At 62.4% G+C, this 57671-nt stretch carries 49 protein-coding genes and 3 pseudogenes (2 of these 52 running past the window's edge); 24 read left to right on the top strand and 28 right to left on the bottom strand.

Annotated elements, in window-relative coordinates; genetic code table 11:
- From aroB to J4E63_RS22340, 7 genes are all read right to left on the bottom strand, one after another.
- Positions 1-28, bottom strand: partial view of a 3-dehydroquinate synthase gene (aroB, locus tag J4E63_RS22370; protein ID WP_046065075.1) — the 5' end (the start) only. It extends 1073 nt beyond the left edge of the window; the window shows 28 of its 1101 coding nt (coding positions 1-28); the start codon lies at positions 26-28; its stop codon lies off the left edge, out of view.
- Positions 29-176: 148 nt separating this feature from the next.
- Complete coding sequence (gene aroK / locus J4E63_RS22365) at positions 177-695, bottom strand: shikimate kinase AroK (RefSeq protein ID WP_060739556.1); 519 nt, start codon at positions 693-695, stop codon at positions 177-179.
- Between the two features lie 4 nt (positions 696-699).
- Entirely contained in the window at positions 700-2787 is a 2088-nt protein-coding gene (gene pilQ, locus J4E63_RS22360) for a type IV pilus secretin PilQ (protein ID WP_207283386.1), read from the bottom strand.
- The gene (locus tag J4E63_RS22355) at positions 2784-3332 is read right to left on the bottom strand and encodes a pilus assembly protein PilP (protein WP_060739558.1); all 549 of its coding nucleotides are present in this window, start codon (positions 3330-3332) and stop codon (positions 2784-2786) included. The genes pilQ and J4E63_RS22355 overlap by 4 nt, the downstream gene beginning before the upstream one ends.
- Positions 3329-3952 (bottom strand): type 4a pilus biogenesis protein PilO, encoded by a 624-nt coding sequence (gene pilO / locus J4E63_RS22350; RefSeq protein WP_207283385.1) that lies wholly within the window; start codon positions 3950-3952, stop codon positions 3329-3331. Before pilO ends, J4E63_RS22355 begins: the two co-directional genes overlap by 4 nt.
- The gene (locus J4E63_RS22345; RefSeq protein WP_106272877.1) at positions 3949-4515 is read right to left on the bottom strand and encodes a PilN domain-containing protein; all 567 of its coding nucleotides are present in this window, start codon (positions 4513-4515) and stop codon (positions 3949-3951) included. The genes pilO and J4E63_RS22345 overlap by 4 nt, the downstream gene beginning before the upstream one ends.
- Positions 4515-5579, bottom strand: coding sequence for a pilus assembly protein PilM (locus J4E63_RS22340; protein ID WP_207283384.1), 1065 nt, complete (start codon positions 5577-5579; stop codon positions 4515-4517). Before J4E63_RS22340 ends, J4E63_RS22345 begins: the two co-directional genes overlap by 1 nt.
- 207 nt (positions 5580-5786) lie before the next feature.
- Here J4E63_RS22340 and J4E63_RS22335 point away from each other — a divergent pair, with 207 nt between their 5' ends.
- The gene (locus J4E63_RS22335) at positions 5787-8231 is read left to right on the top strand and encodes a penicillin-binding protein 1A (protein ID WP_404943346.1); all 2445 of its coding nucleotides are present in this window, start codon (positions 5787-5789) and stop codon (positions 8229-8231) included.
- 247 nt (positions 8232-8478) lie between these two features.
- Here J4E63_RS22335 and J4E63_RS22330 read toward each other — a convergent pair whose 3' ends face one another.
- The 3 genes from J4E63_RS22330 to rpmE form a co-directional block, all read right to left on the bottom strand.
- Complete coding sequence (locus tag J4E63_RS22330; RefSeq protein ID WP_053117649.1) at positions 8479-9747, bottom strand: malic enzyme-like NAD(P)-binding protein; 1269 nt, start codon at positions 9745-9747, stop codon at positions 8479-8481.
- 185 nt (positions 9748-9932) lie between these two features.
- Complete coding sequence (locus J4E63_RS22325; RefSeq protein ID WP_207283382.1) at positions 9933-10715, bottom strand: thermonuclease family protein; 783 nt, start codon at positions 10713-10715, stop codon at positions 9933-9935.
- Positions 10716-10756: 41 nt separating this feature from the next.
- Positions 10757-10981: a 50S ribosomal protein L31 gene (rpmE, locus tag J4E63_RS22320; RefSeq protein ID WP_014336159.1), complete on the bottom strand. Its 225-nt coding sequence runs from the start codon at positions 10979-10981 to the stop codon at positions 10757-10759.
- A gap of 289 nt (positions 10982-11270) precedes the next feature.
- Between rpmE and J4E63_RS22315 the strand changes: the two genes are divergently transcribed.
- From J4E63_RS22315 to J4E63_RS22270, 10 genes are all read left to right on the top strand, one after another.
- Positions 11271-13490, top strand: coding sequence for a primosomal protein N' (locus J4E63_RS22315; protein ID WP_207283381.1), 2220 nt, complete (start codon positions 11271-11273; stop codon positions 13488-13490).
- 263 nt (positions 13491-13753) lie between these two features.
- A complete protein-coding gene (gene argS, locus J4E63_RS22310) occupies positions 13754-15490 on the top strand; it encodes an arginine--tRNA ligase (RefSeq protein WP_207283380.1) in 1737 nt (578 codons plus the stop codon).
- Between the two features lies 1 nt (position 15491).
- On the top strand, positions 15492-16187 hold the full coding sequence (locus J4E63_RS22305; RefSeq protein ID WP_003196959.1) for an SPOR domain-containing protein: 696 nt from the start codon (positions 15492-15494) through the stop codon (positions 16185-16187).
- Between the two features lie 256 nt (positions 16188-16443).
- Positions 16444-16974: an ATP-dependent protease subunit HslV gene (gene hslV, locus J4E63_RS22300; protein WP_003196958.1), complete on the top strand. Its 531-nt coding sequence runs from the start codon at positions 16444-16446 to the stop codon at positions 16972-16974.
- A 50-nt stretch (positions 16975-17024) separates the two neighbouring features.
- Positions 17025-18362: an ATP-dependent protease ATPase subunit HslU gene (hslU, locus tag J4E63_RS22295; protein WP_060739566.1), complete on the top strand. Its 1338-nt coding sequence runs from the start codon at positions 17025-17027 to the stop codon at positions 18360-18362.
- Between the two features lie 165 nt (positions 18363-18527).
- On the top strand, positions 18528-18905 hold the full coding sequence (locus tag J4E63_RS22290; RefSeq protein ID WP_060739567.1) for a gamma-butyrobetaine hydroxylase-like domain-containing protein: 378 nt from the start codon (positions 18528-18530) through the stop codon (positions 18903-18905).
- Between the two features lie 278 nt (positions 18906-19183).
- Positions 19184-20863 (top strand): class II poly(R)-hydroxyalkanoic acid synthase, encoded by a 1680-nt coding sequence (phaC, locus tag J4E63_RS22285; RefSeq protein WP_207283379.1) that lies wholly within the window; start codon positions 19184-19186, stop codon positions 20861-20863.
- 260 nt (positions 20864-21123) lie between these two features.
- On the top strand, positions 21124-21981 hold the full coding sequence (gene phaZ, locus J4E63_RS22280; RefSeq protein WP_003186648.1) for a poly(3-hydroxyalkanoate) depolymerase: 858 nt from the start codon (positions 21124-21126) through the stop codon (positions 21979-21981).
- Positions 21982-22093: 112 nt separating this feature from the next.
- Entirely contained in the window at positions 22094-23776 is a 1683-nt protein-coding gene (phaC, locus tag J4E63_RS22275; RefSeq protein ID WP_207283378.1) for a class II poly(R)-hydroxyalkanoic acid synthase, read from the top strand.
- A 60-nt stretch (positions 23777-23836) separates the two neighbouring features.
- Positions 23837-24457, top strand: a complete 621-nt coding sequence (locus J4E63_RS22270) for a TetR/AcrR family transcriptional regulator (protein WP_060739570.1) — start codon at positions 23837-23839, stop codon at positions 24455-24457.
- A gap of 207 nt (positions 24458-24664) precedes the next feature.
- Here the strand turns inward: J4E63_RS22270 and J4E63_RS22265 are convergent, their stop codons facing one another.
- From J4E63_RS22265 to J4E63_RS22255, 3 genes are all read right to left on the bottom strand, one after another.
- Positions 24665-25564 (bottom strand): phasin family protein, encoded by a 900-nt coding sequence (locus J4E63_RS22265; protein ID WP_207283377.1) that lies wholly within the window; start codon positions 25562-25564, stop codon positions 24665-24667.
- Positions 25565-25574: 10 nt separating this feature from the next.
- On the bottom strand, positions 25575-25997 hold the full coding sequence (locus J4E63_RS22260) for a phasin family protein (RefSeq protein WP_060739572.1): 423 nt from the start codon (positions 25995-25997) through the stop codon (positions 25575-25577).
- 266 nt (positions 25998-26263) lie between these two features.
- Positions 26264-26539, bottom strand: a complete 276-nt coding sequence (locus J4E63_RS22255) for a polyhydroxyalkanoic acid system family protein (RefSeq protein ID WP_060739573.1) — start codon at positions 26537-26539, stop codon at positions 26264-26266.
- A gap of 155 nt (positions 26540-26694) precedes the next feature.
- On the opposite strand from J4E63_RS22255, the gene ubiE reads away from it, so the two are divergent.
- From ubiE to J4E63_RS31360, 13 genes and pseudogenes are all read left to right on the top strand, one after another.
- Positions 26695-27465 carry a bifunctional demethylmenaquinone methyltransferase/2-methoxy-6-polyprenyl-1,4-benzoquinol methylase UbiE gene (gene ubiE / locus J4E63_RS22250; RefSeq protein WP_003196937.1) on the top strand — a complete coding sequence of 257 codons (771 nt, stop codon included), beginning with the start codon at positions 26695-26697 and terminating at the stop codon, positions 27463-27465.
- Positions 27465-28089: pseudogene (locus J4E63_RS22245) on the top strand (SCP2 domain-containing protein). Before ubiE ends, J4E63_RS22245 begins: the two are co-directional and overlap by 1 nt.
- Positions 28086-29690, top strand: a complete 1605-nt coding sequence (gene ubiB / locus J4E63_RS22240) for a ubiquinone biosynthesis regulatory protein kinase UbiB (RefSeq protein WP_060739574.1) — start codon at positions 28086-28088, stop codon at positions 29688-29690. The pseudogene J4E63_RS22245 and the gene ubiB overlap by 4 nt, the downstream one beginning before the upstream one ends.
- Positions 29691-29771: 81 nt before the next feature.
- Positions 29772-30170, top strand: a complete 399-nt coding sequence (gene hisI / locus J4E63_RS22235; protein ID WP_003196931.1) for a phosphoribosyl-AMP cyclohydrolase — start codon at positions 29772-29774, stop codon at positions 30168-30170.
- A complete protein-coding gene (locus tag J4E63_RS22230; RefSeq protein WP_003186671.1) occupies positions 30163-30495 on the top strand; it encodes a phosphoribosyl-ATP diphosphatase in 333 nt (110 codons plus the stop codon). The genes hisI and J4E63_RS22230 overlap by 8 nt, the downstream gene beginning before the upstream one ends.
- A 24-nt stretch (positions 30496-30519) precedes the next feature.
- Positions 30520-30807, top strand: coding sequence for a twin-arginine translocase TatA/TatE family subunit (locus tag J4E63_RS22225; RefSeq protein ID WP_192261871.1), 288 nt, complete (start codon positions 30520-30522; stop codon positions 30805-30807).
- A 10-nt stretch (positions 30808-30817) separates the two neighbouring features.
- Complete coding sequence (gene tatB / locus J4E63_RS22220; protein WP_207283375.1) at positions 30818-31237, top strand: Sec-independent protein translocase protein TatB; 420 nt, start codon at positions 30818-30820, stop codon at positions 31235-31237.
- Positions 31234-32031 (top strand): twin-arginine translocase subunit TatC, encoded by a 798-nt coding sequence (tatC, locus tag J4E63_RS22215; protein ID WP_060739577.1) that lies wholly within the window; start codon positions 31234-31236, stop codon positions 32029-32031. Before tatB ends, tatC begins: the two co-directional genes overlap by 4 nt.
- Entirely contained in the window at positions 32028-32735 is a 708-nt protein-coding gene (locus tag J4E63_RS22210) for a 16S rRNA (uracil(1498)-N(3))-methyltransferase (RefSeq protein WP_207283374.1), read from the top strand. The genes tatC and J4E63_RS22210 overlap by 4 nt, the downstream gene beginning before the upstream one ends.
- Positions 32736-32934: 199 nt before the next feature.
- Positions 32935-33948: pseudogene (locus J4E63_RS31375) on the top strand (methyl-accepting chemotaxis protein); the annotation flags it as partial.
- A gap of 9 nt (positions 33949-33957) precedes the next feature.
- Positions 33958-34851, top strand: coding sequence for a methyl-accepting chemotaxis protein (locus tag J4E63_RS31370; RefSeq protein ID WP_404943345.1), 894 nt, complete (start codon positions 33958-33960; stop codon positions 34849-34851).
- A gap of 206 nt (positions 34852-35057) precedes the next feature.
- A pseudogene (locus tag J4E63_RS31365) lies at positions 35058-36116 on the top strand (methyl-accepting chemotaxis protein); the annotation flags it as partial.
- On the top strand, positions 36102-36974 hold the full coding sequence (locus tag J4E63_RS31360) for a methyl-accepting chemotaxis protein (RefSeq protein ID WP_404942620.1): 873 nt from the start codon (positions 36102-36104) through the stop codon (positions 36972-36974). The pseudogene J4E63_RS31365 and the gene J4E63_RS31360, both read left to right, overlap by 15 nt.
- A gap of 1004 nt (positions 36975-37978) precedes the next feature.
- Here the strand turns inward: J4E63_RS31360 and mdoH are convergent.
- The 15 genes from mdoH to hutU form a co-directional block, all read right to left on the bottom strand.
- Entirely contained in the window at positions 37979-40549 is a 2571-nt protein-coding gene (gene mdoH, locus J4E63_RS22195) for a glucans biosynthesis glucosyltransferase MdoH (RefSeq protein ID WP_060739581.1), read from the bottom strand.
- Positions 40542-42314 carry a glucan biosynthesis protein G gene (locus tag J4E63_RS22190; protein WP_092173466.1) on the bottom strand — a complete coding sequence of 591 codons (1773 nt, stop codon included), beginning with the start codon at positions 42312-42314 and terminating at the stop codon, positions 40542-40544. Before J4E63_RS22190 ends, mdoH begins: the two co-directional genes overlap by 8 nt.
- A 320-nt stretch (positions 42315-42634) precedes the next feature.
- The gene (dtd, locus tag J4E63_RS22185; RefSeq protein WP_060739582.1) at positions 42635-43072 is read right to left on the bottom strand and encodes a D-aminoacyl-tRNA deacylase; all 438 of its coding nucleotides are present in this window, start codon (positions 43070-43072) and stop codon (positions 42635-42637) included.
- Positions 43069-44040, bottom strand: a complete 972-nt coding sequence (gene pip / locus J4E63_RS22180; RefSeq protein ID WP_003196909.1) for a prolyl aminopeptidase — start codon at positions 44038-44040, stop codon at positions 43069-43071. The genes dtd and pip overlap by 4 nt, the downstream gene beginning before the upstream one ends.
- Before the next feature lie 105 nt (positions 44041-44145).
- On the bottom strand, positions 44146-45057 hold the full coding sequence (locus J4E63_RS22175; protein ID WP_259334106.1) for an alpha/beta hydrolase: 912 nt from the start codon (positions 45055-45057) through the stop codon (positions 44146-44148).
- A 153-nt stretch (positions 45058-45210) separates the two neighbouring features.
- Positions 45211-46158 carry a choline ABC transporter substrate-binding protein gene (locus tag J4E63_RS22170; protein ID WP_060739583.1) on the bottom strand — a complete coding sequence of 316 codons (948 nt, stop codon included), beginning with the start codon at positions 46156-46158 and terminating at the stop codon, positions 45211-45213.
- Between the two features lie 262 nt (positions 46159-46420).
- Entirely contained in the window at positions 46421-47224 is an 804-nt protein-coding gene (gene hutG / locus J4E63_RS22165) for an N-formylglutamate deformylase (RefSeq protein WP_207283371.1), read from the bottom strand.
- A gap of 11 nt (positions 47225-47235) precedes the next feature.
- Complete coding sequence (gene hutI / locus J4E63_RS22160) at positions 47236-48438, bottom strand: imidazolonepropionase (protein WP_207283370.1); 1203 nt, start codon at positions 48436-48438, stop codon at positions 47236-47238.
- A 108-nt stretch (positions 48439-48546) separates the two neighbouring features.
- The gene (gene hutH / locus J4E63_RS22155) at positions 48547-50079 is read right to left on the bottom strand and encodes a histidine ammonia-lyase (protein ID WP_207283369.1); all 1533 of its coding nucleotides are present in this window, start codon (positions 50077-50079) and stop codon (positions 48547-48549) included.
- Between the two features lie 129 nt (positions 50080-50208).
- Entirely contained in the window at positions 50209-51732 is a 1524-nt protein-coding gene (hutH, locus tag J4E63_RS22150; RefSeq protein WP_207283368.1) for a histidine ammonia-lyase, read from the bottom strand.
- A gap of 171 nt (positions 51733-51903) precedes the next feature.
- Positions 51904-52734 carry a glycine betaine/L-proline ABC transporter ATP-binding protein gene (locus J4E63_RS22145; protein WP_050586211.1) on the bottom strand — a complete coding sequence of 277 codons (831 nt, stop codon included), beginning with the start codon at positions 52732-52734 and terminating at the stop codon, positions 51904-51906.
- Positions 52731-53582, bottom strand: a complete 852-nt coding sequence (locus J4E63_RS22140; protein WP_003196893.1) for a proline/glycine betaine ABC transporter permease — start codon at positions 53580-53582, stop codon at positions 52731-52733. Before J4E63_RS22140 ends, J4E63_RS22145 begins: the two co-directional genes overlap by 4 nt.
- Positions 53583-53653: 71 nt before the next feature.
- Positions 53654-54622, bottom strand: a complete 969-nt coding sequence (locus J4E63_RS22135) for an ABC transporter substrate-binding protein (RefSeq protein ID WP_014336129.1) — start codon at positions 54620-54622, stop codon at positions 53654-53656.
- A gap of 69 nt (positions 54623-54691) precedes the next feature.
- Positions 54692-56158, bottom strand: a complete 1467-nt coding sequence (locus tag J4E63_RS22130; RefSeq protein WP_207283367.1) for a cytosine permease — start codon at positions 56156-56158, stop codon at positions 54692-54694.
- Positions 56159-56306: 148 nt separating this feature from the next.
- Positions 56307-57671, bottom strand: partial view of a urocanate hydratase gene (gene hutU / locus J4E63_RS22125; RefSeq protein ID WP_039592729.1) — the 3' portion only. The gene runs 324 nt beyond the window's last position; only the last 1365 of its 1689 coding nucleotides appear in the window; the start codon falls outside the window, past its right edge; it ends in the stop codon at positions 56307-56309.

Genomic DNA, 57671 nt, shown 5'->3' with positions numbered 1-57671 from the left:
CGCCCAGGTCGACCTTAAGTGTCTGCATGTGTCCCCACAGTGAAGATGGAATCAGGCGTCCTGCCTGCAATTAACGAAAGTCCACGGTGCTTGTTTCGACGCCAGTTAATGGCCATCCGCCACGCCCCAGGCGGGCCATGACGGGACGTCGAGGATAGCGCATTTCGCCAGGCGCATTAACGGGGCGGCAGTTGCTGCAGACGGTCGAGAATGTCCAGCACCACCATCCGCGGCGGCCGCTCGTCGGTTTCCACCACTAGGTCGGCGATCTCCCGATACAGCGGATCACGCAGTTCCAGCAGGTCCCGCAGGGTCTTGGCGGGGTCGGCGGTGCGCAACAGCGGTCGGTTGCGATCCCGAGCGGTGCGGCCGACCTGCTGCTCGACAGAGGCGTGCAGATAGACCACTCGTCCGCCGGCATGCAGCGCCCGACGATTGGCTTCGCGCATCACCGCGCCGCCGCCGGTGGCCAACACCACGCCCTCGAACGCGCACAACTCGGCGATCATCGCCTGCTCACGGTCACGAAAGCCCGGCTCGCCTTCCTTATCGAAGATCCATGGGATATTGGCACCCGTGCGCAATTCAATTTCCTTGTCGGAATCTTTGAACGGCAGGCGCAGCTCTTTGGCCAGCAAACGGCCGATGGTGCTTTTTCCAGCGCCCATCGGCCCAACAAGAATCAAATTTCGCACAGAATCAACGACTCACAGCAATCGCCTGGTTATTCATGATACGCGGAGTGAGGAACACCAGCAGCTCGGATTTTTTCTCCGAAACCACATCACGCCGGAAAAGGCGGCCAAGATACGGCACATCGCCAAGAAATGGCACCTTATCTACGACCTTGCTCTGAGTATTTGAGAAAACTCCGCCAATCACAATGGTCTCGCCATCATTGACCAGGACCTTGGCGTTGACTTCGTTTTTCTTGATCGGCGGCACGTCCTGCACCTTGTTCAGGTAGTCCGGCTCATCCTTGGTGACCTTGACCTCCATGATGATGCGATTGTCCGGGGTGATCTGCGGGGTCACCTCCAGCGACAGCGAGGCCTCCTTGAACGACACCGAGGTGGCGCCGCTGGAGCTGGCTTCCTGGTAAGGGATTTCCGTGCCCTTGAGGATCTTTGCCGTCTCCTTGTCGGACGTCACCACCTTGGGCTGGGAGACGATTTCGCCGTTGCCGGTTTTTTCCATGGCCGTCAGCTCAAGGTCCAGCAAGACGTTGTCGGTGATGAACGCAATGCCGATCCCCGACGTATTGCCCGAGGCCCCCAGGTCGACGAACGGCTGGTTGGTGCCGGTACTGCCCGGCGTGCCGATGGTCGTGGAGGTGCCGCTGGTCACCCCCGAGGAGTTCCAGTTGCCCTTGTTCTGGATCGACCCTCCCCAGCGCACGCCCAGGCTTTTGTCGTAGTCGACGTTGGCCTCGACAATCCGCGCCTCGATCATCACCTGGCGCACCGGAATATCCAGCTGCGCCACGATCCGGCGCAGTTCATCGAGACGGTCCTGGGTCTGGTAGGCAATGATGTTGTTGGTTCGCTCATCCACCGTGATCGTGCCGCGCTCGTCGGCTTTGGCCTCGGCACTGGTCACCGACTGGAACAGCTTGGCGATGTCCGCCGCCTTCGCATAGTTGACCTGCAGCAGCTCACGCCGCAGCGGCGCCAGGTCGGCGATCTGCTTCTGCGACTCCAGTTCCTGGCGTTCACGCGCGGCGATTTCATCGGCCGGGGCCACCAGCAGCACGTTACCGACCTTGCGCTTGTCCAGGCCCTTGGTCTTGAGCACCAGGTCCAGCGCCTGGTCCCAAGGCACATTCTGCAACCGCAGGGTGATGCCGCCCTGCACCGTGTCGCTGGCCACCAGGTTCAGGTTGGTGAAATCGGCAATCAGTTGCAGGACCGAACGTACTTCGATGTCCTGGAAGTTGAGCGAGAGCTTCTCGCCGCTGTAGGCCGCGCGGTCGGCATTGCGTTTTTGCAGGTCGTCGACGGTCATGGGCCGGACGCTGACGGTGAGTTTGTTGTCAGTCTGGTAGGTCGAGTAGTCGAAGGTGCCACTGGGCTCGATGCTGATGGTCGCCCGGTCGCTGCCGGCGCTGGCATTGACGAATTGCACCGGGGTGGCGAAGTCCTTGACGTCCAGGCGCACCCGCAATGGTTCGGGCAATTGGGCCCTGGCGAAATTGAGGATGATCTTGCCTTCGCGTTCCTGGATGTCCGGGGCTATGGAAGGATCGGACAAATCGATCACCACGTTGCCTTCGCCCTGGGTCCCCCGCTGGAAATCCACCCCACGAATCGCCTTGCCCACCGGCGCACCGGCCCTCACGGGCGCAGCGCTGGCCAGCGCCGGGCGCGGGGCCTGGGCGGCGCTCTTCCCTGCAGTGTTCTTCGCTGCGGCGCCCTTGCCAACCACCACGAACAGGCTATTGCCTTCGACCCGGGTGTCGTACGGCGCCAGCTGGGTCAGGCCGATGATCAACCGGGTGCGATCGCCTGCCTCGACCACGGTGGCGCTGCGCGCATTGCCCCCGCCCAGGTCGCGGCGCTTGCTGGCCAGTTGATTGGTCACGCCTGGCAGGTCCAGGGCAATCCGGGCCGGTTGCTCGGTGGTGTAGCCCCGGGGGGTCGGCGGCGGCCCGTCGAAGGTGAGCTTCAACTCGACGCGGTCGCCCGGCAACGCCGCGACATCCAGCGTCTTCAGACTGGCCGCGTGAACCATCGGCGACAACAGCGCTATCCATAGCGAAATACCGAAGGCTGACAAAAACCTGTTCATTGTTGGGGTTCCACTATTGAGTGCTCTTTCAAAGGAATGGTCCGAGGTCGTTCCAGCCAGGCACCCTCGCCATCGGGAACGATTTCGATCACATCGACCTGGGTGGCACCGATGGCGAAGATTCGCCCGTCGTTGCGCCCCAGATAGTCACCGACCTTGAGCCGATGCACCCCGCCCGCGCCCCGCAGGAGTGCGAAGGAGCCGCTGGCGTTGGAGATCGTACCGACCATTTCAAACTGCTCGATGTTGAAGCCTTCCAGGTATTGCTTGACCCGGTTGGGGTCGGGCCGGACGTTGTGCGAGCCGCGCTGCCGGTCGGCCTGGTCCACGCGGACCTGCCGGGAAAACGGGCTGCGCAGGTTCGCGGCGCTGTAGGTAAAGGTCTCGTAGGGCCTGAACGTCGGCGTCGGCTCGATCTTGCCGGGCGGACGCAGGCGCACTTCGTTCATGTAAGCGTCCAGGTCGCTGAAACCGTTGTCGTCGTTGCAACCCGCCAGCGCGACCAGGCCCGCCAGCAGGCAGAGACGACACACCAGCGGCCTCATGGCTGCGCCTCCTGCTCGTTGTAGCGGTAGGTCTTGGCCTGGATGCTCATGCGCAGCTTCGTGCCGGCCTCGGGCTCCATCGGGGCGATTTCGAAATCGTGCAGCGTGACGATCCGGGGCAGTCCGGCCACTCCACTGACGAATGTCGCCAGGTCGTGATAGCCGCCGGTCACGGTGATCTGGATCGGCAGCTCGATGTAGAACGGTTGGGTGACTTCCGGCAGCAGCTTGATTTCCTCGAACTCCAGGCCACTGCCCAGGCCGGTGCGGGTAATGTCTTCCAGCAGGCCCGGCACCTCGGTGTCACTGGGCAATTGCCGCAACAGTACACCGAAAGACGTTTCCATCTGCCTCATCTGCTCGGTGTAGCGTTCCAGGTTCGCGGCCATGTGGGCCTTGCCCGCGAATTGTGCCTTGAGGGTATTTTCTTCCTCGCGCACCTGCTGCAACTGGTTTTCCAAGTCGCTCAAGGCAAAGTTATAGCCCAGCCCCAGTACCATGGCCACCAGCAGGATGCCCGCCAGCCATTTGATGGGCGCTGGCCAGGAACCGATGTTGTTGGTGTCCAGGTCACTGACATCGATCTTGCGCAACGCGTCGAGCCATTCCCCCGGCCTCATTGGGCGTCCCCCTCATCGGCAGGCCGGGTCTGGCGAACCGTCAGCTGGAAAACGTTGGCCTGGTCGAGCTGACCGGCGGTGGTGGCCTTGACCTCCGTCAGACTGGGCGCATCGAACAGGTCCGACGAGTCCAGGTTGCGCATCAGGTCCGAGACCCGGTTGTTCGATTCCGCGGCCCCTTTGATGAAGAGCGTCCGGTCCTCCATCTTCACTTCGGTGAAATACACTCCGTCCGGCAAAGTCCTCACCAACTGGTCGAAGATGCGCCCGCTGACCGGTCGATTCCCTTGCAAGTCCTGGATGATGCGCATGCGTTCCAGCAATTGCTGGCGACGGGCTTTCAATTCGCTGATCTGCTTGATGCGCTCGTCCAGCACGGCGATCTGCTCGGAGAGGTGGCTATTGCGGGCGACCTGGTGGTCGATGGCACTGTCGATGTAGCGGACGGCGACCAGGACCACGCCGACCGCCCCGACCAGCGCCGCCACCAAGGCCAGCAGAAAGCGCTTGCGCCGCTCTTCGCGCAGCTCTTCGCGCCAGGGAAGCAGGTTGATCCGCGCCATCAGTCGAAACTCCTGAGGGCCAGCCCACAGGCAATCATCAGTGCCGGTGCATCACTGGCCAGGGCACCGGCATTGACCTTGCTGCTCAGGGCCATGTTGGTAAACGGGTTGGCCACCTGGGTCGGCGTGCCCAGGCGCTGCTCGATCAGCCGATCCAGGCCAGAGACCGAAGCCGTGCCCCCGGCCAGCAGAATGTGGTCCACCGCGCTGTACTGGCCCGAGGCGAAGAAGAATTGCAGGGACCGCGAGACCTGCTGCACCAGGGCCTCGCGAAAAGGTTGCAGCACTTCGCTGAGATAATCGTCCGGCAACCCACCCTGCTTCTTTGCCAGGCCGGCCTGCTCGGGTGTCAGGCCGTAGCGGCGCTGGATCTCCTCGGTCAACTGGCGGCCACCGAACAACTGTTCGCGGGTATAGATGATGCGCCCGTTGTGCAACACGCTGAGGGTGGTCATGGTGGCGCCGATGTCGATGACCGCCACCGTCAGCCGCTCCTGGGACGCGGCCAATTGCGTGGCGAGCAGGCCAAACGCTCGCTCCAGCGCATAAGCCTCCACATCGACCACCCGGGCCGTCAGCCCGGCGAGCGCCAACGCGGCCTCGCGAACCTCGACGTTTTCCTTGCGACAGGCCGCCAGCAGCACTTCGACGCGCTCGGCGCTGCGCGGCGAAACGCCCACCACCTCGAAATCAATGGCCACCTCATCCAGCGGATAGGGAATGTATTGATCGGCTTCGATCTTGAGCTGGTTCTCCATGTCGTCGTCGGACAGGCCCGCGTCCATCTCGATGATCTTGGTGATCACCGCCGAACCCGCCACGGCCACCGCCACGCTGCGCAAGGGCGTCCTGGCCTTGGCCAACAGCCGCGACAACGCCTGGCCCACCCCTTCGAGCTCGGCGATGTTCTTCTCGATCACGGCGTTGGCCGGCAACGGTTCGACCGCGTAGGACTCGACGCGGTATCGCTCGCCCTGGCGACTCAACTCGAGCAGCTTCACCGACGTCGAACTGATGTCGATCCCCAGAAGCGCATGGGCTTTTTTATTGAAGAGTCGTAGCACTACCAATTCCCTATGACTATCCGTGAGTTACGGACTCTCTAATATGCATTGCGTTCAATCACGGCCGTCCGACGGACGTCCGGATGGCATTCCCGACGAAAAAAAATGCTTATAATGCCCAGCGTTTTTTTCGCTTTGTTGCAAGCACGGGTCCTTCCCTGCACCTGGCGCCTTTTTCATTCTTTGCCTGGATATCCAAAAGCCTTGATTCGTCTGCTGAAATTTTTCGGATGGTCCATCGTCGCCGTTTTCTGCGGACTGCTCTTGGGCCTGAGCGGTGCCTTTCTTTACCTTAGTCCGGGATTGCCGTCCGTGGAGGCACTGAGAAGTATTCAGTTGCAGATTCCTTTGCGGGTGTACAGCAGCGACAACAAGCTGATCGCCGAATTTGGCGAAATGCGCCGCACACCGATCCGTTTCGCCGACATTCCCCCCAATTTCATCAATGCGTTACTAAGTGCTGAAGACGATAACTTCGCCAACCACTATGGCGTCGATCCCGGCAGCCTGATGCGCGCCGCCAGCCAGTTGGTCAAGAGCGGGCACATCCAGTCCGGCGGCAGCACCATCACCATGCAGGTGGCCAAGAACTTCTTCCTGACCAGCGAGCGCAGCTTCTCGCGCAAGACCACCGAGATCCTCCTGGCCCTGCAGATCGAGCGGCAGCTGACCAAGGATGAAATCCTCGAGCTGTACGTGAACAAGATTTACCTGGGCAACCGCGCCTACGGCATCGAGGCGGCGGCACAGGTGTATTACGGCAAGTCGATTCGCGACGTGAGCCTGGCGCAGATGGCAATGATCGCCGGCCTGCCCAAGGCGCCGTCGCGCTTCAACCCGCTGGCCAACCCGGCGCGCAGCAAGGAGCGTCGCGACTGGATCCTGGGGCGCATGTACAAGCTCGGCAAGATCAGCGAGGCCGACTACACCGCCGCGATCAATGAGCCGCTGAACGCCAGCTATCACGTGCCGACCCCGGAAGTGAACGCCCCGTACATCGCCGAGATGGCCCGTGCCGAGATGGTCGGGCGCTATGGCAGCGACGCCTACACCGAAGGTTTCCGCGTGACCACCACGGTGCCGAGCAACCTGCAGGAAATGGCCAACACCGCGCTGCACGAGGGCCTGATGACCTACGACCAGCGCCACGGCTACCGTGGCCCTGAATCGCGCCTGCCGGGCAAGACCAAGGAAGCCTGGGCCCTGGAGCTGACCAAGCAGCGCACCATCAGCAGCCTGGAGCCGGCGATCGTCACCTCGGTGGACAAGGACGGCATCAAGGTGTTGACCCGCAACGGCGAGCAGGAAGAACACGTGGCCTGGGACACCATGAAATGGGCCCGTCCGTTCCTCAATACCAACAGCATGGGCGCCGCCCCACGGCAGCCGTCGGAGGTTGCCCAGGTCGGTGACCTGATCCGCGTCCAGCGCCAGGCGGACAACACGCTCAAGTTCAGCCAGATCCCGGCGGCCCAGGGCGCCCTGGTGTCCCTCGACCCACAGGACGGCGCCATTCGTTCGTTGGTGGGTGGCTTCGCCTTCGAGCAAAGCAATTACAACCGTGCACTGCAGGCCAAGCGCCAGCCGGGCTCGAGCTTCAAGCCGTTCGTCTACAGCGCCGCCCTGGATAACGGCTACACCGCCGCCAGCCTGGTGAACGATGCGCCGATCGTGTTCGTCGATGAGTACCTGGACAAGGTCTGGCGGCCGAAGAACGACACCAATACGTTCCTCGGCCCGATTCGCCTGCGCGAGGCGCTGTACAAATCCCGCAACCTGGTATCGATCCGCCTGTTGCAGGCGCTGGGCGTGGATCGCACCATCGACTACATCAGCAAGTTCGGCTTCAACAAGCAGGACCTGCCGCGCAACCTGTCCCTGGCCCTGGGCACCGCGACCCTGACACCGATGGAAATCGCCACGGGCTGGAGCACGTTCGCCAACGGCGGCTACAAGATCACCCCGTTTATCATCGACAAGATCGAAAGCCGCAATGGCGAGACATTGTTCGTGGCCAACCCGCCACGGGTCCCCACGGGCGAGCAGGCCAGCGATGGCGTCGCCGCACCGTCCACCGACACGTTCACGGTCAATGCGACGCCAGGCGAAGCCACCACGGCCCCAGGCCTGCCGCAAGCACCCGCCGTCGCGGAGCGCATTGTCGATGGCCGCACCACCTTCATTCTCAATAGCATGCTGCAGGACGTGATCAAGCTCGGCACCGGGCGTCGCGCCCTGGCCCTGGGCCGCACCGACCTGGCGGGCAAGACCGGTACCACCAACGAATCCAAGGACGCCTGGTTCTCCGGCTACAACGCCGATTACGTGACCACGGTCTGGACCGGTTTCGACCAGCCCGAAAGCCTGGGTCGCCGTGAGTTCGGCGGCACCGTGGCACTGCCGATCTGGATGACCTACATGGGCGCCGCCCTCAAGGACAAGCCGCCGCACACCCAGCCGGAACCGGAAGGCATCCTCAGCCTGCGGGTCGACCCGGTCAGCGGCCGCGCGGCCACGCCGGGCACTCCGGGTGCGTACTTCGAGCTGTTCAAGAGCGAAGACACGCCACCGTCGGTCAACGAGCTGGGCAATGGTGTCGCACCGGGCAGCCCGCTGCCAGCGGACGAAGCGGCGCCGATCGATCTGTTCTGACCGGTCTCATCCAAAAGCCCCGCCTTCGAAAGAAGTGCGGGGCTTTTGTTCTCAATGACACCACTACCTGTGGGAGCGAGCTTGCTCGCGATAGCGTCGGATCAGCTTGCATCGATGTTGAATGCCAGGCCGTCATCGCGAGCAAGCTCGCTCCCACAGGGGTCTGTGACGGTCATACAAAAGCAGCGACCAACAAAAAGCCCCGACTCTCAGGAGCCGGGGCTTTTTGTTGAAGCGCTACAACGGCTTAGCCGTTGAACACATCATCCACGCTCTTGAGCGGGTAGTTCTTCGGGTACGGCAGGGTGGCCACGCCCGTCTCGATGGCGGCCTTGGCCACGGCGTCGGAGATCAGGGTGATCAGGCGGGCGTCCATTGGTTTCGGGATGATGTACTCACGGCCGAATTCCAGCTTGATGCCGCCGTAGGCGTCGCACACTTCCTGAGGCACCGGCAGCTTGGCCAGTTCGCGCAGGGCGTTGGCGGCCGCGACTTTCATCTCTTCGTTGATGCGCTTGGCGCGAACGTCCAGGGCACCACGGAAGATGAACGGGAAGCCCAGTACGTTGTTGACCTGGTTCGGGTAGTCCGAACGGCCGGTGGCCATGATCACGTCGTTGCGAGTCGCGTGAGCCAGTTCCGGGGAGATTTCCGGGTCCGGGTTCGAGCAGGCGAACACGATCGGGTTCGGCGCCATGCGCAGCAGGTTTTCCGGGCTCAGCAGGTTCGGACCCGACAGGCCGACGAACACGTCGGCACCGTCCAGGGCGTCCGCCAGGGAGCGCTTGTCGGTCGCGTGGGCGAAGACGGCCTTGTACTGGTTCAGGTCGTCACGGCCGGAGTGGATCACGCCGGTACGGTCGACCATGAAGATGTTTTCGATCTTGGCGCCCATGCTCACCAGCAACTTCATGCAGGAGATGGCCGCAGCGCCAGCACCCAGGCAGACGATCTTGGCTTCCGGCAGGGTCTTGCCGGCGATTTCCAGGGCGTTGATCATGCCAGCCGCGGTGACGATGGCGGTGCCGTGCTGGTCATCGTGGAACACCGGGATGTCGCACTGTTCGATCAGGGCGCGCTCGATCTCGAAGCACTCAGGTGCCTTGATGTCTTCCAGGTTGATGCCACCGAAGGTGATGGAGATGCGCTTGACGGTGTCGATGAAGGCTTGCGGGCTCTCGGAATCGACTTCGATATCGAATACGTCGATACCGGCGAAGCGCTTGAACAGTACGCCCTTGCCTTCCATGACTGGCTTGGAAGCCAATGGGCCGAGGTTACCCAGGCCGAGAATCGCGGTGCCATCGGAAATGACTGCAACCAGGTTGCCTTTACCGGTGTATTTGTAGGCCAGTTCAGGGTCGCGAGCGATTTCGCGGACTGGTTCGGCTACGCCGGGGCTGTAGGCCAGCGACAAGTCGCGAGCAGTAGCGGTGGCCTTGGTGAGCTCGACACTCAGCTTTCCTGGACGAGGATGCGCGTGATATTCGAGAGCGGCAGTTTTCAGATCAGACATGTGGGCATTCCGCTTTTTACTGTGTTGGACAGACGGACCGCCGAGGATACGCGCCTCGCAAAGTCCCTACAAGACTGACCAGTCACTGCTGTCAAGCGCCCTACTCTACGACTTTGGACCAAGAGCCGCGAAACACAAGGGCTACATGCATACAATCCGACTTAATAATGTCTACAATTATTTTCTTAAAGGACCGCTTCCAACATGGCGGGATCGGTCAGCGGCAGCATCCAACGCGCCTGGCCAGCCTTGTTCCCGCCACGCCGGGCGCGGTCGACGACCCAGCCCCGGGCCTCGATTTTCCGCCCCTTGAGCCGCTCCAGGGCCGAGGCGTCGAAGCGCCTCTGCAAACCCGGCGCAATGTGCAGGACAACCGGCCCCTGCAATTCAATCCAGACACCACCGCGATTGCGCTGCACGCTTTCTACCCGCCCGCTCGTCAGCACGAAACCTGGGGCATCGATCTGTTCCGCCCGGACGATAGGGGATTTCTTCCAGAGGCCTGCCCCGGCTTGCCGCGCATGACGTTCAGCCACTTGCTGGCAACTGACCAGGTCGACGTTCGGCGCAACCGCCACCAGAAACCCCAGCCCCTCGGCAATCAACCGTTCCTCGAGGTTCTCGCCCCGGGCGTTGTAGACGTGGGCCAGGGTACGACCGTAATCATCACGGTCGTCCTTGCCAGGCAACACGCCCACCCGGCCATCGTTGGCGGCCACCAGGGCTTCGAGTCGCTGGCGCGCCGCTACGGCGAAGGGTTCGTCGGCGCGGCCGCGCTTGCCCAGCTCAGGGCTGTTGAGACCGATCATCCGAATGCGGCGCCCATCCTCCAGGTACAAGGTGTCGCCGTCCACCACGCGCTGCACCACCACCTGGGGCAGGCTGCCCGGCGAAGGACAGGCCCCCTGGGCACCACAGAACCAAATCGCAGACACAAAAAAGGCGCCCGCAAGGGACGCCTTCTTCATCAATCTGGAGCAGTCGAGACGACCATCCAAAATGATCAGCCTCAGGCTTTTGGAGTAACTTTGCCGAAAGCACCGAAACGATCGGCGAACTTCTGAACGCGGCCGCCGGTATCCAGAGTCTTTTGCTTACCGGTGTAGAACGGGTGGCACTCGTTGCAAACGTCGATCGCCAGGGCTTTGCCGTAGGTCGAACGCGTTTCGAACTTGTTGCCGCAGCTGCAGGTTACGGCAATTGCTGGGTATTCCGGATGGATATCGGTTTTCATGCTGTTTTCCTCAGGCTAGCGTGCCGCCACCCAACACTATTGTTGAATACCGCACGTAATTAGGCCGCGGATTCTACCAGACATCGTCATTCGCGCAAGCTGTCGCTTATACCAACCGTCTGCTAGGCTCGCGCCCTCAAGCACAATCCCTGTGGGAGCGAGCTTGCTCGCGATAGCGATGGGTCAGTTGCGGTGATGTTGGCTGTGCCGCCGCTTTCGCAAGCAAGCTCGCTCCCACATTGAATCGCGCTCAGCCTTGCGAACTTGTCCGCTTACCGAGATTCCCCGCGTGCCCAACGCCATCCTGCGCCTCGCCCTGCCTTCACCTCTGCGCCGCCTGTTCGACTACCGTGCCCCCGCCGGGGTCCTGCGCGCCCAGTTGCAGCCGGGCATGCGCCTGCAGGTGCCGTTCGGCCGGCGGGAAATGATCGGCATCCTGGTGGAGGTCACCGATCACAGCGAGGTCCCGGTCGACAAGCTCAAACCAGCCCTGGCCCTGCTCGATGCCACGCCGCCGCTGCCCGCCGCGCTGTTCAAGTTGTGCCTGTGGACGTCCCAGTATTACCAGCACAGCCTCGGCGACACCCTGAGCTGGGCGCTGCCGGTGCTGCTGCGCCAGGGCGAGCTGGCCGAGGCGCGCCAGGAGCGGTTCTGGTCGGTGGCCCCAGGAGCCTCACTGGACGATCCGCGCATCGCCCGCGCGCCGCGCCAGCGCGAGGCCTTGGCGACCCTCGCCCAACACCCCCATGGCGTGGCCCACCAACTGCTGAGCAAACTGATGCTCAGCAAGGACAGCCTCGACCTGTTGCTGGCCAAGGACCTGGTCCAGGTGGAGATCCGCCGGCACGCCCCCGGCGCCCGCCACGAACATTGGCTGGCCCAGCCGGAACTGCCGCTCAACGCCGAACAGCGCGCCGCTTGCGAAGCGATTCGCGCAGGTTTCGACAGTTATCACGCCTTTCTGCTGGCGGGCGTCACCGGCAGCGGCAAGACCGAGGTCTACCTGCAACTGATCCGCCAGACCCTGGAGGCCGGCAAGCAGGCCCTGGTGCTGATTCCGGAAATCAACCTCGGCCCCCAGACCCTGGCGCGTTTCGAGCAACGCTTCAATGCGCGGATCGCCCTGGTGCACTCGGCAGTCAACGACCGCGAACGCCTGGAAGCCTGGCTCGCCGCCCGCGACGGCGAGGCCGATATCATCATCGGCACCCGCTCGGCCCTGTTCACGCCGATGAAAAACCCCGGTCTGATCATCATCGACGAAGAACACGACGGCTCTTATAAACAGCAGGAAGGCCTGCGCTATCACGCCCGCGACCTGGCGCTGGTGCGCGCCCGCCAGGAAAACATCCCGATCGTCCTCGGCTCGGCCACGCCTTCGCTGGAAAGCCTGCACAACGCCTACACCGGCCGCTACGGCCTGCTGCGCCTCAACGAACGGGCCGGCGGCGCCAAGCAACCGCGGTTCCTGCGCCTGGACGTGAAAAGTCGTCCACTGGACAGCGGTATTTCCGGGCCGATGCAGCAAGCCATCGGCCAGACCCTCGCCGCCGGGCAACAGGTCCTGGTGTTCCTCAATCGCCGCGGTTTTGCCCCGACCCTGCTGTGCCACGACTGCGGCTGGATGTCTGGCTGCGAACGCTGCGACGCGCGGATGACCGTGCATCAACGCCATGGCGAGCTGCGTTGCCATCATTGCGGCCACGTCGAACGCGTGCCAAGGCATTGCCCGCAGTGCGGCAAAGTGGACTTGCGCCCGGTCGGCGCCGGCACCGAGCGCGCCGAGGAACGGCTGGGCATCCTGTTTCCGGACTACCCGGTCTTGCGGGTGGATCGCGACAGCACCTCGCGCAAGGACGCGATGAACCAGCTGTTCGCAACGATCCAGAAGGGCCAGCCGTGCATATTGGTGGGCACGCAGATGCTCGCCAAGGGGCATCACTTCCCGCGGGTCACGCTGGTGTCGATCCTCGATGCCGATGGTGGGCTGTTCTCCGGCGACTTCCGCGCCAGCGAGCGCATGGCGCAGCTGATCGTCCAGGTCGCCGGCCGGGCCGGGCGGGCCGAGGAGCCGGGCAAAGTGATTATCCAGACGCACCTGGCCGATCACCCGCTGTTGATCCAACTGACCGAGCAGGGTTATTTCGCCTTCGCCGAACAGGCCTTGAGCGAACGCCGCAGCGCCGGCCTGCCACCCTTTTCCCACCTGGCGCTGCTACGGGCCGAAGCCCACAAGCCGGGGCAGGCCGAAGGTTTCCTCGATGAGGCCTGCAGCGAGGCGGAGCGTTTGCTGGCAGAGCAGAGCCTCACCGGCATCGAACTCCTGGGCCCGGTGCCAGCGCCGATGGAGCGCCGGGCCGGGCGCTATCGCGCGCAGCTTTTATTGCAGGCCAACGCCCGGGCCCCGCTGCATCGGCTATTGAGTGCCTGGTTGCTGGCGCTGGAGCAGATGCCCAGCGGACGGGCGGTGCGTTGGTCGCTGGATGTGGATCCGGTGGATTTGTATTGAATGGACCACAAACCTGCCCCTGTGGGAGCGAGCTTGCTCGCGATTGCGACGGTACAGTCGACACTACCGTCACTGACCCACCGCTATCGCGAGCAAGCTCGCTCCCACAGGTGGATCGAATTCATCCAGGCCAGCAAGAATAGTCACCACACATCCCCAACCGACCCGCTACAGTTGGCAAGCTCGTCCGGGCCACGGATAATGCCCAGTTTTTCCACCAGCGCATCGAAGCGCCGCCGCGCCTGCGGTTGAAAGAGAAGACCATGAAAGACACCATTCGCCAGCTCATCCAGCAAGCCATCGCCCAACTCGTCGCTGAAGGTGTGCTGCCAGAAGGCCTGTCGCCGGCGATTCAGGTCGAGAACACCCGCGACAAGACCCACGGCGACTTCGCCAGCAACATCGCGATGATGCTCGCCAAGCCGGCCGGCATGAAACCTCGCGACCTGGCGGAAAAAATCATCGCTGCGCTGCCGGCCGACGAAAACGTCAGCAAGGCTGACATTGCCGGCCCCGGGTTCATCAATTTCTTCCAGAACACCCAGGCCCTGGCTTCGCGCCTGGATGCGGCCCTGGCCGACGAACGCATTGGCGTGCGCAAGGCCGGCCCCTTGCAGCGCACCGTGGTCGACCTCTCGGCCCCCAACCTCGCCAAGGAAATGCACGTCGGCCACCTGCGCTCGACCATCATCGGCGACGGCGTGGCCCGGGTCCTGGAGTTTCTCGGCGACACCGTGATCCGCCAGAACCACGTTGGCGACTGGGGCACCCAGTTCGGCATGCTGATGGCCTACCTGCAGGAAAACCCGATCACCAGCGACGAGCTGTCGGACCTGGAGAACTTCTACCGCGCCGCCAAGCAACGCTTCGACGAGTCGCCCGAGTTCGCCGACCGTGCCCGTGGCCTGGTGGTCAAGCTGCAGGCCGGCGATGCCGAGTGCCTGGCGCTGTGGAGCAAGTTCAAGGACATCTCCCTGTCCCACTGCCAGAAAATCTACGAGCTGCTGAACGTCAAGTTGACCATGGCCGACGTGATGGGTGAAAGCGCCTACAACGACGACCTGGTCAACGTGGTCAACGACCTCAGGGCCAAGGGCCTGCTGGTGGAAAGCAACGGCGCCCAGTGCGTGTTCCTCGACCAGTTCAAGACCGCCGACGGCGAGCCACTGCCGGTGATCATCGTCAAGGCCGACGGCGGCTACCTCTACGCCACCACCGACCTGGCGGCCGTGCGCTACCGCAACAGCGTGCTCAAGGCCGATCGAGTGCTGTACTTCGTCGACCAGCGCCAGGCCCTGCACTTCCAGCAAGTGTTCGAAGTGGCGCGCCTGGCCGGCTTCGTGACCCGCCCGATGGAAATGGAACACATGGGTTTCGGCACCATGAACGGCGCCGACGGCCGCCCGTTCAAGACCCGCGATGGCGGCACGGTGAAGCTGATCGACCTGCTGACCGAAGCCCAGGACCGCGCCTACACCCTGGTCAAGGGCAAGAACCCGGACCTGGCCGAGGACGAACTGCGCAAGATCGCCAAGGTGGTGGGCATCGACGCGGTGAAATACGCCGACCTGTCCAAGCACCGCACCAGCGACTACAGCTTCAACTTCGACCTGATGCTCAACTTCGAAGGCAACACCGCGCCGTACCTGCTGTACGCCTACACCCGCGTGGCGGGGGTGTTCCGCAAGCTCGGCAAGGGTTTTAACGAAGTGGACGGCCAGATCGTGCTCGAGGCCCCTCAGGAACAGGAGCTGGCGGCGAAGCTGGCGCAGTTCGGCGAGGTCCTGAACAACGTCGCCGACAAGGGCACGCCGCACACCCTGTGCGCCTACCTGTACGATGTGGCCGGCCTGTTCTCCAGTTTCTACGAGAACTGCCCGATCCTCAATGCGCAAACCCCGGAGCAAATGCAGAGCCGCCTGCGCCTCGCCGCGCTGACCGGGCGCACGCTCAAGCAAGGCCTGGAACTGCTGGGCCTGGAAACCCTGGAGCGCATGTAAGTTGGCCGCCAAGAAAAAACCTGCACCCAAGCGCGGCGCCAGTCGTTACCAGCCTCCAGCCAAAAAACCGATTCCAGGTTGGTTGTGGATGGCCATCGGCCTGACCGTCGGCGCGTTCATTGTGTTCTTGATGAAGCTGGAGCCGGGCCAGGGCGATGACGTCAAGCGCGTCCGGCAAGAGCAGCAGAAAGCCACCCGCATCGCCGAGGCCAACAAGACCCCGCCGAGCCCGACACAACCGGTGAAGCCGAAGTACGACTTCTACACGTTGCTGCCGGAATCGGAAGTCATCGTGCCGCCCGATGCCGTGCCGGAGAAAACCCTGCCGACGCCGCAAGTGCCCACCACGCCGGTGACCCCGGCCGAAGCGGCGAAGATCGACACCGCTCGCGCCCAGGCGGCCCTGGCCGGCATCACGCCGCCACCGGCCCCACCGGTGCAGAAAGCCGCGCCGGTGACGAAGTTCTTCCTGCAGGCCGGCTCGTTCCGCAAGGAAGCCGACGCCGACAAGGTCCGCGCGCAGATTATTCTGCTGGGCCAATCCGTGTCCGTGGAATCCGGGACGGTGAAGGACGAAACCTGGTACCGGGTACTGGTCGGCCCGTTCAGCAACCGCGAGGAACTGACCAAGGCCCAGAAACAATTGGCGGGCAGTGGTTTCAGCAACCTGTTGTTACAACAACGCCAGAGCCGCTGATTCCCACCGAGAACGCCTGTGGCTATGGCTTTTGTGGCGAGGGAGCTTGCTCCCGCTGGGCTGCGCAGCAGCCCCCAAAAGCCTGGGACCGCTACGCGGTCCAGCGGGAGCAAGCTCCCTCGCCACAGAGCATTTCTTTGACACAAACGGCCAGATGCCGCTCGTCCCCTCCCCCACCCCGCAGTTGAAAAACCCCACGCCACCCCCATATGAGTTCCATCCGGGCATTTTCGCCCCGCTGCGTGGAGACTCTCCCTTGACCACCATCGTTTCAGTCCGCCGTCATGGCAAAGTCGTCATGGGCGGCGACGGCCAGGTTTCACTGGGCAACACCGTGATGAAAGGCAACGCGAAAAAAGTCCGTCGCCTGTATCACGGCGAGGTCATCGCCGGGTTCGCCGGCGCCACCGCCGACGCTTTCACCCTGTTCGAACGATTCGAAGGCCAGCTTGAAAAACACCAGGGCCATCTGGTCCGCGCCGCCGTGGAGCTGGCCAAGGAATGGCGGACCGACCGCTCCCTGAGCCGCCTCGAAGCCATGCTCGCGGTCGCCAACAAGGACGCCTCGCTGATCATCACCGGCAACGGCGACGTCGTTGAGCCCGAGGATGGCTTGATCGCCATGGGTTCCGGCGGTGCCTACGCCCAGGCCGCGGCCAGCGCCCTGCTGAAAAAAACCGACCTGTCGGCCCGTGAGATCGTCGAGACTGCCTTGGGCATCGCCGGCGACATCTGTGTCTTCACCAACCACACCCAGACCATTGAGGAGCAGGACCTCGCCGAATAAGCCTGCCACCCGTGCACCGGCTCATTCTTGCTTGAGGACCGCCAATTATTATGTCCATGACTCCCCGCGAAATCGTCCACGAACTCAACCGCCATATCATCGGCCAGGACGATGCCAAGCGCGCCGTCGCCATCGCCCTGCGTAACCGCTGGCGCCGGATGCAGCTGCCCGAAGAGCTGCGCGTCGAAGTGACCCCCAAGAACATCCTGATGATCGGCCCGACCGGTGTCGGCAAGACCGAAATCGCCCGGCGCCTGGCCAAGCTCGCCAATGCACCGTTCATCAAGGTCGAAGCCACCAAGTTCACCGAAGTCGGCTATGTCGGCCGCGACGTCGAGTCGATCATCCGTGACCTGGCCGATGCCGCGATCAAGCTGCTGCGCGAACAGGAAATCACCAAGGTCCGCCACCGCGCCGAAGACGCCGCCGAAGAGCGCATCCTTGACGCCCTGCTGCCACCGGCGCGCATGGGCTTCAACGCCGACGCCGCCGCGACCCAGGATTCCAACACCCGCCAGCTGTTCCGCAAGCGCCTGCGCGAAGGCCAGCTGGACGACAAGGAAATCGAGATCGAAGTGGCCGAGATGGCCGGCGTCGACATTTCCGCGCCGCCGGGCATGGAAGAAATGACCAACCAGTTGCAGAGCCTGTTCGCCAACATGGGCAAGGGCAAGAAGAAAAGCCGCAAGCTCAAGGTCAAGGACGCGCTGAAGCTGGTGCGCGACGAAGAAGCCGGTCGCCTGGTCAACGAAGAAGAATTGAAGGCCAAGGCCCTGGAAGCGGTCGAACAGCATGGCATCGTGTTCATCGACGAAATCGACAAGGTCGCCAAGCGCGGCAATGTCGGCGGCGCCGATGTGTCCCGCGAAGGTGTACAACGCGACCTGCTGCCGCTGATCGAAGGTTGCACGGTCAACACCAAGCTGGGCATGGTCAAGACCGACCACATCCTGTTCATCGCCTCCGGTGCGTTCCACCTGAGCAAGCCGAGCGACCTGGTGCCGGAGCTGCAAGGCCGCCTGCCGATCCGCGTCGAACTCAAGGCGCTGACGCCGGAAGACTTCGAACGCATCCTGAGCGAGCCCCATGCGTCCCTGACCGAACAGTACTGCGCGCTGCTCAAGACCGAAGGCCTGAGCATCGAGTTCACGCCAGAAGGCATCAAGCGCCTGGCCCAGATCGCCTGGCAGGTCAACGAGAAGACCGAGAACATCGGTGCCCGTCGCCTGCACACGCTGCTCGAACGCTTGCTCGAGGAAGTGTCGTTCAGCGCCGGCGACCTGGCCAGCGCCCACAACGAAGCGCCGATCCTCATCGACGCCGAGTACGTCAACAGCCACTTGGGTGAATTGGCGCAGAACGAAGACCTGTCGCGGTATATCCTGTAACCCACCGACAGATTTCCCGGGACCTGTGGGAGCGAGCTTGCTCGCGATGGCGGCATCACATTCAACCCATGAGTTGACTGTCAAACCGCTATCGCGAGCAAGCTCGCTCCCACATGGACCGTGTCGCTTTTGCAGAAGGCATCCTTCCGAGACGGATCACAGGCCATGACCAAACTCCCCACCGCCATCAACCTGCACAAAGCCTCCAAGACCCTGACGCTCAAATACGCGCCGGACGAGGAGTACCACCTGCCGGCCGAATTCCTGCGGGTGCACTCGCCTTCCGCCGAGGTCCAGGGCCATGGCAAACCCATCCTGCAATACGGCAAGCTCAACGTTGCCCTGACCAAGGTCGAACCGGCCGGCCAGTACGCACTGAAACTGACCTTCGACGACGGCCACGACAGCGGATTGTTCACCTGGGACTATCTCTACCAGTTGGCGGTGCGCCAGCAGGACCTGTGGAACGATTATCTTGGCGAACTCAAGGCCGCCGGAAAAACCCGCGATCCGAACGCGTCCGTCGTCAAGCTGATGCTCTAGCTCAAGGGCTGGCGCTTTAGGGCGATTTTTCTAGACTCATCTGCTTGAATGCCCGCGCAGCAACGTCAATGACTGGCCTGCTTGCGAAAAAAATTAAACTCGGGTAACCAATGGAGCTGGCAAGTTCCCTGCAAAGGAACCGGCGAGTTCCTGGCATACGTTTCCTCATTGGCCCTCGATGCGGAATTAATGGTCACCCGAGCAGCGTACCTGGTATCGGATGTGTGGCTTCATGGCACCAACCGGGTACTCGTCTGAAGGACAATGGAGCGTCGTAGATGAGCAACAAGAACAACGATGACCTGAAGTACCAGGCCTCGGAAAACACCCTGGGGTTGAATCCCGTCGTCGGCTTGCGCAGGAAAGACCTGCTGGCCTCTGCCCGCATGGTGCTGAAGCAGGCCATCAGGCAACCGCTGCACAGCGTCAAGCATGTCGCCCATTTCAGCGTCGAACTCAAGAATGTCCTGTTCGGCAAATCCGAACTGCAACCGGCCGGCGACGACCGTCGCTTCGCCGACCCGGCGTGGAGCCAGAACCCGCTCTACAAACGCTACCTGCAAACCTACCTGGCGTGGCGCAAGGAGCTGCACGCCTGGATCGACGACAGCAGCCTCTCGCCCGCGGACATCAGCCGCGGGCATTTCGTGATCAACCTGATGACCGAAGCCATGGCCCCGACCAATTCGGCGGCCAACCCGGCGGCGGTCAAGCGCTTCTTCGAAACCGGCGGCAAGAGCCTGCTGGACGGCCTGTCCCACCTGGCCAAGGACCTGGTGCACAACGGCGGGATGCCGAGCCAGGTGAACATGGGCGCGTTCGAGGTCGGCAAGAGCCTGGGCGTGACCGAAGGCGCCGTGGTGTTTCGCAACGACGTGCTGGAGCTGATCCAGTACCGGCCCATCACCGAGCAGGTCCACGAGCGCCCCCTGCTGGTTGTACCGCCACAGATCAACAAGTTCTACGTGTTCGACCTGAGCCCGGACAAGAGCCTGGCGCGCTTCTGCCTGCGCAGCAACGTGCAGACCTTCATCGTCAGCTGGCGCAACCCCACCAAGGAGCAGCGCGAGTGGGGCCTGTCGACCTACATCGAGGCGCTCAAGGAAGCGGTGGACGTGGTCACGGCCATCACCGGCAGCAAGGACGTGAACATGCTCGGCGCCTGCTCGGGCGGCATCACCTGCACCGCGCTGCTGGGCCACTACGCCGCCCTCGGCGAGAAAAAGGTCAATGCCCTGACCTTGCTGGTGAGCGTGCTCGACACCACCCTGGACACCGACGTGGCGCTGTTCGTCGACGAACAGACCCTCGAAGCGGCCAAGCGCCACTCCTACCAGGCCGGCGTACTCGAAGGCCGCGACATGGCCAAGGTCTTCGCCTGGATGCGCCCCAACGACCTGATCTGGAACTATTGGGTCAACAATTACCTGTTGGGCAACGAACCGCCCGTGTTCGACATCCTGTTCTGGAACAACGACACCACGCGGCTGCCGGCGGCGTTCCACGGCGACCTCATCGAAATGTTCAAGAACAATCCACTGATCCGCCCCAACGCACTGGAAGTGTGCGGCACCCCCATCGATCTCAAGCAGGTCACCGCCGACATCTTCTCCCTGGCCGGCACCAACGACCACATCACGCCGTGGAAGTCCTGCTACAAGTCGGCGCAGTTGTTTGGCGGCAAGGTGGAGTTCGTGCTGTCGAGCAGCGGGCATATCCAGAGCATCCTCAACCCGCCAGGCAACCCCAAGTCGCGCTACATGACCAGTGATGACATGCCGGCCAAGGCCGAAGACTGGCAGGAGAATTCAACCAAGCACACCGACTCCTGGTGGCTGCATTGGCAGGCCTGGCAGGCCGAGCGCTCGGGCAAACTGAAAAAAGCCCCGACCGCGCTGGGCAACAAGGCCTATCCGGCCGGTGAAGCGGCGCCCGGCACCTATGTGCATGAGCGGTAAGGGATGCAACTCGTCTGCTGCGGGGTGGGCTTGCTCACGAATACATTCCGCCAGCCGACACTGAATGCAAGGCCCACAGCGCTGGCGAACATAAAATCCATGTTCACAGCAGATCCCCCTGTGGGAGCGAGCTTGCTCGCGATGACGGCGGTACATCCAACATCAATGTAGGCTGACACACCGTTATCGCGAGCAAGCTCGCTCCCACAGGGGATCGGGGAAAAATGAAAGACAGCGACCCAACCCACAGGGCTTGAAGCATGCCGCAACCGTACATCTTCCGTACCGTCGATCTGGATGGCCAGACCTTGCGCACCGCGGTACGTCCCGGCAAGCCTCACTTGACGCCCTTGCTGATTTTCAACGGCATCGGCGCCAACCTCGAGCTGGTGTTCCCGTTCATCCAGGCCCTGGACCCGGACCTGGAAGTCATCGCCTTTGACGTGCCCGGCGTCGGCGGTTCATCGACGCCCAACCGGCCGTATCGCTTTCCGGGCCTGGCCAAGCTCACCGCGCGAATGCTCGATTACCTCGACTACGGGCAGGTCAACGTGATCGGCGTGTCCTGGGGGGGCGCCCTGGCCCAGCAGTTTGCCTATGACTACCCGGAGCGCTGCAAGAAGCTGGTGCTGGCGGCCACGGCTGCCGGGGCGGTGATGGTGCCGGGCAAACCGAAGGTGCTGTGGATGATGGCCAGCCCCCGGCGCTACGTTCAGCCTTCCCATGTGATGCGTATCGCACCGCTGATCTATGGCGGTTCGTTCCGTCGTGACCCGAGCCTGGCGGCCAGCCACGCGGCCAAGGTTCGTTCGGCGGGCAAGCTCGGTTATTACTGGCAACTGTTCGCCGGCCTCGGCTGGACCAGCATCCATTGGCTGCACAAGATCCACCAGCCCACACTGGTGCTGGCCGGCGATGACGACCCGCTGATTCCTTTGATCAACATGCGCATGCTGGCTTGGCGCATTCCCAACGCCCAATTGCACATCATTGATGATGGCCATCTGTTCCTGATCACCCGGGCCGAGGCGGTGGCGCCGATCATCATGAAGTTCCTGGAGGAAGAACGTCAGCGTGCCGTGATGCATCCGCATCCCTCGCCGCTGGGGGGCGGCTGAAACCGCCCATTTGCGCCTGGCAGGACGCCGGATCGCGCAGCGACCCGAAACAGCGACTATGTTGTCTGGTTCGGTGTGTTTGTTTTTAGCCTGATGACGAAGGAGTTGACTCATGCGCGACAGACCGGCGAAGGGTTCCATGCCCGCCCCTGCCAGTTTCATCAACGCACAAAGTGCGGTCACCGGCCTGCGTGGCAGGGACCTGCTGTCCACTTTGCGCAGCGTGGCCGCACACGGCTTGCGCAACCCGGTGCACAGTGCCCGGCATGCGTTGAAACTGGGTAGTCAATTGGGCCGTGTGTTGCTGGGCGAAACCCTGCACCCCACCAACCCCAACGACCCGCGTTTCGCCGACCCCACCTGGCAGCTCAATCCATTCTACCGCCGCAGCCTGCAGGCCTACCTGAGCTGGCAAAAACAGGTCAAGAGCTGGATTGACGAAAGCGACATGAGCCAGGATGACCGCGCCCGCGCCCACTTCGCCTTCGCCCTGCTCAACGACGCCGTATCGCCGTCCAATACCTTGCTCAACCCGCTGGCGGTCAAGGAACTGTTCAACTCCGGCGGCGCCAGCCTGGTTCGAGGCATCAGCCATCTGGTGGACGACCTGCTGCACAACGACGGCTTGCCGCGGCAAACCACGCCCCATGCCTTTGAAGTCGGCAAGACCCTGGCGACCACACCCGGCTCGGTGGTGTTTCGCAACGAATTGCTCGAACTGATCCAGTACCGGCCCATGAGCGAAAAGCAGTACGCCAAGCCATTGCTGATCGTGCCGCCACAGATCAACAAGTTCTACATTTTCGACCTCAGCCCCTCCAACAGCTTCGTCCAGTACGCCCTGAAAAACGGTTTGCAGGTGTTCATCATCAGTTGGCGCAACCCTGACGTACGCCACCGCGAATGGGGCTTGTCCAGCTATGTCGAGGCCACGGAAGAGGCCATGAACGTCTGCCGGGCGATCACCGGCGCCCGTGAGGTCAACCTGATGGGCGCCTGCGCCGGTGGCATGACCATCGCCGCCCTGCAAGGCCACCTGCAAGCCAAGCGCCAGCTGCGTCGGGTCGCCAGCGCCACGTACCTGGTGAGCCTGCTGGACAGTCAGATCGACAGCCAGGCCACGCTGTTCATCGACGAGCAGACCCTCGAGGCCGCCAAGCGCCGCTCCTACCAGAAGGGCATTCTCGATGGTCGCGACATGGCCCGGGTGTTCGCCTGGATGCGCCCCAACGACCTGATCTGGACCTACTTCATCAACAACTACCTGCTGGGCAAAGAGCCGCCGGCTTTCGACATTCTCTACTGGAACAACGACTGCACCCGGCTGCCGGCGGCTTACCACGGCGATCTGTTGGACTTCTTCAAGCACAACCCACTGACCCACCCCGGCGGCCTGGAAGTGTGCGGCACGCCCATCGACCTGCAGAAAGTGACGGTGGACAGCTTCAGCGTGGCCGGCATCAACGACCACATCACGCCCTGGGACGCCGTCTATCGCTCGACGCTGTTGCTCGGTGGCGACAAACGCTTCGTGCTTTCCAACAGTGGCCATGTCCAGAGCATTCTCAACCCGCCGGGCAACCCCAAGGCCAACTACATCGAAAGCGCAAAAATGAGCAGCGACCCACGGGCCTGGTACTACGACGCCGCCCACGTCGAAGGGAGCTGGTGGACACAATGGCTGGGCTGGATCCAGGAGCGCTCCGGCGCCCAGCACGAAACCCAGATGACCTTGGGCAACGCGAACTACCCGCCTCTGGACGCCGCCCCCGGCACCTATGTTCGCGTGCGCTGAAGCCCCTACCCCACGGCCAGACCATTGGCCGTGGCACGACTCGATCATTAAGAAGACCGGATGAAAACCCGCGACCGCATCCTTGAATGTGCCCTGCAATTATTCAACGAAAAGGGCGAACCGAACGTATCCACGATGGAAGTTGCCAACGAAATGGGCATCAGCCCAGGCAACCTCTACTACCACTTCCATGGCAAGGAACCGCTGATCCTCGGGTTGTTCGAGCGCTTCCAGAGCGAACTGGCACCGCTGCTGGACCCACCGGCGGATGCGCAGTTGGCGCCGGAAGACTACTGGCTGTTCCTGCACTTGATCGTCGAGCGCCTGGCCCAGTACCGGTTTCTGTTCCAGGACCTGTCGAACCTGGCCGGGCGCCTGCCGAAGCTGGCCAAGGGCATCCGTCAATTGCTCAACGCCCTGAAGCGAACCCTCGCCTCACTCCTGGCGCAGCTCAAGGCCCAGGATCTGCTGGTCAGCGATACCCAGGCCCTGGGGCAACTGGTGGAGCAGATCACCATGACGTTGCTGTTCTCCCTGGACTACCAGCGGATCCTGGACCGCGAGGGCGAGGTTCGACTGGTGGTCTACCAGATCATGATGCTGGTGGCACCGCACCTGCCGCCCGCGACCAAGGTGGCGACGGAGCGCCTGGCGTTGCGGTACCTGGAAGAGCATGACTGACGACCAGCAGTGGAAGATCCATTGTGGGAGCGAGCTTGCTCGCGATAGCGGTGTATCAGTCAAGATCAATACTGCTGACCCACCGCTATCGCGAGCAAGCTCGCTCCCACATTGTTTTCCGGGTGATTTCAAGGTTTGAGATTGACCCGCGTACAAACAAAAACGCCCGACCTTCACAGGCCGGGCGTTTTTGCATGTCCCGCAGAATCAGGACTGGGTGGAAGGCGTCGTTGGAGCCGCCGTTGGTGCTGGAGTGGCGACCGGGGTCGGCGCCGCGGCGGAGTTCGCCGTGCTCGCCGGGGTTGCCGGTTTGGCGGCCGCGGTTGGCGCCTTGGGTGCGGCAGCTTTTGGCGCGGCCGGTTTTTTCACGGCAGGCTTTTTCGCCGCAGCGGGTTTGGCCGCCGCTTTTACCGCTGGCTTGGCTGCAGGCTTAGCCGCTGCGGGTTTAGCTGCAGCCGTCTTGGTCGCTGGCTTGGCAGCCGGTTTGGCGGCGGGCTTGGCTGCCGCTTTCGCCGCTACCGGTTTGGCCGTCGCCTTGGCAGCAGGTTTGGCCGCTGCGGTTTTAGCCGCAGGCTTGGCCGCTGCTTTCGCCGCTGGTTTGGCGGCGGGTTTTGCCGCAGCCTTGACCAGTGGTTTGGCTGCCGTTTTAGCGGCCGGTTTGGCCGCCGCCGTCTTGGTCGCCACGGGTGCGACTTTGGCGCCGGTGAGTTTTTCGATCTGCTTGGTCAGGGTGTCGACCTTGCTGTGCAGCGCCTTGACTTCATTACGGCTCGGCACGCCCAGGCGCGAGATCGCGCTGTTCAGGCGCTTGTCGAAAGCCCCTTCCAGTTCGTCCCATTTACCCAGTGCCCGATCCTTCACGCCGCCGATGCGCGACTTGGCGGACTCGGCAGAGTCCTTGGCGGCATCGACCTGTTTGCCGACCGCCGTCTTGGTGAGTTTTTCGGCCTTTTCGCCGTCCTTAACCAGGGACTCGAAGAGCTTGCTGCCGTCAGTGTCGATCTTCGAGTACACGCCTAAACCAGCAAGCCAGATTTTGCGGGAATATTTTTCAATCTTCCCGGCCCACGAGCTGCCCTCTTTTTCTGTGATTTTTTTGCCAGCCATCCCGTTCTCCTTAATGTTTACGCGCGACACGTTCGAGCAATGCTGTCAGCTCATCGAGCTTAGCAGAGAGTGTCTCAACGTCATGTTTAGACGGAATGCCGATACGATTCAAGGCACTTGCAACACGAGCATCGAATACCTTCTCGACTTTATCGAGTTGTACTTCAACCCGGGCCTTGAAAGTATTGACGTCACTCTTGGCTTCAATCAATTCGCTGTTGGCCGCTTCAAGTTTCCCGGCAATTTTCTTTTTGCCTTTGGTTTCAATAACTTCGCCAGCCTTTACCAACTCCTGGAAGTACCCGCTGCCTTCCTGGCCGACCTTCGTGTAGGCGCCCAGGCCAGCCAGCCAGATCTTGCGCGCGTACGTTTTCACGTCGCTGAGCGTGGAAGATTCAACGTCGGTTTTTTTCTTCAGAATAACTTTGGCCATGGTGCACCTCACTCGAAAAAAGGTTTGAGGAACTGCCCGCACATGGACGGGCTCAGGCACAAAGTAGTGACAATAATTAGAAACGGCACCCTAACAACTGACACAAAACCGGAGGGCGATGACTTTCCCTGTGGGAGCGAGCTTGCTCGCGATGGCGGAGTGTCAGCCAACCTTGATGTGACTGAAACAATGCAATCGCGAGCAAGCTCGCTCCCACAGGGTGGGGTGGTGAATTTCAACTTTGCGTTAACCTCCCTTTCGGTCGATCAAGCCAACGCCTTATCCAGCGCCTTTTCAATTTCCGTCTTGATCGTGCCGCTCATGGCCGACATCAACATGCCCAGTTCCACGTCGACGCGGATCGAATCCTCGCCCACATGCACTTCGCCCTTGACCCCGGAACGCTTGAGTTTCAGGGTGTCGCCCACCCACTGCGGCTCCAGGCCATAGCTGTCGGACAACTTCTGCGCCAGCTTGTCGGCTTTCTCTCGCGCCGCTTCCTTGCCCAGGCCATGGGCACGCTCAACAGTTATACGGGCCATCGGGTGACTCCTGTTTTATCGGGACTTGCCTGAACGTTTCAGACCCTGGCTGCGTCAAAACGTCCCGGCGGTCGCCCATCTTACCTTCAGCCTTGCCAAGACAAAGCCCTCCACCGGGATTAGAATGTCCCGCATTCTTTTTTGGTGACCGCGATATGACTGATCAGCGCAAAGGCAGCGATGCCGAACCCACCACTCACTTCGGCTTCAAGAACGTGCCGGAAAGCCAGAAAGCGGAAAAAGTCGCTGAGGTTTTCCACTCGGTAGCCGCCAAGTATGACTTGATGAACGACCTGCTCTCGGGCGGCATGCACCGCCTGTGGAAGCGTTTCGCGATCGAGCTGTCGGGCGTGCGCAGCGGCAATCGCGTGCTGGACATCGCTGGCGGCACGGGTGACCTGACGAAGAAGTTTTCCCATATCGTCGGGCCGACCGGCCAGGTGGTGCTGGCCGACATCAACGAGTCCATGCTCAAGGTCGGCCGCGACCGCCTGCTGGACCTGGGGGTGGCCGGCAATGTCGAGTTCGTCCAGGCCGACGCCGAAAAGCTGCCGTTCCCCGACAACCATTTCGACTGCGTGACCATCGCCTTCGGCCTGCGCAACGTCACCCACAAGGAAGATGCCCTGCGCTCGATGCTGCGCGTGCTCAAGCCCGGCGGCCGCCTGCTGGTGCTGGAGTTTTCCAAGCCGACCAACGCGCTGATGTCCAAGGCCTATGACGCCTACTCGTTCGCCTTCATGCCGCTGATGGGCAAGCTGATCACCAATGACTCGGAAAGCTATCGCTACCTGGCCGAATCGATCCGCATGCACCCGAACCAGGAAACCCTGAAGTCGATGATGGTCGAGGCCGGTTTCGACCGCGTGACCTACCACAACATGACCGCCGGTATCGTCGCCCTGCACCGCGGTATCAAGCCCTGATGTTGCTCACCGGCCTGCTCGCCAGTGTCGAACTCGGCATCAACCGGGTACTGCGCCTGGACAGCACGGCGCTCGCGCGCCTGGCGCACTTGAGCGGCAAGGTGATCGCCGTCGACTGCCGCAGCCCGGCGTTGCAGTTGTTCATCCTGCCCAGCGACGAAGGCCTGATGCTCGCCGCCCACTGGGAAGCCGAAGCGGATTGCACCCTGCGCGCCCCTGCCGCGAGCCTGCTGAACCTGGCCCTGGGCAAGGACAAGACCGCGGTGCTGCACAGCCCCGAAGTCGAAGTCGACGGCGACAGTGGCGTGCTGCTGGAGCTGGCGGCGATTCTCCAGGACCTCGAGCTGGACTGGGAGTACGAAGTGTCCCGCTGGATCGGCCCGGTGGCGACCCAGTTGCTCAGCGGCCATTTGCACAGCCGCCGTCGCTGGTATCGCCAGGGCTTCGCCAGCCTGGGACAGAATCTGAGTGAATACCTGGCCGAAGAATCGCGTACCCTCGTAGGCCAACGCGAGGCCCAGGCCCGTTTTGATGAACTGGACCAGGTCAAGCTTGACCTGGAACGTCTTGAGGCGCGTTTCGAGCGCCTTTCCCGATCCCTTGAAACCAAGCGATAACGCATGAAGCTGCTTGCCGTCCGCCGTTTGTTGCGCATCCAGCGCGTCGTGATCCGCTACCGCCTCGATGACCTGCTGTTCGCCCTGCCGCTGCCCTGGTTTCTCCTGGCGCTGCGCTTCGTGCTGCCGTGGCGCTGGTTCCCCCGACGAACCCTGGACCTGACGCGTGGCGCACGCCTGCGCCTGGCCTTGCAGGACCTGGGACCGATCTTCATCAAGTTCGGGCAGATCCTCTCGACCCGGCGCGACCTGCTGCCCGAAGACATCGCCGATGAACTGATGCTGTTGCAAGACCGCGTGCCGCCGTTCGATTCCAAGCTGTCGGTGGCGCTGATCGAGGAACAACTGGGCAAGAAGATCAGCGAAGTGTTCAGCCGTTTCGACGTCGAGCCCCTGGCCTCGGCCTCCGTGGCCCAGGTTCACGCCGCCCAGCTCAAGAGCGGCGAAGAGGTGGTGGTCAAGGTCATCCGCCCGGGCCTCAAGCCCATCATCGCCCAGGACCTGGCGTGGCTGTTCATCCTCGCCCGCGCCGCCGAACGGTTGTCGGCCGATGCCCGCCTGCTGCACCCGGTGGACGTGGTCCAGGACTACGAAAAAACCATCTACGACGAACTCGACCTGCTGCGCGAGGCCGCCAACGCCAGCCAGCTGCGCCGCAACTTCGAAGGCTCGCCGCTGCTCTATGTGCCGCAGGTCTACTGGGACTGGTGCCGGCCGAAAGTACTGGTGATGGAGCGCATCTACGGCATTCAGGTGACAGACCTGGCGACCCTGGCCGACCAGCGCACCGACATGAAACTGCTGGCCGAACGCGGCGTGGAAATCTTCTTCACCCAGGTGTTCCGCGACAGTTTCTTTCACGCCGACATGCACCCGGGCAACATATTCGTCAGCACCGTGCAACCGTGGAGCCCGCAATACATCGCCATCGACTGCGGCATCGTCGGCAGCCTGACTCCCGAGGACCAGGACTACCTGGCCCGCAACCTGTTCGCCTTCTTCAAGCGTGATTACCGGCGTGTCGCCCAACTGCACATCGATTCGGGCTGGGTGCCGGCCGAGACCAAGCTCAACGAATTCGAAGCGGCGATCCGTACCGTGTGCGAACCGATCTTCGAAAAACCGTTAAAAGATATTTCCTTCGGCCAGGTACTGATGCGCCTGTTCCAGACCGCGCGACGCTTCAACATGGAGGTTCAGCCCCAGTTGGTGCTGTTGCAGAAAACCCTGTTGAACATCGAAGGCCTCGGTCGCCAGCTGTACCCGGACCTCGACCTGTGGAACACCGCCCAACCGTTCCTCGAACGCTGGATGCGCGAGCGCGTCAGCCCGCGCGCCTTGCTGGGCAACGTGCAGAGCCAGTTCGAGCAGATCCCGCACCTGGCCAACATGACCCGAGACCTGCTCGAACGCATGTCCCAACCCCACGCCCACGACCCGGCGCCACCGTGGCACCGACGCAAGGACGATTGGCTGTTGCGCCTGCTTGGCGCGGCTCACCTGGGCGGCGGCGCGGTGCTGGCGACCGGCGGGCCGTTGAGCCAACTGGGTCACTGGCCGGCCGGTATCATGATGGCGGTCGGTCTGTATCTGGTCGTTCGCCGATAGCCAGCACCGGTTCGCGCTGGCACACTGTTTCAACGCTGGGCCCGCCGACGTCAGGTGCGCGGCCCATGGTCGGAGTCAACGATGAAAAACTGGCAGGACGAGATCAAGTGGGACGCTGACGGCCTGGTGCCGGCCATCGCCCAGGACCACAAGACCGGGCGCGTATTGATGATGGCCTGGATGAACCGTGAAGCACTGGCCCTGACCGCCGCCGAGAACCGAGCCATCTATTGGTCACGTTCCCGTGGCAAGCTGTGGCGCAAGGGTGAAGAGTCCGGGCATGTGCAACATCTGCATGAGATGCGCCTGGACTGCGACGGCGACGTCATCATCCTGATGGTCGAGCAGGTCGGTGAGATTGCCTGCCACACCGGCCGTCAAAGCTGCTTCTATCGCGTCTTCGAGAACGGCGACTGGAAAACCGTCGACCCGGTGCTCAAGGACCCGCATGCCATTTATTCAGGACATACCCATGAGTGACACCCTGACCCGCCTGGCCCAGGTGCTGGAAGAGCGCAAGGGCGCCGCGGCCGACAGTTCCTATGTCGCCAGCCTGTACCACAAGGGCTTGAACAAGATTCTGGAAAAAGTCGGCGAAGAATCCGTCGAGACCATCATCGCTGCCAAGGACGCCGCCATCAGCGGCGACTGCAGCGACGTGATCTACGAGACCGCCGACCTGTGGTTCCACAGCCTGGTCATGCTGGCCCAACTGGGGCAGCATCCGCAGGCCGTACTGGATGAACTGGACCGTCGCTTCGGTCTGTCCGGGCACGTCGAGAAAGCCTCGCGCCCGTCCGCCTGATCAATTTTTGAGAGGAGTAGCCACATGGGTATCTTTGACTGGAAACACTGGGTCGTCATCCTGGTCGTCGTGGTGCTGGTATTCGGTACCAAGAAACTGAAGAACCTCGGCACCGATGTCGGCGAGTCGATCAAGGGTTTTCGCAAGGCCATGAACGATGACGAGAAAGCGGCCGATCCGACGACAAACCAGGCTCAGCCCGCACAACCGACCCAACCGGTACACCCACAGGCCACTCAGCCTGTGAATGCGCCGAATACCATCGACGTGCAGGCCCAAAAAGTCGAAGAGCCCATCCGCAAAGACTCGTGAGCACTGACTAATGTTTGGGATCAGCTTCACTGAACTGCTGCTCGTCGGCCTCGTCGCCCTGCTGGTACTGGGCCCCGAGCGCCTGCCGGGTGCTGCGCGCACCGCCGGTCTCTGGATCGGGCGCCTGAAGCGCAGCTTCAATGCGATCAAACAGGAAGTTGAACGTGAAATCGGTGCCGACGACATCCGTCGGCAACTGCACAACGAACACATTCTGTCCCTGGAGCAGGAGGCGCGGAAAATCTTCACGCCCACCCAGCAGGAACCGACGCCAGTTCAGCCTGAGGCCGAGCCGACGGTGGCTTCCCAAGCGCCAGAAGGTGGCGCGCCGGTGGCTGAACCGGCGCCAGTGACACCGACGGTCGCGGATACAGCGCCCCCCGCTGTCCCTGCGCCTAACGATCCTACTTTGCCGCCGCGAGCCCCATGAGCGATATCCCTGAAAACGACCAGCCGATGCCGCTGGTATCGCACCTCACCGAGTTGCGCACCCGCTTGCTGCGTTGCGTCGCGGCGGTGTTCATCATCTTCGCCGGGCTGTTTTCCTTCACCCAGCAGATCTACACCTTCGTCTCCACGCCACTGCGCCAGTACCTGCCGGTAGGCGCGACAATGATCGCCACCGACGTGTCGTCGCCGTTCCTGACGCCATTGAAGCTGACGATGATGGTCTCGCTGTTCCTGGCGATCCCGGTGATCCTGCACCAGATCTGGGGCTTCATCGCACCGGGCCTGTACAAGCATGAAAAGCGCATCGCCGTGCCGCTGTTGGTGTCCAGCATCCTGCTGTTCTACACCGGCATGGCCTTCGCCTATTACCTGGTGTTCCCGCTGATCTTCAAGTTCTTCGCCGCCGCCACCCCGGCGGGCGTGGAGATGATGACCGACATCAGCAGCTACCTGGATTTCGTCATGACGCTGTTCTTCGCCTTCGGCGTGGCGTTCGAAATCCCCGTGGCCGTGGTGCTGCTGGTGTGGATCGGCGTGGTCGACGTGGCCTACCTGAAGAAAATCCGCCCCTACGTGATCATCGGCTGCTTCGTGGTTGGCATGATCCTGACCCCGCCGGACATTTTCTCCCAGACCCTGCTGGCGGTGCCTATGTGGCTGCTGTTCGAGATCGGCATCCTGTTCGGTGGGCTGGTGCGCAAGCGCCGGGAAGAAGAACCCGAGGACCAGCCAGTCGATGACCACAACGATCAGCCGCCAGCGACCCAAGCGTGAACCTGCTGCTGCTCGAAGAGGCCGACTTCATCGGGCCTGACCGCGTCATCCTCAGCGATCGCCGATTGACCCACATGCAGGAAGTCCATCGCAGTGCCGTCGGTGACAGCCTGCGGGTCGGGCGCATCGGTGGCTTGATGGGCACGGCCCAGGTGCTGCGCCTGGAAGCTCGCGAGGCCGAACTGCAGGTGACCCTCGACCAGCCGCCGCCGGCCAAGTTGCCGTTGACCCTGGTGCTGGCGCTGCCGCGTCCGAAAATGCTCCGGCGAGTGTTCCAGACGGTCGCCACCATGGGCGTGCCGCGGGTGGTGCTGGTCAACAGCTATCGCGTGGAAAAGAGCTTTTGGCAGACGCCGTTCCTGGAGCCCGAGGCCATCCGCGAGCAACTGATCCTGGGCCTGGAACAAGCCCGGGACAGCGTGCTGCCAGAGATAATCATCGAAAAACGCTTCAAACCCTTCGTCGAGGACCGCCTGCCGGCCATCGCGAATGGCACCCTCGGCCTGGTCGGCCACCCTGGCAACCACCCGCCCTGCCCGCGAGCGCTAACAGAACCGGTGACCTTGGCCATCGGCCCCGAAGGCGGTTGGATTCCCTACGAGATCGACCTGCTGGGCAAGGCCGGCCTGCAACCGGTTCAACTGGGCGAGCGAATCCTGCGGGTCGAGACTGCGGTTACGGCACTGCTCGCACGCCTGTTCTGATCCCTGGGTTTGCCAAGGCATTCCAAACGCATCTAACTCATTTCTCCTGCTTCCCCTTCATTCGCCGATTTGACCCCGCGCCATCGCCAGTCGCGAGGATGCACGCGGCAAACCGGACGCCAGCTATTTTCTACAGAACCCCATCATATGGTCGATACTCCTCTCATAAGGCCTATAAAAGGTTCCGGGAGTAATCAGCATGTTCAGTTGGCTAACCGAAAAGCTGGGAAACGTAAGCGTCAATCGCAAACTGGGTTTCGGTTTTGGCCTGGTCCTGCTTATGACCCTCCTGAGCACTTTAGCGGGCTGGAACAGCCTGGGCAGCGTGATCAGCCGCGCTGATAAACAGGCGTCTATCGCAAGTCTCAATGAGTTGGCCAAGGATTTGCGAGTCGCCAGTCTCGACTATGAGATGCGGCGCGGCGAACAAGGGCCGGCAGTCGTCAGCGAGTTCCTGGGCAAGCTTCAGGAAAGCATACAAGCCGCCCTCAAACGGTTTGTACGTCCGGCAGACCAGGAGTTGCTCAATCAGCAACTGGCTATCCTCGATGAGTACAAACGCGCCTTTGCCGACCTGACCCAAGCGACGCAGAACCGCGAGTCGGCCCGATCCAAGCTTGGCGCCAACGCCGACAATGCCGTGGCCAAGGTGAAAGAGGTCGAAAACGCCTTGCGCCAAGGCGACAGTGTCGCGCAATTCGACAGTGTGATTGAGCAGAGCAAACTGCTCCAGCAAGCACGCTACCAGGTCCGCGGCTACACCTACAGTGGCAAGGCCGATGCCGAGCAACCGGCGCTGGATGCCATCGATAGCGTCTTGAAAAACCTTGAAAGCCTGCCGGGCAAACTGCCGGAACAGCACGCCGCCAACCTGCAACAAGCCACTGAGTCGATGAAGGCCTATCGTGCCGCCGTCAGCCAGTTCCGCGATTCGCAGGCGAGCAGCGCCTCAGCCCTCAAAAAAATGGTGGAGCAAGACGCCCGACTGAATGAGCTGAACAATCATTTGACGGCTTCACAGATCGAGAAACGCGATCAGGAGACAACTCAAGCGAAAGAAGCGCTGATCATCGTCACGGTTCTGGCGCTGGCGTTTGGCCTGCTTGCCGCATGGATCATCACCCGGCAGATCGTCGGTCCATTGCAACAGACCCTGGTTGCCCTCGAACGTGTCGCCTCCGGTGACTTGAGCCATAACCTGGTGGTCACCCGCCGTGACGACATGGGCCAATTACAGGGCAGCCTGCAGCGAATGGTGATCAGCTTGCGGCAACTGATCGGAGGTATCAGCGACAGTGTCACGCAAATCGCCAGCGCCGCCGAACAACTCTCCGCCGTCACCGAGCAGACCAGCGCCGGGGTCAACAGCCAGAAAGTGGAAACCGACCAGGTCGCCACCGCCATGCACGAAATGACCGCCACGGTGCAGGAAGTGGCGCGCAACGCCGAAGAAGCTTCCGAAGCCGCCGTCGCCGCCGACCAACAGGCGCGCGAAGGCGAAAAAGTCGTGGGCGAAGCCATTGCCCAGATCGAACGCCTGTCCAAGGAAGTGGGCAACTCCACCGAAGCCATGGGCCATCTCAAACGCGAGAGCGACAAGATCGGCAGCGTCCTGGACGTGATCAAGTCCGTGGCCCAGCAAACCAACCTGCTGGCCCTCAACGCGGCGATCGAGGCGGCCCGGGCCGGTGAAGCCGGACGTGGTTTCGCGGTGGTGGCCGACGAAGTTCGCAGCCTGGCCCAGCGTACCCAGAAGTCCACCGAAGAAATCGAAGGGCTTATCCTCGGCCTGCAATCGGGCACCGAACAGGTCGCGACCACCCTGGACAACAGCCGCAACCTGACCGACAGCAGCGTCGAATTGACCCGCCGCGCCGGCGGCTCACTGGAAAACATCACCCGCACCGTCTCGGCTATCCAGTCGATGAACCAACAGATCGCCGCCGCCGCCGAGCAGCAGAGTGCCGTCGCCGAGGAGATCAACCGCAGCGTCGTGAACGTTCGCGATGTGTCCGAACAAACGGCTTCTTCCAGTGAAGAAACCGCAGCCTCCAGCGCCGAACTGGCGCGGCTGGGGGTGCATTTGCAAACGCTGGTGGGGCGCTTCAAGGTCTAAAAATATAACCCCCGTGGCGAGGGAGCTTGCTCCCGCTTGGGCGCGACGCGGCCACCAGCGCCGTCAGACTTTGCGACGGCTTCGCAGCCGAGCGGGAGCAAGCTCCCTCGCCACGGGAACGCATTACGTCTATTTTTCTACAGATCCCGCCCGAACTGCCGATATAGCCCTGATAAAACCAATCAGCGCTACAAGGGAGTATCAGCATGTTCCGGTGGCTTGCCCAGGGTCTGGGAAACGTAGGCGTTAATCGCAAACTCGGCGCAGGCTTCGGCTTGGTGCTGTTCCTCACCTTGATGATTGCATTCACCGGTTGGTCCGGCCTGGGCAATGTCATCAGTCGAGGCGACAAACTGGGGTTCATTGCCAGTCTCAACGACTTGAGCAAAGACTTGAACCTGGCCAGCATCGACTACAACACCACGCGGGGCGAGAAGGGACCGCAGCCGGTCAACGACCTGCTGGGCAAGCTCGAAGAGGGCCTGAAGACTGCTCGCCTGTTGATCGAACAACCGGCCGACGTGGCGCTGATCGATGCGCAACTGGCCGCCGTCACCGAATACAAGGGCGCCTTCGCCCAGATGACCCGCGCCACCGTCAGCCGCGAAGATGCACGCGGCAAACTCGGCGCCAGCGCCGACAACGCCGTAGCCCGCGTCGCCGAAGTTGAAAAATTGATGCTGCAAGCCGGCGACGTCACCCCGTTCAACAGCGTGGTCACCCTGAGCAAGGCCATCCAGCAAGCCCGCTACCAGGTTCGCGGCTACACCTACAGCGGCAAGAGCGAAGCCCAGCAACCCGCCCTTGAGGCCATCGACACCGTCCTCAAACTGCTTGCGCGCCTGCCAGACGAGTTGCCCCAGGAACACGCCGCCAACCTGCAGCAGGCCAGCGACTCGTTCAACCTCTATCGCGCGGCAGTCTCCCAGTTCCGCGACTCGCAAATCGACAACGCCGCTGCGCTCCAGCGCATGAGCGAGCAAGGTCAGATACTGATGGACGCTAGCCAGAAGCTGACCGTGTCCCAGACAGCCGTGCGTGACCGCGACGCCGCCCAAGCCAAGATGGTCCTGATCGTAGCGGCCGCCCTGGCGCTGCTGTTTGGCGTGATCGCCGCGCTGTTCATCACCCGGCAGATCGTGGGCCCGCTCGGCCAGACCTTGAAGGTTGCCGAACGCGTCGCCGCCGGCGACCTGACCCTCAACCTCACCTCCGACCGTCGCGACGAACTGGGCCAACTGCAACGCGCCATGCAAAGCATGACCGTGGGCCTGCGACAATTGATCGGTGGCATCAGCGAAGGTGTGACCCAGATCTCCAGCGCCGCCGAACAACTCTCGGCCGTGACCGAGCAGACCAGCGCCGGGGTCAACAGCCAGAAAGTGGAAACCGATCAGGTCGCCACCGCCATGCACGAAATGACCGCCACGGTGCAAGAAGTCGCCCGCAACGCCGAGGAAGCCTCCGAAGCCGCCCTCGCTGCCGACCAACAGGCCCGCGAAGGCGACAAAGTAGTGGGCGAGGCCATTGCCCAGATCGAGCGGCTGGCCAAGGAAGTGGGCAACTCCACCGCCGCCATGGGCGATTTGAAGCGCGAAAGCGACAAGATCGGCAGCGTCCTGGACGTGATCAAGTCCGTGGCCCAGCAGACCAACCTGCTGGCGCTCAACGCAGCCATCGAGGCAGCCCGTGCCGGCGAGGCAGGACGAGGCTTCGCCGTGGTGGCCGATGAAGTCCGCAGCCTGGCCCAGCGCACCCAGAAGTCCACCGAAGAAATCGCAGAACTGATTGTTGGCCTGCAAAGCGGCACCGAACAGGTCGCGACCATCATGGACAACAGCCGCAGCCTGACCGACAGCAGCGTCGAACTGACCCGCCGCGCGGGAGGCTCGTTGGAGAACATTACTCGCACGGTTTCGGCGATCCAATCGATGAACCAGCAGATCGCGGCCGCGGCCGAGCAGCAGAGTGCCGTGGCTGAGGAGATCAACCGTAGCGTACTGAATGTGCGTGATGTGTCGGAGCAGACGGCCTCGTCCAGTGAAGAGACTGCGGCGTCCAGTGCTGAGCTGGCGCGGTTGGGGGTTCATTTGCAGACGTTGGTGGGACGGTTCCGGGTTTAACTTGGGTGTGGGTATACCCGTGATCTTCAGTGGGCACAGTATTCCTGCACACCGCCGAGCCCTGTGGGAGCCGAGCCTGCTCGCGATAGCGGTGGGCCTGCTTGCATCAATGCTGAATGTACCGCCGTATTCGCGAGCAGGCTCGCTCCCACACAGGTTTTTGGTCGTTTACAGGATCTGTGTCCACCGCCGAGCCCTGTGGGAGTCGAGCTTGCTCGCGATCGCGGTGGGTCTGCTTGCATCAATGCTGAATGTACCGCCGTCTTCACGAGCAAGCTTTGCTCCCACACAGGTTTTTGGTCGTTTACAGGATCAGCGTCCACCGCCAAGCCCCGTGGGAGCCGAGCTTGCTCGCGATAGCGGTGGGTCTGCTTGCATCAATGCTGAATGTACCGCCGTCTTCGCGAGCAAGCTCGCTCCCACAATTGGATTGGGTACACCCGTAAGAGCAGGTCGGCTATCAGGCCGCCTCGCGAGCAAGCTTTGCTCCCACACAGGTTTTTGGTCACTTATAGGATCTGTGTCCACTGCCGAGCCCTGTGGGAGCCGAGCTTGCTCGCGATAGCGGTGGGCCTGCTTGCATCAATGCTGAATGTACCGCCGTCTTCGCGGGCAAGCCCGCTCCCACAGGGGAAACGCGGTCCCCATCAAGAACCAGGTCGGCTATAAGGCCGCCTCGCGTCGGACGTTGATCTCGGCGCCCCGTTAACCACGCTGGCCGAACGAAGGCACACCGAGCCTAGGCGAGGTGCCGAGTGGTGGGGCATGAAGCGCTTTGGTTACTTTCGCCTGGGCCGGCATTCCGGCTTTTCGAAAGTGACCCGCCGTAAGGGCGGAACCGTCAGCAGCCGTTACCTAAATAACGGATATACACACAAAATCCCCACTCCCACGATCCGTCATCCCAAGACCATAGCTCCCTCGCCACAAAGTCCAGGGCCACAGGTAAAAAATGCACCCAACAAAAAACCCCGCTTCCTTTCAGAAGCGGGGCTTTTTGTGGATCAGGCCACTTGAGGCTGCACGCTCACCGGCTGAAGCGGTAGTAGCGGTGCATGAGGGTCGGCCTTGACCGACTCACGCCATGCCGCCAACCACTCGGGATGCGCCTCGCTCCAGACCTGCTCGTGCAGGCGAGACAAGGCCACCGGATCGCTCAGCAGGGCCAGCCGCTCGGCATTGCTGAGACCGGCAGGGCCGACCTTCAGGGCGTGACGAACGCGTTCGACCCGCAGCCATTCGATCGGCTCGGCCTTGCCGTGACGGGAGGTCGCCAGCGCATACGCCAAGGCGTTCTGTTGTGGATCGACCACCGCCCGGATGAAGCCGTCGTTCAGTGCATGCCAACGGTTCTCATGGGTGTACTGGTCAGTCGACAGCAGCTCCTGCGGCGGTGCGTATTCCTCAGGAATCAGGAACAGGCTTTCATCACGGGACTTCAAGCCCAGGCCCACGCGGCTGGAGATCACCGATACCGGGATCGACAGCATCAGCGAACCCACGATCGGCACCAGCCACCAGAGGAAGCTCGGGTTCAGCCAGATCACCAGCAAGGCCCAGAAGAAGCCCAGCAAAGTCTGCGGGCCGTGGCGCTTGACCGCTTCGCTCCATGGCGTGGAGTCGTCGTCACGTTGCGGCGAGTTCCAGGTCGCGGCCCAGCCCAGGAACGCGGCGAGCACGAAGCGGGTGTGGAAGATCATTCGCACCGGCGCCAGCAGCATGGAGAACAGCATCTCCAGCAGCATGGACAACGTCACCTTGAACTTGCCACCGAACGCCTTCGCGCCCTTGGCCCAGATCAGCACGATACTCAACAACTTGGGCAGGAACAGCAGCACGATGGTCGTCGAGAACAGCGCGATGGCTTTTTCCGGGTGCCATTGCGGCCACAACGGATAAAGCTGGCGTGGCTCGAGGAAGTACTGCGGCTCCATCAGCGTGTTCACCGCCAGCAGCGCGGTGGACAGCACCAGGAAGAAGAACCACAGCGGCGCCGACAGGTAGGACATCACGCCGGTCAGGAACACCGCACGGTGCACCGGGTGCATGCCTTTGACCAGGAACAGCCGGAAGTTCATCAGGTTGCCGTGGCACCAGCGACGGTCACGCTTGAGTTCGTCCAGCAGGTTCGGTGGCAGCTCTTCGTAGCTGCCCGGCAGGTCATAGGCAATCCACACGCCCCAGCCGGCACGGCGCATCAGCGCGGCTTCGACGAAGTCGTGGGACAGGATGGCACCGGCGAACGCGCCTTTACCGGGCAACGGCGCCAGGGCGCAGTGCTCGATGAACGGTTTCATGCGGATGATCGCGTTGTGGCCCCAGTAGTGGGATTCGCCCAACTGCCAGAAGTGCAAACCGGCGGTGAACAACGGACCGTACACCCGCGTGGCGAACTGCTGCATGCGCGCATACAGCGTGTCCATGCCCGAGGCTCGCGGCGCAGTCTGGATGATGCCGGCGTCTGGCGTGGCTTCCATCAGGCGTACCAGGCTGGTCAGGCATTCGCCGCTCATCACCGAGTCCGCATCGAGCACGACCATGTACTTGTAGTCACTGCCCCAACGACGGCAGAAGTCGTCGAGGTTGCCGCTCTTGCGTTTCACACGACGGCGACGACGGCGGTAGAAGATCTTGCCGAAGCCCCCGGCTTCACGGCAGACATCCAGCCAGGCCTGCTGTTCGGCCACACAGATATCGGTTTCGTTACTGTCGCTGAGCACGAAGAAGTCGAAGCGATCCAGGTCACCGGTGGCGGCCACCGACTCGAAGGTCGCGCGCAAACCGGCGAATACCCGCGGCACGTCTTCGTTGCAGATCGGCATCACCAGCGCAGTGCGGGCGTCCTTGGGAATGGGCTCGTTGCCGGCGCTGGCGCCGGAGATGCGGTATTTGTCATGGCCGGTGAGCAATTCGAGAAAGCCCATCAGCGCGGTCCAGAAACCCGCCGACACCCAGCAGAACAGGATCCCGAACAGAATCAGGATGCTGGTCTGCAACGCATACGGCAGCACTTGCGTGGCCGTCTGCAGCAGCGGTTGGTGCAAGACTTCGTCCAGATCCACCAGCGACCAGCCCTGGTACGGCATGATGCCTTTCATGTACCAACCGGCAACGATGGTCTGGCCGAGCATCAGGATCAGCAGGATGTAGCGGCGGATCGAACCCACGGTACGCCAGCGTGCATGGGGCAGCACGCGCTCATCCTTGGGCGGCTTCGGCGGGTTGGTACGCCCGGTCAGGCGCCGCCAGCCGCGCACCAGGATATTGGTGCGCCACGGTTCAGGCACGACCTTGGTCCGGCGAATCGGCGGCGTCGCCTTCAAGCACACCCGGCCGTTGGCATCGAGGGCCAGCATTTCGGCGTCCTCGAGTTCCTCGGCAGTGCTCAGCGTCAGGCGACGGCCCACCGAGGCTTGCGCCGCCTCGTTGGGTGCGTCGAATGTCGAAGAAGCCAGGCGCTTGTGCAATTCGCTGAATGACGTGCAGCCCGCCAGCTCGGCGCGCTGCTCATCGGTCATCGGCAAATGGGCCAGATACTCACTGAGAGATTCTGGTTGTACGGACGTATTACTCATCGGCAGGCAACTGGTAGCTCCAGGTCTCGGTCAGGACTTGTTCAGTCTGTTCCGGTTCCTGTGGGGTTGGGGTCGGCTCGGCGGCAGCGGTGGACGACTTGACGGCCTTGGCCTCTTTCTGCTCGCCGGCCTGCTCGTTGGCTTGCTCTTTTTCGCTCTGCTGCTTGGCGACCTTGTCGGCCTTGGCCAGCGTGGTCACGGAATGCGCGGTGGCTGGCAGCTCGACAGGGACAAGCGGCCTGACCAATGCGGCACGCATCTCGGTCGCTTTGCTCGGGTCCTTGATCTTCATGCGCAGCGTCAGGCGCCAGCCCTTGGTTTCAGGGTTGTAGCGCACGCTGTTCTCGACGATCTCGGCGTTGTCGCCAACGCTCACCTGGCTACGCACCTCGGCCTCTTCAGGCAGCGCTTGCAGGGACGGCCCTTCGAAATCCACCAGATAGGCCACGCTGCCGTCCGGTTGACGGATCAGGTTGGACTGTTTCACGTCACCGGTCGAACGCAGGGTCTGCTTGACCCAGGCGCTGTCTGGCGAGTGCAGGTTGGCTTCGTCGAGGGTCCAGTGCAGACGGTAGGCGAAGTCCAGTGGCTGGCCTGGCTCAGGCAGTTTTTCCGGGCTCCAGAACGCAACGATGTTGTCGTTGGTTTCGTCGGCGGTCGGGATTTCAACCAGATCGACAGTCCCTTTGCCCCAATCGCCTTTCGGTTCGATCCAGGCGCTTGGACGTTTTTCGTAACGGTCGTCCAGGTCTTCGTAGTGGCTGAAGTCACGACCACGTTGCAGCAGGCCGAAACCACGCGGGTTTTCTACCGAGAAGTTGCTCACGGCCAGGTGTTTCGGGTTGTTCAGCGGACGCCAGATCCACTCGCCGTTGCCGGCATGGATGGACAGGCCGCTGGAATCGTGGAGTTCACGACGGTAGTTCAACACCTTGGACGGCTGGTTGGCGCCGAACAGGAACATGCTGGTCAACGGGGCGATACCCAGCTTGTTGACACGATCACGCAGGAACACCCGTGATTTCACGTCGACAACGGTGTCGGTGCCCGGACGCACGGTCAGGCGATAGGCGCCGGTGGCCCGTGGCGAATCCAGCAGGGCGAAGATCACCAGGTGCTTGTCGGTCGGTTTCGGACGCTGGATCCAGAATTCGCGAAAGCGCGGGAACTCTTCACCGGATGGCAGCGCGGTGTCGATGGCCATGCCACGAGCGGACAAGCCATAGACCTGGCCCTTGCCGATGACGCGGAAATAACTCGCGCCCAGCATGGTCATGATTTCGTCTTGCTTGTCGGCCTTGTTGATCGGGTACAACACGCGGAAACCGGCGTAGCCCAGCTGTTCGGTGGCCTTGGGATCGAACTTCACGTCGCCGAAATCGAAACGTGTCGGGTCGTACTTGATCTCGTCGACGGTGGTCGCGGTGATTTCGTTGATCTTCACCGGCGTGTCGAAATGCATGCCCTGGTGATAGAAGGACAGCCGGAACGGGGTCTTCTGGTCGGCCCATTCAGCTTTTTCGGTGCGGAAACGAATTTTCTGATAATCGGCGAATTTCATTTCGCGGAATTCGTTCGGCAAATTGCTGCGCGGGGCTTCGAACTTCTGCCCGGCCAATTCTTGTGCCTTCGCCGATACATCATCCAGGCTGAATGCCCACAGTTGGCCCGCGCCGAACAGGCACAACAGGGCCGAGCCCGTTACCAGGGCGCTTCTCAACCGTTTGGCCGTCATTTTTGGTGCATTACAGGGACTAACAATCACGAGCAACCCTCGCCGAAAACTGATCAAAAAACCAACGGCCAGATAAAGTATCTGCACGGTAACGGTGCTGAAAAACCGCTCCTGCGGACCACTCTTGCCAAGTTGGCGAGCATTGTTCCGACTCCGACGGGGCAAAATGATTCCCCAAACGGTCCAGGACAACTCTCTACCTAAGTCAAATGGACCAGCGAACGCTGATCCCCCGTAGCGCGCGATTATCTAGTAGCCCGCGTGACAACGCATCAGGGGTAGCAAAGTATTTATCGAGAAAACTCACCGTTTTACCTCGAAACAGACCCGAAAAGATGTTTCTAACGCTTTCAGGACTGTAACAGGAAGGTTACCGGGCCATCATTGACCAGATGAACCTGCATGTCGGCGCCGAATCTACCTGATGCCACAGTGCCATGCACCTGTTTCGCCTGACTCAGCAAATAGTTGAACAATTCTTCGCCCAGGGCCGGAGGCGCAGCCGTGGAAAAACTCGGGCGCAGACCGCTTTTGGTGTCCGCCGCCAAGGTGAACTGCGACACCAGCAGCAACCCGCCACCGACATCCGCCAAGGACAGGTTCATCTTGCCCTCGGTATCACTGAACACTCGATAGTTAAGCAGCTTGTGCAGGAGTTTGTCGGCATTGGCCCGGGTATCCCCGGGCTCGACGGCCACCAGCACCAGCAAGCCCTGGTCCACAGCCCCGACGATCTCGCCCGCCACCTCGACCCGGGCGCCGCGCACCCGTTGCAGCAGCCCCTTCATGCTTCTTCGGGCGGCAGGTCGAGCAGGCGCCGGGCCATTTGCGCGGCGGCGCGTACCAACGCGTCGGTAATCCCCGGCTCCGAGGCGGCGTGGCCGGCGTCGCGGATCACCTGCAATTCACTGTTGGGCCAGTTCTGATGCAGTTCCCAGGCATTGTCCAACGGACAGATCACATCGTAGCGGCCGTGCACGATGACGCCTGGCAAATGGGCGATCTTGCCCATGTCGCGAATCAACTGGTTGGGCTCGAGGAAAGCGTTGTTGGTGAAGTAGTGGCATTCGATACGGGCGATCGACAGCGCCCGCTGCGGTTCGGAGAAGCGATCGACCACCAGCGGGTTCGGACGCAGGGTGGCGGTACGACCTTCCCAGGTGGACCAGGCCTTGGCCGCGTGCATCTGGGCGATCTGGTCGTTGCCGGTCAGGCGCTTGTGGAAAGCGCTGAGCAGGTCGTCGCGCTCGTCCAACGGGATCGGTGCGATGTAGTCCTGCCAGTAGTCGGGAAACAGGCGACTGGCGCCCGCCTGATAGAACCATTCGATTTCCTGTGGACGGCAGAGAAAGATCCCACGCAAGATCAGGCCATGCACCCGCTCTGGATGGGTCTGGGCGTAGGCCAGGGCCAGGGTCGAGCCCCAGGAACCACCGAACAGCACCCATTTCTCGATACCCAGGTGCTTGCGGATACGCTCCAGGTCTTCGACCAGATCCCAGGTGGTGTTGTTTTCCAGGCTGGCGTGGGGGGTGGATCGACCGCAACCGCGCTGGTCGAAGGTGACGATGCGGTACAGGTTCGGATCGAAGTAGCGACGGCTCTGCGCATCGCAGCCGGCACCCGGGCCGCCGTGAATGAACACCACTGGCAGGCCTTCTGGGGAACCGCTTTCATCGACATAGAGCGTGTGGGTGTCATCGACAGCCAGATCGTGCCGGGCATGGGGTTTGATCTGCGGGTACAAAGTCTGCATTGCGCGCTCCGTAAGGGGTCGAGTCATCCCTGTAGGGACTTCTATTTAGTCTGCCGTCCGGCATCATAAACCCGAATGACCTCAATGAGCATGTCCCCTGCGCAGTCAAAGCATGTCAGCCAGGTACGCCAGCAGCGTGCGATACATCTGATCGACCTCCGGCACCTGGCCCCGGCCACGCAGGCAACCGTGGACCAGCCCATTGCCGACATACAGCACGGCGTCTCCCCCTGCGGCGTTCAGCCGCTCGCAATAAAGGACGCCGTCGTCGCGCAGTGGATCCCATTGCGCGACGGCAACCAGCGCTGGCGGCAAGCCGTCCAGGTTGTCGGCGAGTAACGGCATGGCATAAGGCGAGGGACGAGCGCCACCCAGGTACAGCGCCTCATAGCGCGCCAGATCGCGACTGCTCAGGAGCGGGGCATCGAAGCACTCGTGACGCGACGGCAGATCCGCAGGGCCACCGAGCGCCGGATAAATCAAGACCTGGGCCCGGGGCAACGGTTGCCCGGCATCGCGCAAGGCCAGGCATAACGCGGCAGCGAGATTGCCGCCGGCGCTGTCACCGACCACCAGCCGGCGACGGGGGTCGATGGCGAACGGGGCGTCCGCCAAGTGGCGCCACACCGCGAGGCAATCTTCGAAACCGGCCGGAAACGGATGCTCCGGGGCCAGCCGGTAATCCACCGCCACCACCAGCGCGCCCAACTCAGCGGCCAGCTCCATGCAGATGAAGTCATGGGAATCCAGATCCCCCACGACCCAACCGCCACCGTGCAGGTAAAGCATGCATGGCCAGCCGGCGAGCGGTGCCGCACGTTGCGGGTAATAGGCCCGTACCGCCACGCCGGCCAGTTCGAAATCCTCGATGGCCAGCGTCGGCGGGCAAGGTGGAGTGAACGCCCGGCACATCTGGCTGTAGGCCTGGCGCGAGCCGACGAGGCTATCGTCCGGGCTGGTGAAGCTCTGGGTTTTGTCGATGAAAGCTGACATTGCCTGGGAGAGTGGGTAGGTCATCGTGGTTTGCCGTGGTGTGGCTCAGAGGCTTTTGTAGCGAGGGAGCTTGCGCCCGCTGGGTGGCGCAGCCGCCCCAAGAATCTTGTGAGCGCTGCGCACTCAAGCGGGAGCAAGCTCCCTCGCCACAGGGTTATCAGTGCCCGGAAAATCGCCTCAGTTCTTGAGACTGGCCTGCACCGCCGCCACACCGTCCTTGCCATCGAAGCTCGTGACACCCGCCAGCCAGCGCTGAAGATCCTCGGGATGCTCGCGCAGCCATTGGCGGGCGACGTCCTGGGGTGTCTTGCGCTCCATGATCGGCACCATCAACTGGCTTTCCTGGGCGGCGGTGAAGGTGAGGTTTTCCAACAGCCGGCTCACGTTCGGGCAACGCTGGGCGTAGTCCGGCGCGGTCACGATGGAGACGGTCGCGGCGCCTTCGTTCGGACCATAGACGTCCTCGCTGCCGGTCAGGTAAGTGATGTTCATGTTGATGTTCATCGGGTGCGGGGTCCAGCCGACGAAGACCACGAACTCCTTGCGGTTCACCGCCCGCTGCACCGCCGCCAGCATGCCTGCTTCACCGGACTCGATCAGCTTGAAATCCTTGAGGCCGAAGTGGTTGGTCTCGATCATGGTCTTGATGGTGGTGTTGGCACCGCTGCCCGGCTCGATGCCGTAGATCTTGCCGCCAAGCTGATCCTTGAACCGGGCGATGTCGGCAAAGGTCTTGAGCCCCGCCGCCGCCACGTAATCCGGTACGGCCAATGTGGCCTGGGCGTCGGCCAGGCTTGGCTTGTCCAGTACCTTCACCTGGTTGGCCGCCAGGAACGGGGCGATGTTCTTGTCCATCGCCGGCTTCCAATACCCCAGGAAGATGTCGAGCCGCTTGTCGCGGATGCCGGCGAAGATGATCTGTTGCACGGCGCTGGTCTGCTTGCTGTCGTAGCCCAGACCGGTGAGCAGCACATCGGCCATGCCGCTGGTGGCGATCACATCGGTCCAGTTGACCACGCCCATGCGGACGGTCTGGCAGGACGCAGGCTCGGCGGCCATCGCCCCGGTGCTGAGTAGAACGGTACCGCAGAGGAACGACAGACAGCGTTTGAACAGTCTTTTCATCGCGAGGGTCTCGTGCGGCAGCGGATTATTATAGGGCGGTGTCTTGGCGCACCGTGACCGGAACATTACGCAGCGTCGAGGGGGTCAAGATGAACTGTGGCGACTCGGTTTTGCACGGTGGCGACAGGTAGGCAGGCATGAATGCTTTTGTGGCGAGGGAGCTTGCTCCCGCTGGGCTGCGCAGCGGCCCCCCAAATTTTACGAGCGCTACGCACTCGAGCGGGAGCAAGCTCCCTCGCCCCCAAAGCTGCCTTGCCAGGGATTAATGTTTGTAGGTCTTCTGTCCCCACGCCAGGAAACCTTCCAGCAACTCCCTGAGCACCACCTGGGTCGGCGCCGCCAGATCCGGGCGGTAGTTGAACGGTTCGAATTCTTCCATGTAGGTGCTCTGGCACAGTTCCAGTTGCACCGCATGGATGTCTTCGGCCGGGTTGCCGTAGTGCCGCGTGATGTGTCCGCCCTTGAAACGTCCGTTGAGCACATGGGTGAACTGGCCGTGGCGGGCGCAGATGGCTTCGAGCTGGCTGGCCAGGGTCGGGTCGCAACTGGCACCGTTGAACGTACCGAGATTGAAGTCCGGCAGCTTGCCGTCGAACAGGTGCGGGATCACCGAACGGATCGAGTGGGCGTCGAACAGCAAGGCGTAGCCGAACTCGGCCTTGAGCCGCGCCAGTTCCTGCCGCAGCGCCTGGTGGTACGGCATCCAGACCTGCTGCAGATACGTCGCCCGTTCCTCGGCCGACGGTTCCAGCCCTTCGCGAAACAACGGCACGCCATCGAACAGCGTCGCCGGGTACAAACCGGTGGTGGCGCCGACATACATCGGTTTGTCATCGGAGGGGCGATTCAGGTCGACGACGAACCGTGAATACTCGGCGGCCAGGGTGCTGGCGCCCAACTCATTGGCGAACTCATAGAGCTGGGGAATGTGCCAGTCGGTGTCCGGCAGGCTCTGGGCTTCGGGAATCAACCCGGCCTTCACCGCCGGGGTCAGGCGCAGGCCGGCGTGGGGCATGCTGATCAACAGCGGCACGCGCCCTTGCTTGAAATTCAGGACCTTCTCCACAACCAATCTCCTCAATCGATTTCCACGCCGTGACGCACGACGCGCTTTTCCAGATCGCCACCGAGCCAGTACGCCAGGTCGGCCGGGCGGTCGATGTGCCAGGCGACAAAATCCGCGACCTTGCCGACTTCCAACGAACCGTGGGTTTGCGCCATGCCCAAGGCCTGGGCCGCATGAATCGTCGCCCCTGCCAGGGCTTCTTCCGGGGTCATCCGGAAACAGGTGCAGGCCATGTTCAACATCAAGCGCAGCGACAGCGCCGGCGAGGTGCCGGGGTTGAGGTCGCTGGCCACGGCGATTTTCACCCCGTGCTTGCGCAGGGCATCCATGGGCGGCAGTTGGGTTTCCCGCAGGAAATAAAACGCCCCCGGTAGCAACACCGCCACGGTGCCGGAAGCGGCCATGGCCTTGGCGTCGTCCTCGGTCATGAATTCCAGGTGATCGGCCGACAGCGCCTGGTAGCGCGCCGCCAGGCTGGAACCGTGCAGAGACGACAATTGTTCGGCGTGCAGCTTCACTGGCAGCCCCAGTTGTCGCGCGGTGATAAACACTCGCTCGACCTGCGCCGGGGAAAACGCCAGGTATTCGCAAAAGGCATCCACCGCATCCACCAGCCCCTCGGCCGCCAGGGCTGGCAGCATCTCGGTGCAGATGTGTTCGATGTAGTCATCGGCGCGATCCTTGTACTCCGGTGGCAAGGCGTGGGCCGCCAGGCAGGTACTGCGTACGCTGACCGGTAACTCGGCGCCAAGACGGCGAATGACGCGAAGGATCTTGCGTTCGCTGGCCAGGTCCAGGCCGTAGCCGGATTTGATCTCCACCGTGGTCACGCCGTCGTGCATCAGGCTTTTCAGGCGTTTGGCGGCGCTGGCGAACAGTTCGTCTTCACTGGCGGCGCGGGTGGCGCGCACGGTGCTGGCGATGCCACCGCCGGCCGCCGCGATTTCGGCGTAGCTGACGCCTTGCAGACGTTGTTCGAACTCACCGCTGCGGTTGCCGCCAAATACTGTGTGGGTGTGGCAGTCGATCAACCCCGGCGTGACCCAGGCGCCCTTGAGGTCGTTGACCGCCGGGTAGTCCCCCGTCGGCAATTCGGCACGCGGGCCGATCCATTGAATGTGCTCGCCCTGGGTGACGATGGCGGCGTCTTCGATGATCGAGTAGACGCCCTGGGCCATGGTGGCGGCGTGGCAGTTTTGCCAGAGGGTTTTCATCCCGGTTTCCTCGTCGCGTTCAAAATCGAATCGCGAGCGAGCTCGCTCCCACAGGGGTTTTGAGTGCATCAGAAACCTTGTGGGGCGAGCTCGCTCGCGATGAGGCCCTTACAGGCTCGGCAACAACTGCGCCGTGACCAATTCGTTCAGGCACCGACTCGCCAACAACTCACTGGCCGCATTGATGTCCGGCGCAAAGAACCGGTCCTTCTCATAAAACGGCACTTCTGCACGCAACAGACCACGGGCCCGCTCCAGTTTGGAAGAGGTCTTCAAACCGCCGCGCAGGTCCAGCCCCTGGCAGGCCGCGAGCCATTCCACCGCCAGAATCCCACGGGTGTTCTCGGCCATTTCCCACAGGCGCTTGCCGGCGGCCGGGGCCATGGAGACGTGGTCTTCCTGGTTGGCCGAGGTCGGCAGGCTGTCCACCGAATGGGGGTGAGACAGCGCCTTGTTTTCACTGGCCAGGGCCGCCGCGGTGACCTGGGCGATCATGAAGCCGGAGTTCACCCCGCCATTGGCCACCAGGAACGGCGGCAACTGCGACATGTGCTTGTCCATCATCAACGAAATCCGGCGTTCGCTCAGGGAGCCGATTTCGGCAATCGCCAAGGCCATGTTGTCGGCGGCCATCGCCACCGGTTCGGCGTGGAAGTTGCCCCCGGAAATCACGTCACCCTCGGCGGCGAACACCAGCGGGTTATCCGACACCGCGTTGGCTTCGATCACCAGCACTTCAGCGGCCTGGCGGAACTGGGTCAGGCACGCGCCCATCACTTGCGGCTGGCAGCGCAGGGAGTACGGGTCCTGGACCTTGTCGCAGTTCTGGTGCGAATCGGAGACTTCGCTGCGCTCGCCCAGCAGATCGCGGTAAGCGGCGGCGGCATCGATCTGGCCTTTCTGGCCGCGAGCGGCATGGATCCGCGCGTCGAACGGCGAGCGCGAACCGAGCACCGCTTCCACCGTCAGGCTGCCCAGAGACAGGGCCGCGGCGAACAGGTCTTCACCTTCGAACAGGCCACGCAGGGCAAACGCAGTGGAGACCTGGGTGCCGTTGAGCAGCGCCAGGCCTTCCTTGGCGGCCAGGGTCAGCGGCGCGAGACCGGCGACTTTCAGCGCCTCGACGGCCGGCAGCCATTCGCCCTTGTAGCGGGCCTTGCCTTCACCCAGCAGCACCAGGGACATGTGGGCCAGCGGCGCCAGGTCACCGGACGCACCGACCGACCCCTTGAGCGGAATGTGCGGGTAGACCTCGGCATTGATCAGTGCAATCAGCGCATCGATCACCTGCCGACGGATGCCGGAAAAACCCCGGCTCAGGCTGTTGACCTTGAGCACCATGACCAAGCGCACCAGCGCATCGCTGATCGGCTCGCCCACGCCGGCGGCATGGGACAGCACCAGGGAGCGCTGCAGGTTTTCCAGGTCCTCGCTGGCGATGCGGGTCGAGGCCAGCAAGCCAAAACCGGTGTTGATGCCGTAGGCGGTGCGGTTCTCGGCCAGGATCTGCTCGACGCAGGCGACGCTGGCCTCGATCTGCGCCGACGCGCTGGCGTCGAGGCTCAAGGTTACGGGTTGCTGATAGATGTCACGCAATTGAGCCAGGCTCAATTGGCCGGGAATCAGGTTTAAGGCAGTCATGTATTGCTCCTTTTGAGAGTTTTGTTTTTTCACCCGCCAGTCGCTCCGGAATGTTCCGTTATCCGTCACCTTCGCTTTGGGGCGATGCCTTGTGGGCAATGGGTGTCTTGGCACGCTGGCGTTTTTTGATCAGTTCAAATCAGGTAAAGCGTTGTGCAGCACAAAGGGATCCTTGAGCAACCCGGCGGCACTGGCGATGTCCGGCGCCAGCCAGCGATCCTGGTCGTAGGCCGGAACGCGCTCGCGCAGCAGTTTCCAGGCGATGTCGGTGCCAGCACCGAAACGCTGGGCCTTGAGAAACTCAAAAGCCTGGGCTGCCAGCAGGTACTCGATGGCGAGGATCTGCGTGCAGTTTTCCAGCGCCCGGTGCAGCTTCAGGGCGGCGTTGGTGCCCATGCTCAGGTGGTCTTCCTGCAAACCGGAGGTGACGAAATTGTCCAGCACCGCCGGTTGCGCCAGTTGCTTGTTCTCCGCGCACAGCGACGCGGCAACGTATTGCACGATCATCATCCCCGAGTTCACGCCGGGATTGGCCACCAGGAAGGCTGGCAGGCCGCTGACGTGGGGGTTGATCAAGCGGTCGAGGCGACGCTCGGCGATGGAGCCGATTTCGGCCATGGCAATCGCCAGCAGGTCCGCCGCCAAGGCCACCGACTGACCGTGGGGGTTGGCCTGGGACATGACCCGGAAGTTGTCCGGCGTACCCAGCAACAGCGGGTTATCGGTGACCGCATTGAGTTCGGTTTCGATCTGTTGCCGGGCGTGGGCCAACTGATCGCGAGCCGCGCCGTGCACCTGCGGAATCGAGCGGATGCTCAAGGCATCCTGGGTGCGAATGCCCAGGCTCGCGGCGATGACCTCGCTGCCGTCGAGCAACGCCCGCAAGTTGACCCCGACCTGCTGCATGCCCGGGTGCGGCTTGAGGGCGATGATCTCGGCATCGAACGCGGCAATCTGGCCGCGCTGGGCCTCGAAGCTCATGGCGCCGATCACGTCGGCCCATTGCACCAGCCGCGTCGCATCGGCCAGGGCCAGGCAACTGAGGCCGGTCATGCACGGCGTGCCGTTGACCAGGCACAGACCGTCCTTGGCCCCCAGTTGCACCGGTTGCAAACCCTCGGCGGCCAAGGCCTGTTGCGCCGGGACTATTTGTCCGCGATAGCTGACCTGACCAACGCCCAGCAACGCGATGCCGATATGGGCCATGTGGGTCAGGTAACCCACCGAACCCTGGGACGGTACTTGCGGCGTGATGCCGCGATTGAGCAGTGCGAGCAACGCCTCGACCACCCGGCGATGGATGCCGGACTTGCCCTGGCTGTAGTTGAGGATGGCGGCGCAGAGGATCGCCCGGGTCTGTTCATCCGTCAGCGGCGCGCCAACGCCACAGGCATGGCTGAGCAGGGTGTTGCGCGACAGTTGGCTGAGTTGTTCGTCCTTGAGCGAGACATTGCACAAGGCCCCCAGGCCGGTATTGACGCCGTAGGCGCGCTCGCCGCTTTCGACGATGCGCTGGACGATGGCCTGGGCATTGTCGATCCGCGCCCAGGTCTGGGTCGACAGCTCGAGCTCGGCACCGAAGCGGGCGACGGCGACGACGTCCTGCCAGCGCAACGGAGCGCCGGTGATTACGATTTTTTCAGCCTGGGACATCCTCAACCTCGTCTGTACAACTTGAATATTGATGCAGCTTTGCCGGCCCTATCGCGAGCAAGCTCGCTCCCACAGGGATTTCCTTTTGGGCACAAAATGTGTGAGCAAAAGAGGTCCCCTTGTGGGAGCGAGCTTGCTCGCGATGGGGCCAGCCCTACCACCACAAACCCTTCAAACCACCGCAGCCCTGCGCTGCACGAACCGATCGACATATTCATCCGCCGGCGAATGCAGGATCTCCCGGGGCGTGCCGACCTGGATCAGCTTGCCGTCCTTGAGGATCGCGATGCGGTTGCCGATGCGCACGGCCTCGTCGAGGTCGTGGGTGATGAAGACGATGGTCTTGTGCAGGGTCTTTTGCAGCTCCAGCAACTGGTCCTGCATTTCCGCACGGATCAGCGGGTCGAGGGCGCTGAAGGCTTCATCCATCAGGATGATGTCGGTGTCCGCCGCCAAGGCCCGGGCCAGGCCCACGCGCTGGCGCATGCCGCCGGAGAGCTGGTGCGGGTATTTGTTCTCGTAGCCTTTCAGGCCCACGGTGTTGATCCAGTGCAGCGCCCGCTCGGCGCACACCTGCTTGCTCTCGCCACGCACTTTCAAGCCATAGGCGACGTTGTCCAGCACGCTCTTGTGGGGCAGCAGGCCGAAGCTCTGGAACACCATGCTGATCTTGTGCCGGCGAAATTCGCGCAGGGCGTCCATGTCCAGTTGCAGGATGTCTTCGCCGTCCACCAGGATCGCGCCACTCGTAGGATCGATCAGCCGGTTGAAGTGGCGCACCAGGGTGGACTTGCCGGAGCCGGACAGGCCCATGATCACGAAGATCTCACCGGTGCCGATGCTCAGCGACAGGTCGTTGACGCCGACCACGCAGCCGGTTTCGGCCAGCACCTGGTCCTTGGTCTTGTTCTGGCGGATCAGCTCCAGGGCTTCCTTGGAGCGATTGCCGAAAATCTTGAAGACATTCTTGACTTCGATCTTGCTGATGGCTGCGTTGCTCATTTGCTCACCTCATGCCGAGGACGACCATAGGCCTGGGTAATGCGGTCGATGACCACGGCGAGAATCACGATGGCCAGCCCCGCTTCCAGGCCGCGCCCGACGTTGAGGGTCTGGATGCCCACCAGCACGTCTTCGCCCAGGCCACGGGCACCGATCATCGAAGCGATGACCACCATCGACAGGGCCATCATGGTGGTCTGGTTGATCCCGGCCATGATGCTCGGCAGGGCCAGGGGCAGTTGCACGCCGAACAGCTGCTGCCAGCGGTTGGCGCCGAAAGCGTTGATGGCTTCCATTACTTCGCCGTCCACCTGGCGGATACCCAGGTCGGTCAGACGGATCAATGGCGGCGCGGCGTAGATCACCGTGGCGAAAATCGCCGGGACCTTGCCCAGGCCGAACAACATCAACACCGGAATCAGGTACACGAAGCTCGGCATGGTCTGCATGATGTCCAGCAACGGCATCAACACCGAACGCAGGCGATTGCTGCGCGCCGAAAGAATGCCCAGGGGAATGCCGATCAACACCGAGATCAGCGTCGCCACCAGCATCAGCGCGAGGGTCTGCATCAGCTTGTCCCACAGGCCTACCGCACCCACCAGGAACAACAGGCCGACGATGACTGCCGTGGCCACGACCTTGCGAGTGGCGTGCCAGGCAATGCCGCCGACGATGGCCAGCATCAGCCACCAGGGCGCCATGCGCAACAGGCCTTCCAGATTGACGATGGCCCACAGCAGGGTGTCGGAGATGTGCCGGAACACATCGCCATAGTTGGTCACCAGGGAGTCGACCCAACCGTTGACCCAATCGGCGATGGAGAAGGTAAAGCTTTCGGGAAACATAAGAGACTCTCGATCAAGTGGATGCGGTGAACGTCCCGGCCAGCCCCACGGTTGGCCGGGAAAGATTCGACCTACAGAGCCGCGTCGATTTTCTTGGCAGCGTCTTCACTGACCCAGGCGTGCCAGACTTCAGGATGTTCCTTCAGAAAGATCTTCGCCAGTTTCGGCGACTCGATCCGCTCTTTGGCCATGCGCCCGAGGTTCTGGTTCAGGATATCGATCGGCAGGTTGACCTTTTCCAGCACCGCCACCAGTTCCGGGGCTTCGTCGTGGAACGTCTTGGACAGGCCGACCTTGATGCTCACGCTTTTATCCACGCCCGGTTTTTCTTCCAGTTTCACCAGGTCCACCTGACCCATCAGCGGCGTTGGCGACCAGTAGTAGAACAGGATCGGCTCGCCACGCTTGTAGCTCGACAGCACCGCCGCATCCAGCGCCGGGCCGGTGCCTGGACGGAAGTTGGTGTAGGTTTTTTCCAAGCCGTAGCTTTTCAACATTTCGCTGTTGTCCAGCTCACAGGTCCAACCGGCCGGGCAGTTATAGAAACGGCCCTTGGACGGTTCTTCCGGGTCCTTGAACACGGCGGCGTACTGGCCCAGGTCGGCAATGTTCTTCAGGCCCGGGGCCTTGGCTTCGAGCTTGCGCTTGGCGTCGCCTTCAACCACGTAGCGCGGTACATACCAGCCTTCGATGGCGCCCACCACCGGGGCACCGACGCCGACCACCTTGCCGGCCTTCTCGGCCTTGTTCCACACCTCGCTGCGGCCGACCCATTCTTCGGCGAACACCTGGATGTCGTTGCTGCTCAGGGCGTTTTCCATGGTGATGGAGTTGCCCGGCAGGCTGTCGGTCTTGCAGTCGTAGCCTTTTTCCAGCACCACTTGCAGGACGTCGGTCAGCAGCATGCCGCTTTCCCAGTTCAGGCCGGCGAACTTCACCGGTTTACCCGACTCGCACCAACCCGCCGCTTGCGTGGCGCCAGCGCTGGCCAGCAGGCCCATGGAAAGCAATGTGGTCAGCAGGGTCTTGTTCGACTTCATTATGTGACGCTCCTAATCAGTTGGATTGGCTTACGGCAGTCAAGAGGCATCCAGCCCTGTCAACGTCCATCAGACCGCTTGAATGCGGCCCGCCCTGCTCGGTTGTGCGTCAACCGCGTCCTGCTCGAGCGGCAGGATCAATTGATCGGGTACTGCGCTGTGCCACTTCCTGGCGAGGACGTAATACAGCGCCGCCGGGACCACCAGACCGATGATCCAGGAGATATCCACACCGCCCATGGCTCCCACCAGCGGACCGGTATAGAACTTGGTGGCGATGAATGGCAATTGAACCAGTACGCCGAAGACATAGACGCTGATACCCAAGGTGTTCCACCGACCGTAGCGGCCGTTCGGGTCGGCCAGGGCCGGCACGTCATAGCGCTCGCGGGTGATGCAGTAGTAGTCCACCAGGTTGATCGCGCTCCAAGGCGTAAAGAACGCCAGCAAGAACAGGATGAAAGACTTGAACGCACCGAGGAACGAGTGCTGGCCCAGTAGCGCGATCAGGGTCGCGGCGCCGACGATGACCAGCACGAAGACCAGACGCTGCAAGCGCGTGACGTTCAGATGCCCCCGGAAACCGCTGATGATGGTGGCAATGCACATGAAGCTGCCGTAGGAGTTCAGCGTGGAGATGGTGACCTTGCCGAACGCGATGCTGAAGTACAGCAGCGCAGCGGTGGCGCCAGTGCCCCCCAGGCCAACGATGTAGGCCACTTCGTGACCGGCGAACTGCCCGTTGGCCGAGGCGGCGGCAAACACGCCGAGGATCATCGCCACCTGTGCGCCGATGACCGAACCGGCGCCTGCGGCGAAAAAGGTTTTCACCGAGGACATCTTGCTCGGCAGGTAACGCGAATAGTCAGCCACGTAGGGGCCGAAGGCGATCTGCCAGGAGGCCGCGAGCGACACCGCCAGCAGGAAACTGCTCCAGCTGAAATGGCGGATTTGCAGGAGTGCGCCAACGTCCGTCTGGCTGATCAGGCGAGCGAACAGATAAACGAAGGCAATCACACCAATGATGCTGGCGACCCGGCCAATGAAGTGAATCACCCGATAACCCAGCACTGTCACCAGCACGATGACACTGGCGAAGATCAGGATGCCCGCACTGTCGCTGACGCCAAACAACTGGCCCAGCGCCTGGCCGGAAAGCACGGTGCCCGTCGCGGTGAAACCCAGGTACATCAGGCACACCAGCACGATCGGGATGGCCGCGCCATACACACCGAACTGCACCCGGCTGGAGATCATCTGCGGCAGGCCAAGCTTGGGCCCTTGCGCGGCATGCAAGGCCATGACGCCACCGCCGAGCACTTGGCCGATCAGCAAACCGATCAACGACCAGAACACATCACCGCCCAGCACCACCGCCAATGCACCGGTGACAATGGCCGTGATTTGCAGGTTGGCCCCCATCCAGAGGGTGAACTGGCTCAACAGCCGACCGTGTCTCTCCGCTTCCGGGATGTAGTCGATCGAACGTTTCTCGATCAACGGCTTGCTGCTTGCGCGTGTGCTGGTGACAGCCATGGTTCAACCTCTGTGGATTGTTCTGGAATTCATTGCGCTGCTTCCCTGTGGGAGCGAGCTTGCTCGCGATAGCGGTGGGTCAGCAGACAATGCTGTTGACTGACACGCCCTCATCGCGAGCAAGCTCGCTCCCACAAAGGGGCCGGGGTTATTTGCCGGTGATCATCGGCAAGTTCAGCCCCTGTTCCTTGGCGCAATCGATGGCGATCTGGTAACCGGCATCGGCATGGCGCATCACCCCGGTGCCCGGGTCGTTGTGCAGTACGCGAGCAATACGCTCGGCCGCTTCGTCGGTACCGTCGCAGACGATCACCATGCCCGAATGCTGAGAGAAGCCCATGCCGACGCCACCACCGTGGTGCAGCGACACCCAGGTCGCGCCGCTGGCGGTGTTGAGCAAGGCATTGAGCAGCGGCCAGTCGGAAACGGCGTCGGAGCCGTCCTGCATGGATTCGGTTTCACGGTTCGGGCTGGCCACGGAACCGGAGTCCAGGTGGTCGCGACCGATGACGATCGGCGCCGACAATTCACCGCTGCGTACCATCTCGTTGAAGGCCAGGCCCAACTTGGCGCGCTGGCCCAGGCCGACCCAGCAGATACGTGCCGGCAAGCCCTGGAAGCTGATGCGCTCGCGGGCCATGTCCAGCCAGTTGTGCAGGTGGGCGTCGTCGGGGATCAGTTCCTTGACCTTGGCGTCGGTCTTGTAGATGTCCTGGGGGTCGCCGGACAGCGCAGCCCAACGGAACGGGCCGATGCCACGGCAGAACAGCGGACGGATATACGCCGGGACGAAACCTGGGAAGTCGAAGGCATTTTCGACGCCCTCTTCCTGGGCCATCTGGCGGATGTTGTTGCCGTAGTCGAAAGTCGGCACGCCCATTTTCTGGAAGGCGAGCATGGCTTTGACGTGGACAGCCATCGATTGCTTGGCGGCCTTCACCACGGCAGCGGGCTCGGTCTTGGCGCGGGCACGGTATTCGTCCCAGGTCCAACCGGCCGGCAGGTAACCGTTGAGGGGATCGTGGGCACTGGTCTGGTCGGTGACCATGTCCGGGCGCACACCACGACGGACCATTTCCGGCAGGATTTCGGCAGCGTTCCCACACAGTGCGATGGAAATCGCCTTGCCTTCGGCAGTGTATTTCTCGATGCGCGCCAGGGCGTCGTCGAGGTCTTTGGCTTGCTCGTCGACGTAACGGGTTTTCAGGCGGAAATCGATACTGACCTGCTGGCACTCGATGTTCAGCGAGCACGCACCGGCCAGGGTCGCGGCCAGGGGTTGCGCGCCGCCCATGCCACCCAGGCCGGCGGTCAGGACCCAACGGCCCTTGAGGTTGGAGTCGTAGTGCTGGCGACCGGCCTCGACGAAGGTTTCATAAGTGCCTTGGACGATGCCCTGGCTGCCGATGTAGATCCAGCTGCCGGCGGTCATCTGGCCGTACATGGCCAGGCCCTTGGCGTCGAGTTCGTTGAAGTGTTCCCAACTGGCCCAGTGCGGCACCAGGTTGGAGTT

Source organism: Pseudomonas sp. FW300-N2F2 (assembly GCF_017351655.1).
GTDB lineage: Bacteria > Pseudomonadota > Gammaproteobacteria > Pseudomonadales > Pseudomonadaceae > Aquipseudomonas > Aquipseudomonas fluorescens_AA.
This window is presented reverse-complemented; position numbering and strand designations above follow the sequence as displayed.

Bases quoted from the DNA above. Each gene is read 5' to 3' on its own strand.
- hisI (WP_003196931.1), top strand. From the start codon at position 29,772: ATGAAAAACTGGCAGGACGAGATCAAGTGGGACGCTGACGGCCTGGTG.
- hslU (WP_060739566.1), top strand. From the start codon at position 17,025: ATGTCCATGACTCCCCGCGAAATCGTCCACGAACTCAACCGCCATATC.
- phaZ (WP_003186648.1), top strand. From the start codon at position 21,124: ATGCCGCAACCGTACATCTTCCGTACCGTCGATCTGGATGGCCAGACC.
- J4E63_RS31370 (WP_404943345.1), top strand. From the start codon at position 33,958: ATGGGCCAATTACAGGGCAGCCTGCAGCGAATGGTGATCAGCTTGCGG.
- hutI (WP_207283370.1), bottom strand. From the start codon at position 48,438: ATGAAAACCCTCTGGCAAAACTGCCACGCCGCCACCATGGCCCAGGGC.
- J4E63_RS22345 (WP_106272877.1), bottom strand. From the start codon at position 4,515: ATGGCGCGGATCAACCTGCTTCCCTGGCGCGAAGAGCTGCGCGAAGAG.
- J4E63_RS22355 (WP_060739558.1), bottom strand. From the start codon at position 3,332: ATGAGGCCGCTGGTGTGTCGTCTCTGCCTGCTGGCGGGCCTGGTCGCG.
- hutH (WP_207283369.1), bottom strand. From the start codon at position 50,079: ATGACTGCCTTAAACCTGATTCCCGGCCAATTGAGCCTGGCTCAATTG.
- J4E63_RS22225 (WP_192261871.1), top strand. From the start codon at position 30,520: ATGGGTATCTTTGACTGGAAACACTGGGTCGTCATCCTGGTCGTCGTG.
- rpmE (WP_014336159.1), bottom strand. From the start codon at position 10,981: ATGAAAACCGATATCCATCCGGAATACCCAGCAATTGCCGTAACCTGC.
- J4E63_RS22290 (WP_060739567.1), top strand. From the start codon at position 18,528: ATGACCAAACTCCCCACCGCCATCAACCTGCACAAAGCCTCCAAGACC.
- J4E63_RS22130 (WP_207283367.1), bottom strand. From the start codon at position 56,158: ATGGCTGTCACCAGCACACGCGCAAGCAGCAAGCCGTTGATCGAGAAA.
- argS (WP_207283380.1), top strand. From the start codon at position 13,754: ATGAAAGACACCATTCGCCAGCTCATCCAGCAAGCCATCGCCCAACTC.
- mdoH (WP_060739581.1), bottom strand. From the start codon at position 40,549: ATGAGTAATACGTCCGTACAACCAGAATCTCTCAGTGAGTATCTGGCC.
- pilQ (WP_207283386.1), bottom strand. From the start codon at position 2,787: ATGAACAGGTTTTTGTCAGCCTTCGGTATTTCGCTATGGATAGCGCTG.
- J4E63_RS22260 (WP_060739572.1), bottom strand. From the start codon at position 25,997: ATGGCCAAAGTTATTCTGAAGAAAAAAACCGACGTTGAATCTTCCACG.
- phaC (WP_207283379.1), top strand. From the start codon at position 19,184: ATGAGCAACAAGAACAACGATGACCTGAAGTACCAGGCCTCGGAAAAC.
- J4E63_RS22170 (WP_060739583.1), bottom strand. From the start codon at position 46,158: ATGAAAAGACTGTTCAAACGCTGTCTGTCGTTCCTCTGCGGTACCGTT.
- J4E63_RS22135 (WP_014336129.1), bottom strand. From the start codon at position 54,622: ATGAAGTCGAACAAGACCCTGCTGACCACATTGCTTTCCATGGGCCTG.
- J4E63_RS22325 (WP_207283382.1), bottom strand. From the start codon at position 10,715: ATGAAGAAGGCGTCCCTTGCGGGCGCCTTTTTTGTGTCTGCGATTTGG.
- dtd (WP_060739582.1), bottom strand. From the start codon at position 43,072: ATGAAGGGGCTGCTGCAACGGGTGCGCGGCGCCCGGGTCGAGGTGGCG.
- J4E63_RS22230 (WP_003186671.1), top strand. From the start codon at position 30,163: ATGAGTGACACCCTGACCCGCCTGGCCCAGGTGCTGGAAGAGCGCAAG.
- ubiE (WP_003196937.1), top strand. From the start codon at position 26,695: ATGACTGATCAGCGCAAAGGCAGCGATGCCGAACCCACCACTCACTTC.
- tatC (WP_060739577.1), top strand. From the start codon at position 31,234: ATGAGCGATATCCCTGAAAACGACCAGCCGATGCCGCTGGTATCGCAC.
- J4E63_RS22330 (WP_053117649.1), bottom strand. From the start codon at position 9,747: ATGTCTGATCTGAAAACTGCCGCTCTCGAATATCACGCGCATCCTCGT.
- J4E63_RS22255 (WP_060739573.1), bottom strand. From the start codon at position 26,539: ATGGCCCGTATAACTGTTGAGCGTGCCCATGGCCTGGGCAAGGAAGCG.
- ubiB (WP_060739574.1), top strand. From the start codon at position 28,086: ATGAAGCTGCTTGCCGTCCGCCGTTTGTTGCGCATCCAGCGCGTCGTG.
- J4E63_RS22270 (WP_060739570.1), top strand. From the start codon at position 23,837: ATGAAAACCCGCGACCGCATCCTTGAATGTGCCCTGCAATTATTCAAC.
- tatB (WP_207283375.1), top strand. From the start codon at position 30,818: ATGTTTGGGATCAGCTTCACTGAACTGCTGCTCGTCGGCCTCGTCGCC.
- J4E63_RS22175 (WP_259334106.1), bottom strand. From the start codon at position 45,057: ATGACCTACCCACTCTCCCAGGCAATGTCAGCTTTCATCGACAAAACC.
- J4E63_RS22140 (WP_003196893.1), bottom strand. From the start codon at position 53,582: ATGTTTCCCGAAAGCTTTACCTTCTCCATCGCCGATTGGGTCAACGGT.
- hutH (WP_207283368.1), bottom strand. From the start codon at position 51,732: ATGTCCCAGGCTGAAAAAATCGTAATCACCGGCGCTCCGTTGCGCTGG.
- pilO (WP_207283385.1), bottom strand. From the start codon at position 3,952: ATGAGGCCGGGGGAATGGCTCGACGCGTTGCGCAAGATCGATGTCAGT.
- J4E63_RS22145 (WP_050586211.1), bottom strand. From the start codon at position 52,734: ATGAGCAACGCAGCCATCAGCAAGATCGAAGTCAAGAATGTCTTCAAG.
- pip (WP_003196909.1), bottom strand. From the start codon at position 44,040: ATGCAGACTTTGTACCCGCAGATCAAACCCCATGCCCGGCACGATCTG.
- phaC (WP_207283378.1), top strand. From the start codon at position 22,094: ATGCGCGACAGACCGGCGAAGGGTTCCATGCCCGCCCCTGCCAGTTTC.
- J4E63_RS31360 (WP_404942620.1), top strand. From the start codon at position 36,102: ATGCAAAGCATGACCGTGGGCCTGCGACAATTGATCGGTGGCATCAGC.
- J4E63_RS22265 (WP_207283377.1), bottom strand. From the start codon at position 25,564: ATGGCTGGCAAAAAAATCACAGAAAAAGAGGGCAGCTCGTGGGCCGGG.